Source organism: Xanthomonas massiliensis (genome assembly GCF_900018785.1).
GTDB classification, from domain to species: Bacteria; Pseudomonadota; Gammaproteobacteria; order Xanthomonadales; family Xanthomonadaceae; genus Xanthomonas_B; species Xanthomonas_B massiliensis.
Map to the genome: position 1 here is coordinate 570,115 of NZ_FCOY01000007.1, position 56,140 is coordinate 626,254.

Consider the following 56,140-nt stretch of genomic DNA (forward strand, 5'->3'; position numbering starts at 1 on the left):
CATGGCGACGTGCATCCCAAGTACTACGATGCCGCCAGCGACGACTACCTGCACGTCCCCGGCGCCGGCTACGAGATGGGCGGCGGCTCGCGCCTGGACATCAAGCCCTACATCTCCATGCCGCTGGCCGGCCCGGCCTGGTTCCTGACCCCGAAGCTGGCCTGGCGCTACACCGCCTACCAGCTCGACAAGGACCTGGCCGACACCCTCGGCGGCAACCGCAACCCGACCCGCAGCCTGCCCATTGCCAGCCTGGACGCCGGCCTGTACTTCGACCGCGACGTCACCTGGCGCGGCACCGGCTATCTCAACACCCTCGAGCCGCGCCTGTTCTACCTGTACGCGCCCTACCGCAACCAGGACGACCTGCCGCTGTTCGACACCCGCGCCTTCACCTTCAGCTGGGGCCAGCTGTTCCGCGACAGCCGCTACACCGGTGCCGACCGCCAGAACGACGCCAACCAGGTGACCCTGGCCCTGACCTCGCGCCTGCTGCGCCAGAGCGACGGCCAGGAGAAGCTCTCGGCCAGCATCGGCCAGATCTTCTACCTGAGCGATTCGCAGGTGAACCTGGACCCCAACGACCACAGCAACGACAACGTCATCGGCCAGGGCCGGTCGGCCTGGGTCGCCGATGTCAACTACATGGTCAACGACCGCTGGACCATGGGCGCCAGCTACCAGTGGAACCCGACCTACCGCAATGCCGACCTGGCCAGCTTCCGCACCCGCTACCTGATCGGCGAGGAAGGCATCATCAACCTGGCCTATCGCTACCGGCGCAACGGCTCGGACGGCACCGACCAGCTCAAGCAGGCCGACCTGTCGTTCCTGTACCCGATCAACCCGAGCTGGAGCGTGGTCGGCCGCTACTACTACTCGCTGCTGGACAGCAAGCCGCTGGAGATCATCGGCGGCGTGCAGTGGGACAGCTGCTGCCTGGCCGTGCGCGTGCTCGCCCGCCGCTACGTGCGCAACCGCGAAGGCGAGATGAACAACGCCCTGCAGGTGGAGTTCGTGCTCAAGGGCCTGGGCTCGGCCGGGCAGGACACGGACCGCACCTTGCGCCGTGCTATTCTCGGCTACAACCGGGATGACCTCTATCTGGTCCCGCCGAGCAACACCGCGACCACCCCGGACGACTACGATCCCAATCTGATTCCATGATCAAGATTCCCTCCGCGTTCCTCGCCACGCTGCTGGCGTTCTCCATCGTGGCCGCCGTTCCGGTGCACGCACAGACCACCCAGCCCCTGGACCGCATCGCGGCCGTGGTCAACGAGGACGTGATCCTGCAGAGCGAGCTCGATCGCGCCCTGCAGAACGTCCGCAGCCAGTACGCCGGCCACGAGGACCAGCTGCCGCCCCAGGACGTGCTCGAGCGGCAGGTGCTCGAGCGCCTGGTGCTGGTCAAGCTGCAGGTCGAGCGCGCCGCCGACAGCGGCATCCGCGTCAGCGACGAGGAGCTCAACCGCGCCGTGGCCGCCATCGCTCAGCAGAACAACACCACGGTGGACGGACTGCGCGCCGAACTGGCCAAGCAGGGCATGTCCTACGACGACTTCCGCAGCTCGGTGCGCGACGAGATCACCATCCAGCGCCTGCGCCAGAGCTTCGCCCAGAGCCGCATCAGCGTGAGCGAGGGCGAGGTCGACGCGGCCCTGGCGCAGCAGGCCACCTCCGGCGCCCAGTACCACCTGGCGCACATCCTGGTGGCGCTGCCCGAGGGTGCCACCGCCGACCAGATCGCCACCGGGCAGAAGAAGATCGACGGCATCAAGCAGCTGATCGACAAGGGCGAGATGGACTTCTCCGCCGCGGCGGTGCGCTACTCCGACAGCCCCAACGCGCTGGAAGGCGGCGACCTGGGCTGGCGCAGCCTGGACGAGATCCCCAACGCGTTCGCCCAGCTGATCGGCGGCATGAGCGCCGGGCAGGTGGTCGGCCCGCTGCGCGGCCCCAGCGGCTTCCAGCTGCTCAAGCTGGTGGAAGTGCGCGACGCCAACAGCGGCGGCGCCAAGCAGACCGTCACCGAATACCATGCCCGCCACATCCTGGTGCGCGTCAACGAGCAGCAGGACGAGGCCGCCGCCAAGGCCAAGATCGACACCCTGCGCGCGCGCCTGGTCGGCGGGGCCGACTTCGCCGCCCTCGCCAAGGAGTCCTCCGAGGACGCCAGCAGCCGCGGCCAGGGCGGCGACCTGGGCTGGTTTCCGGTCGATGCCTTCGGCCCGGACTTCGGCCAGCACGTGGCCGCGCTCAAGGACGAGGAGATCTCGCAGCCGTTCCGCAGCGACGCCGGCTGGCACATCGTGCAGCTGGAAGGCACCCGCCAGACCGACGTGACCGACCAGAGCAAGCGTGCCCAGGTGCGCGAGACCATCGGCCGGCGCAAGCTGGAGGAGGAGTACAACCGCTTCCTGCAGGAACTGCGCGGCGATGCCTACGTCAACTTCCGCCAGCCCGGCCAGGATGCCGCCGCGCCGGCGGCAGCGCCGGCGACCACGCCTCCGCCGGGCAAGTGAGCGGTTGGACCCGATGCAGATGAAGAGGGCGGCCCGGCGGGCCGCCCTCTTCGCATCCGGGTGCCGGCCATGAGCATCCCGGCCCGAGACCGGGACCTCCTTGCCGGGGCCCCTGGCCGTGACATCGCAGCATTTCCCGGCCCGGGCAGGACCGGGGCAGCCTGTAGAATGCCGCGATGACTTCCGCTCCCGCCGGCTTCACCGCGCCCGCCAAGAAGGCCCTGGGCCAGCATTTCCTGGCCGATCGCCACTACATCGACCGCATCGTGCAGGCGATCGACCCCAGGCCGGGCGACACCGTGGTGGAAATCGGGCCGGGCCAGGGCGCCATCACCCTGCCGCTGCTGCGCCGCTACCCGCAGCTGACCGTGATCGAGTTCGACCGCGACCTGGTCGGGCCGCTGGCCGCCGCCGCCGCGCCGCTGGGCGAGCTCGACATCGTCCACCGCGACGTGCTGTCGGTGGACTTCACCGCCCTGGCCGCCGGGCGCCGCCTGCGCCTGGCCGGCAACCTGCCCTACAACATCTCCTCGCCGATCCTGTTCCACGCGCTCGACCACGCGGCGGTGATCCAGGACATGGTGTTCATGCTGCAGAAGGAGGTGGTGGACCGCATGGCCGCCGCCCCCGGCAGCAAGGTCTATGGCCGGCTCAGCGTGATGCTGCAGGCCTGGTGCGAGGTCACGCCGCTGTTCGTCGTGCCGCCGGGCGCGTTCCGGCCGCCGCCGAAGGTCGATTCGGCGGTGGTGCGCCTGGTGCCGCGCGTGCCGGCGCAGGTCGGCATCGACGATCCGGCGCGCTTCGCCCGGCTGGTCAAGGCCGCCTTCGGCCAGCGCCGCAAGACCCTGCGCAATGCCCTCAGGGACGTGTGCGACGCCGCCACGATCGAATCGGCGGGCATCCGCCCGGACGCCCGTGCCGAACAGCTGGCGGTGGCCGACTTCATCCGCCTGGCGAACCTGCCGCCGGCTTCCTGACACCCACCCGGCGCGGCATCTGGGCGCAGGCGCGTCCTGGCCCTAAACTGTGTGCATGAACGAGCTGCACGCCCGGACCGCCATGGCCGCCCCCCCTCGCCTGGTCCGGCCCATCCGGGAGGCCCGCCGATGAGCGTGTGGGCCATCGGCGACCTGCAGGGGTGCTACGACGTCACCCAGCGGCTGCTGGAAAAGATCCGCTTCGACCCGGCCGCCGACCGTCTGTGGTTCTGCGGCGACCTGGTCAACCGCGGCGGCCAGTCGCTGGAAACCCTGCGCCTGGTGCACTCGCTGCGCGAGCACTGCGAGGTGGTGCTGGGCAACCACGACCTGTCGCTGCTGGCCGTCGGCGCGCGCAGCGAGGAGGAGCAGCGCAAGGTCAACGCCGACCTGCTGCGCGTGGTCACCGCCCCCGACCGCGACGATCTGCTGGACTGGCTGCGCCTGCGCCCACTGGTGCAGGTGGACCGCGAGCTGGGCTGGATGATGGTGCACGCCGGCCTGGCGCCGAAGTGGACCACGCAGCTGGCCGAGAAGTACGCGCGCGAGGTCGAGCAGGTCCTGCACGGCAACAACTACCGCAAGCTGCTGCGCAACATGTACGGCGACAAGCCGGTCTGGTCGCCGTCGCTGACCGGCCACGACCGCCTGCGCGCGATCATCAACTTCTTCACCCGGATGCGCTACTGCACCCCGCGCGGGCGCATCGGCATGGAGGACAAGGGCACCCCCGGCACCCAGGCGCAGGGCCTGTACCCGTGGTACGAGGTGCCCGGCCGGGTCGAGCGCGACCTCAAGCTGGTGTTCGGGCACTGGTCCGCGCTCGGCCTGACCATCACCCAGGGCGTGCACGGCATCGACACCGGCGCGGTCTGGGGCGGCAAGCTCACCGCGCTGCAACTGGACAGCGAGGACCTGCATGTCGTGCAGGTACCCGGCCTGGACGTGCCGGCACCACCGCCGCAGGCCCGACCGCCGCGCCGGCGCCCGCAACGGCGCAAGCAGGGCGGCAAGCCCGCGGCGGCGACCAGCGGCGACTGAGGCGCCGCCCCAGGCGGCTCAGGCCGGCACGCGCCGGTGCAGCTCGACGAAGGCGAAGGCAAACGGATGGCGGGCATCGGCCGGATGCGCGCTGCGCGACGTCGCCTGCCACTGCCCGGCGGGCAATGGCGGGAAGAACGCGTCCGCGTCGGCCAGGATCGTGTCCACGCAGGTCAGGTGCAGTACCTCCGCCCGCGGCAACAGCAACGCGTAGACCTCGCCGCCGCCGATCACCCACAGCTCTCCGGCCCCGGCCGCGGCGGCCCGGGCGATGGCCGCCTCGGGCGAGGCCAGCGCCTCCATGCCGGCGAACGGCGCGCTGCCGGAACGGCTCAGCACCAGGTTCAGCCGCCCCGGCAGCGCGCGTCCGAGCGATTGCGCGGTCTTGCGCCCCATCAGCACCGGCTTGCCCAGGGTCAGCGCCTTGAAGTGCTTCAGGTCGTCCGGCAGGTGCCAGGGCAGAGCGTTGTCGCGGCCGATGGCGTGGCGGCGGTCCATCGCCGCGATCATCGACAGCCTCATCGCGATGCCCCGGCGTCGGCCCAGGCCGCCAGCAGCGGCGCCACATCCTCGCGCCCGGCCCAGCGATCGGGCAGGTACAGGTGGCGGCCGTCACGCCCGGCCACATAGACGAAACGACCGCGCCACACCCGCACGACGTCGCCGCGCGCCTGCAGGCGCACGCCCTCCTCGTCGCCGGCGCCGAACACCAGCACGCCGTCGCGCAGTTCCAGCACCAGGTCCGGCATCGCCGCCTGGCCGGCCAGCGCGCGCCGCCGCCAGCGCCGGAACTCCACCACGGGCATGCCCGCCAGCACCGCGGCCAGCAGCACCAGCACCGCCACCGGCGCGGCCAGCAGCGGGCGCGCCGCCGGTTGCCACAGCAGGCAGGCGAGCCCGGCCCCGGCCAGCAGCAGCGCCGCCAGCAGCGGCCAGCGCTGGCGGCTGCGGAACGCCAGCCACTGCAGGTAGTGCCCGCGCAGGTAGGCCATGTCGCGCCGCAGGCGCACCGGCCCGGCCGCGGCCGCGCTCACACCGCCACCGGCGCCTTGATCGGCGGATGCGGGTCGTAGCCTTCGATGGCGATGTCGTCGTAGCGGAAGCCGAACACGTCCTTCACCGCCGGATTGAGCCTGAGCCGCGGCAGGGCACGGGGCGTGCGCGCGAGCTGCTCGCGCGCCTGCTCGACGTGGTTGGAATACAGGTGCGCGTCGCCGAGCGTGTGCACGAAATCGCCCACGCCCAGGCCGGTGGCCTGGGCCACCATGTGGGTCAGCAGCGCGTAGCTGGCGATGTTGAACGGCACGCCCAGGAAGATATCGCCGCTGCGCTGGTACAGCTGGCAGCTGAGCTTGCCGTCCACCACGTAGAACTGGAACAGCGCATGGCAGGGCATCAGCGCCATCGCCGGCAGGTCGCCGACGTTCCACGCGCTGACCACCAGCCGGCGCGAGTCGGGATTGCGCCGGATCTCCTCGACCACCCACCTGATCTGGTCGATCTCGCTGCCGTCGGCCGCCTGCCAGCGCCGCCACTGCTTGCCGTACACCGGGCCGAGCTCGCCGTCCGCGTCGGCCCACTCGTCCCAGATGCTGACCTTGTTGTCCTTCAGGTAGGCGATGTTGGTCTCGCCCTTCAGGAACCACAGCAGCTCGTGGATGATCGAGCGCAGGTGCAGCTTCTTGGTGGTGACCAGCGGGAAGCCTGCGTTGAGGTCGAAGCGCATCTGCCAGCCGAACACGCTGCGCGTGCCGGTGCCGGTGCGGTCGGACTTCTCGGTGCCGTGCTCGAGCACGTGCTGGAGCAACTGCAGGTACTGCTTCATGGCCTGGCCTCCGCCGGCGGCGGCACCGGCTGCAGGATGGGGGCGCGGCGCGAGAGCGCCAGCAGCACCAGGCCGAGGACGACCAGCGGCAGGCTCAGCACCTGGCCGCGGGTCAGCCAGCCGAAGGCCACGTAGACGCCGTTGTCGGGCATGCGCACGAACTCGATGCAGAAGCGGAAGATGCCGTACAGCAGCGCGAACAGGCCGGAGACCGCATAGCGCCGGCGCGGCTTCATCGAGAACGTCCACAGCACCGCGAACATCACCACGCCTTCCAGGAAGGCCTCGTAGAGCTGGGAGGGATGGCGCGCGTAGCGATCCAGCAGGCCGGCGGCGTACTGCTGGTGGATCTGCGCGGCCGACAGCAGCTGTTCCATGGCCGGCTGGCCGGCGGGCACGTCCGACAGCGGCGCGCGCGGGAAGATCACGCCCCAGCCGGCTCCGGTGAACTTGCCCCACAACTCGCCGCCGACGAAGTTGCCGACCCGGCCCAGCCCCAGGCCCAGCGGCACCAGCGGGGCGACGAAATCGACCACGTCGAAGAAGTGCTGGCCGTGCCGGCGCGTCCACCACGCCACCGCCACCAGTACGCCGACCAGGCCGCCGTGGAAGCTCATCCCGCCTTCCCAGACCTTGAACAGGACCAGCGGGTTGTGCAGGAAATCGCCCAGCGCATAGAACAGCATGTAGCCGATGCGCCCGCCCAGCACCACGCCGAGCATCGAATAGAACAGCAGGTCGGAGAAGCCGTCCTGGGTCACGCCCGGCAGGCGCCCGGCCCGTACCCGCAGCCGCCCCAGCCACCAGGCGGTGACGAAGGCCAGCAGGTACATCAGGCCGTACCAATGCACCTGGACCGGACCGAGCGAGAAGGCGATGGGATCGATCTGGTGCAGGTAGATCATGGGCGCAGCGGGAACCCGCAGGGGAGAGGCCGCCTATTCTGCCATCCGCGTCCGCGCACCGGCCGAACCGCGTTCAACCGAGCAGTTGCGGCCGGTCCGGCAGGGCGTCGCGCGGATGGCCCTCTTCCGGCGGCGGGAAGTGCTCGGCCAGCAGCGCCGAGACCGCGGCCACGCCGTCCAGCGCGGCCTGCTCGGCCTGCCCCTGGCGCAGCAGCGCCTCCATGTGCCGGCAGATCGCCTGCCAGCGCGCCGCCTCCACCCGCGTTGCGGCGCCGCGGTCGGCCACGATCTCGATGGCGTGGTCGGCCAGCAGCAGGTAGATCAGCACGCCGTTGTTGTGCTCGGTGTCCCAGGTGCCCAGCCGGGCAAAGGCCTGCAGCGCGCGTTCGCGCGGGGTGGTCCGGCGCCACAGCGCCGACGGCGGCAGGTCCTGCTCGATGGCCAGCATCACCTGGCCGCCGTGGGTCCGCTCGCCGGCGGCGATCGCCGCGGCGATGCGGTCCATGGCCGCCGGCGGGAACAGCCTGCGGGCCGAAGGCGAGAACACATGGCGCCACCAGCGCATCACCAGCTCCCCGAGGCGCCGCCGCCTCCGCTGCTGCCACCGCCGCCGGACCAGCCACCACCCCCACCGCAAGCCCCCCCAGCCGCCGCGGTTGACGAAGTTGCCCAGCGAGATGCCGAGCAGGCCGTAGAACAGGCCGAACACGGCGGCGAGCCCGGCCACCGGCAGCAGCGAGGAGAACAGCCAGGCGACGACGCCGGCCGCCCCGCCGGTGAACAGGCTGCGCAGCGGCCGCGGGGCGCGGCCGAAGATGCCGCGCACGACGCTGGCGGCGATGAAGGCGGCGAACAGGGCGAAGATCCAGTCCGGGCTGCGATCGCCCTGGCGGGCCGGGTTGCTGGCGACCGGTGCCGGCAACGCCTCCTCGCCATCGACCAGCTTGACCAGCACCGCGGTGGCGTCGACGACGCCGCCGGCATAGTCGCCCTGGCGGAAGTGCGGGACCAGGTATTCCTGGATCACGCGGTTGGCGATGGCGTCGGGGATCGCCCCCTCCAGCCCGTAGCCGGGCTGGATGCGCACGCGGCGGTCGTCCTTGGCCACCACCAGCAGCACGCCGTCGTCCACGCCCTTGCGCCCCAGCTTCCACTGGTCGTAGACGCGCTGGGTGTACTGCTCGATGGTCTCCGGCTGGGTGCTGGGCACGATCAGCACCTGCAGCTGGCTGCCCTTGCGCTGCTGCAGGTCCTGCGCCTGCTGCACCAGCTGCTGCTTCTGCGCCGCATCGAGGGTGCCGGTGGTGTCCACCACTGGCGAGTCGAGCGCGGGGATCGCCGCCAGCGACTGCGCCAGCGCGGCCAGCGGCAGCACGGCCAGCAGCAGCGCCAGCAGCCCCCACTGGCGCCGACGCGACGCGCGCACGGGACTCATGCCCTCGCCCGGGAGGCCATCGCCACGGGGCTCAGTTCGTCGGTGCCGGCTGCGGCGCCGCCGGCTGCGGGGCCGGGCTGCCGAAATCGACCGTCGGCGCCTGCGAGACCTGGGCCTCGTTGGCGACGCTGAAGTTCGGCTTCTCCTTGGCGCCGGTGACTTTGGCGGTGAGCACCTGCGGGAACTGGCGGATGTAGGTGTTGTAGTCCTGCACCGACTGGATGTAGCGGCCGCGCGCCACGGTGATGCGGTTCTCGGTGCCCTCCAGCTGCGCCTGCAGGTCGCGGAAGGACTGGTCGGCCTTCAGCTGCGGGTAGTTCTCGCTGACCACCAGCAGCCGCTGCAGCGCGCTGCCGAGCTCGCCCTGCGCCTGCTGGAACTGCTGCAGCGAGCCGGCATCCTCGGCGTTGACCTGGATCTGGCCCACGCGCGAGCGCGCCTCGGTGACCTGGGTCAGCACCTGCTGCTCGTGCTGGGCGTAGCCCTTGACCGTGTTGACCAGGTTGGGGATCAGGTCGTAGCGGCGCTGGTACTGGTTGAGGACTTCCGACCAGGCCGCCTTGGTCGCCTCGTCCTTCTGCTGGATGGTGTTGTAGCCGCAGCCGCCCAGCAGCGAGGCGAGCAGGACGAGGATCAGGGAACGCGACAGGCGCATGGCGTGACTCCGCACGTGGATACCGGCGGCAAGCATGCCACGGGGCGGGTCACGTTGGCACTCACGCCACGCGGCGGGGCGTCATTGCTCCGGCCCGGCGATGCCGCGCGCCTCGGCGCGACGGCGCATCAGCAGGTTGAGCACCTCCACCAGCACCGAGAAGCCCATCGCCGTGTAGATGTAGGCCTTGGCGACGTGAATGTCGAAGCCATCCAGCACCAGCACCACGCCGATCAGCAGGATGAAGGCCAGCGCCAGCATCTTCACCGTCGGGTTGTGGTCGATGAATTCGCCCAGCGGGTTGGCGGCCAGCAGCATCACCGCCACCGCCAGCAGGATCGCGGCGACCATCACCGGGATGTGGTCGGCGATGCCGACCGCGGTGATCACCGAGTCCAGCGAGAACACGATGTCCATCACCGCGATCTGCGCGATCACCAGGCCGAACACCGCGGTGGTGCGGCCGGCGCCGGGATCGGCCTCCTCGCCGCCATTGATCAGCTCGCGGATCTCGCTCACGCCCTTCACCAGCAGGAAGCCGCCGCCGACGATCAGCACCAGGTCGCGCACCGAGATGCCCATCGCGCCGATGTGGAACAGGTCGCGCTGCATGTGCGCCAGGTAGGCCAGCGACACCAGCAGCGCGATGCGCGTGCAGCAGGCCACGGCGATGCCCAGGCGCCGCGCCAGCGGCCGGCGCGGCTCGGGCAGCTTGCTCACCGCGATCGAGATGAACACCAGGTTGTCCACGCCCAGCACGATCTCCAGTGCCGACAGGGTGAACAGGGTGATCCAGACTTGGGGATCGGCCAGGAATTCAAGGGACATCGCGGTTGTGGACCTCGCAAAGGGAAAGGGGGGAGCGCACGGTCACAGCCGGGGCGCGACCACGATCAGCCCCCAGCACAGCGCCACGTTGAGCAGCAGCACGAACACCGCGGCCGAGCCCATGTCCTTGGCGCGGCCGGCCAGCTCGTTCCATTCGGCGCCGTAGCGCTCGATCAGTGCCTCGATGGCGGAATTGACCAGTTCCATGGCCAGCACCAGCAGCACCGGGCCGGCCAGCAGCACCTTCTCCACCGGACCGTGCCCCAGCCACAGGCCCAGCGGGACCAGCACCACCGCCAGGCACGCCTCCAGGCGGAAGGAGGATTCGTGCCGCCAGGCCGCGCGCAGGCCCTGCCACGACCAGCGCGTGGCCATCAGCAGGCGTTGCGGGCCGCGCGGGAGATTGCCGATCTTGTCAGCCATGCCGGCCCCCGCAGGCGCAGGCGCCGACCAGACGGCCGGGAGGATTCATCGCGGGGACGAAGGAGGCGTGGAGTGCGCATTTTGCCATATCGGCCCGTTCCACGCCCCGCGCTACCATTTCGGCCCTGCCCAACGCGTATCGCCGCCATGTCCCGGTTCCTGCTGCTGCTCGCCTGCCTGCTCGTGCTGCCCGCCGGCGCCGCCGTGCCGCTACCGGATCCCACCCAGGTCTCCAACGGCGGCTGGGAGGCGGACATGCAGCGCTTCGCCGCGCTCGACGCCGCCACGCCGCCACCGCGGCATGCGCTGCTGTTCGTCGGCAGCTCCTCGATCCGGTTCTGGGACACGCTGGCCACCGACTTCCCGGACTGGCCGGTGATCAACCGCGGCTTCGGCGGCTCGCAGGTACGCGACGCCACCGCATACGCCGGCCGCATCGTGGTGCCCTACCGCCCGCGCGCGATCGTGTTCTACGCCGGCGACAACGACATCGAGGCCGGCCGCAGCCCGGAGCAGGTGCGCGATGACGTGCATGCCTTCGTGGTGCGCGTGCGCCGCGACCTGCCGCGGGTGCCGGTGTTCTACCTGTCGATCAAGCCGAGCCCGTCGCGGCAGGCGCTGTGGCCGCGGATGGCGCAGGCCAACGCGCTGGTGCGCGCCGACCTGGAACGGCTGGACGACGTGCACTACGTGGACGTGGCCACGCCGATGCTCGGTGCCGACGGCCTGCCGCGGCCGGCGCTGTTCCGCGCCGACCGGCTGCACATGCAGCCCGCCGGCTACGCGCTGTGGACCCGGGCCCTGGCGCCGGCGCTGCATGCACGGCTGGACGCGGCCGCCCGCTGACGCGACCGTAACCCCGGCGGTGCTATCCCCGGTGCCGACAGCCACCGAGGAGGACGCCATGACCGCCACGCCGCGCCCGGTACCCGAGGGCTTCCACAGCATCACGCCCTACCTGGTCGTCGACGGCGCCGCCGCCGCGATCGACTTCTACCGCGAGGCCTTCGGCGCCGAGGAGCTGATGCGCCTGCCGATGGGCGAGAAGCTCGGCCATGCCGAGATCCGCATCGGCGACAGCATCGTCATGCTGTCCGACGAATGGCCGGAGATGGAGCTGCTCGCGCCCCCGCACCGCGGCGGCGCCACCTCCAGCTGCGTGCTCTACGTGGCCGACGTCGATGCCGCCTTCGCCCGCGCGCTGCAGGCCGGCGCCCGCGCCGAGCGCGCGGTGGAGACCCAGTTCTGGGGCGATCGCACCGGCACCGTGGTCGATCCGTTCGGCCACCGCTGGTCGCTGGCCACGCACGTGGAGGACGTGCCGGACGACGAGATGCGCCAGCGCATGCAGGCCTGGAGCGCGGCCGCCGAGGTCAGCTGACCCCGGCGCGCCGCGCCCGGCTCACTGCTGGCGCAGCGCCTCGATCGGGTCGAGCTGGCTGGCCTTGCGCGCCGGGTAGTAGCCGAAGAACAGGCCGGTGGCCACCGAGAAGCCGGCCGCCAGCGACACCACCTTCCAGTTCAGCGCCACCGGCAGCGATCCGAACCGGCTGGCCAGCAGCGCGCCGGCCACACCGATGGCGATGCCGATGGCGCCGCCGCCCAGCGAGATCAGCATCGCCTCGGCCAGGAACTGGCGGCGGATGTCGCCCGGGCCGGCGCCCACGGCCATGCGCAGGCCGATCTCGCGGATGCGCTCGGTCACCGACACCAGCATGATGTTCATGATGCCGATGCCGCCGACGATCAGCGAGATCGTCGCCACCGCCCCGAGCAGCCAGGACATCAGCCGCGTGGTCTCGTTGCGGGTGGAGACGATCTGGGCGATGTTGCGCACGCTGAAGTCGTCCTCGGCGCCGGGCTTGATGCGGTGGCGCTGGCGCAGCAGCGATTCCACCTCGCCCTGCACGTAGTCCAGGTCCTTGGCGTCGGCCACGGTCAGGCTGACCTGCATCACCGCCCCCGGCGGCAATCCGGCGATGCCCATCAGGCGCCCGCGCCCGGTCTCCAGCGGCACCAGGACCACGTCGTCCTGGTCCTGGCCGAAGCTGCCCGGCCCCTTGGGCTTGAGCGTGCCGACCACCTCGAACGGCACCCGCCCCAGGCGTACCGTCTGGCCGACGCCGCTGTCGTCGCCGAACAGGGTCTTGCGCACGGTGTCGCCGAGCACGACCTTCTTGGCCGCCGTGCCGTAGTCCTGGGTGTCGAAGCCCTGGCCCTGGTCCAGCGTCCAGCTGTTGATGGCGAAGAAGTCCGGCTGCACGCCCTGCCAGCTGGTGGAGGCGTTGTTCTCGGCATACACGGCCTGCACGCTGCCGCGCAGCAGCCCGGCCACGTACTGCACCTCCGGGATCTGCTCGCGGATCGCCGCCACGTCGCCCTCGCGCAGGGTGAAGAAGCTGGCCGCGCTCTGCCGCGCGCCGCCGCCGCCCGGCCCGCGCCCGGCACCGGGCATGATGTCCAGGCGCTGCGCGCCGAGGCCGGACATCTGCTTGTCGATCTGCGCCTGGGTGCCCTGCCCGACCGAGACCATCACGATCACCGCGGCGATGCCGATGATCACGCCCAGCGAGGTCAGCGCGCTGCGCATCCAGTTGCCGCGCAGCGAGTACAGCGCGGTGCGCAGGATGTCGGCGAAGGTCATGGCGTCGCCTCCTGCAGGTGGAGCCGGCCGTCGTGCATCACGTAGGTGCGGTCGGCATGGGCGGCCACGCCCGGGTCGTGGGTGATCAGCACCACCGTATGGCCGGCATCGCGCAGCCGCTTGAACAGCGCCAGGATCTCCTCGCCGGTGCGGCTGTCGAGCGCGCCGGTGGGCTCGTCGGCGAGCAGGATCGGCGGGTCGTTGATCAGCGCGCGGGCGATGGCCACGCGCTGCTGCTGGCCGCCGGACAGCTCGCTGGGGCGATGGCGGGCGCGCTCGCCCAGGCCGACCGCCTGCAACGCGCGCTGCGCGCGCTCGGCGCGCTCGGCCACCGGCACCCGCGCGTAGGACAGCGGCATGGCCACGTTCTCCAGCGCATCCATCCTCGGCAGCAGGTTGAAACCCTGGAACACGAAGCCGATCTTGTCGCGGCGCAGCGCCGCCAGCTGCTCGGCGTCGAGCGTGGCCACGTCCACGCCGTCGCACAGGTAGATGCCGGCGGTGGGCGTGTCCAGGCAGCCGATCAGGTTCATCAGCGTCGACTTGCCCGAGCCGGACGGGCCCATGATGGCGACGAAGTCGCCGCGGCCGATGTCCAGGTCCACGCCGTCGAGCGCGACCACCTCGGCCTGGCTGCCGGGCGAATACACCTTCTCCAGGCCACGGGTATGGATCACCGCCGCGGCCGCGCGGGCGGCCATGCTCATCGCGCCGCCCGCTCGCCGGTGACCAGCAGGTCGCCGGCCTTCAGGCCGCCGCCGGCGATCTCGGTGCTGCTGCCGTCGCTGGCCCCGACCCGCACCGTCACCGGCCGCGGCTTGCCGCCCACCAGCCGGTACACGGCCACCCGGCGCGCATTGACCAGGGCCGCCAGCGCCGCATCCCAGCGTTGCTGGCGATCGGCGTCGAGGCTGGCGCGGAAGGGCGCGAAGTCCTGCTTGATGCGCTCGGCCATGCGCTGGCGGATCTGCGCCTGCAGGTCGCCGCCGCTCCCACCGGCGCGCGGCGCCGGTCCCATGCCCGGCGGCGGCATGGCCGCACCGGTACCGGCACCGGCCGCGGCGGCCGGGCGCCGCGCCTGCTGGCGTTCGCGCATGGCGGCGAGCGCGGTATCGAAGGCCGCCTGCTGCTCGGCGGACAGGTCCAGCCCGGCCGCGGCCTGGGCCAGGTCGTCGCCGAGGCCGCCACCGCCCTCGCCCTGCGGCGGGCGCGGCGCCGGCGCGGCACCGGCCGGCGCTGCCGCGGTGCTGGCCTCGGCCGGCTTGTAGCGCAGCGCGGCGCTGGCCACCTTGAGCACGTCGCGGCGCTCGCTGACGGCGATCTCGGCATTGACCGTCAGCCCCGGCAGCAGGGTGCCGTCGCTGTTGTCCACGGTGACCACCACCGGGTAGGTCACCACGTTGTTGGTGGTGGTGGCCGACAGCCGCACCTGCTCGACCGTGCCCTGGAAGCGCCGCTCCGGGAACGCGTCGGCGGTGAAGCTCACCGACTGGCCGGCCTTGACCTGGCCGATGTCCGACTCGTCCACCGCCAGCTCGATCTTCATCTTCGACAGGTCTTCGGCGATGGTGAACAGCTCCGGCGACTGCAGGCTGGCGGCCACGGTCTGGCCGGGCTCGATGCTGCGGGTGAGCACCACCCCGTCCACCGGCGCGCGGATCACGGTGCGCTCCAGGTTGATCTCGGTGGCGTGGGTGGAGGCGAGCTGCTGGACGATCTGCGCCTGCGCCGAGTTCACCGCCGCGCGCGCCTGGTCCAGCGCGGCGCGGGCCAGGTCGACGTCGCTGCGCGCGACAAGCTTCTGCTCGCCCAGCTCGGCCTTGCGGGTGTAGTCCAGCTCGGCGTTCTTCAGCGTGGCCTGGGCGTTGGCCAGGGTCGCGCGCGCGGCGGCCACCAGCGCGTCGCCCTGGCGGATCTGCGCCTGGTAGGTGCTCGGGTCGATGCGGGCGATGACCTGGTCCTTCTTCACCGGGTCGTTGTAGTCCACCAGCACGTCGGTCACCTGGCCGGAGATCTGGCTGCCGACGGTGACGGTGGAGATCGCGCTCAGCGTGCCGGTGGCCGAGATCGCCACGCGGATGTCGCCGCGCTCCACCGGTGCGGTGCGCCAGCCATCGGCTGCGGCGCTGCCGCGCTGGTGCCACGCATACCCGCCCGCGGCGGCGACGACGAGCACCGCCAGCACGGCCAGCGCCCAGCGCCAGCGGGAGGAACGGGAAGGAGCACGGACGGGACCACGGGGAGAAGGCTGGGACATGGCGGATCGCGTGGAGGGGATGCCTGCCACCAACGCCCGGGCGCGCCCGGCGTTGACACGAAGCGCCGGAAACCCCGGAGGCGGCCGGCCACCGGATGGCGCCGCGGGCCGCCTCCCGCGCTATTGCGCCGACGCCGTGCCGTCCCGCCGGCTGCCCCGGCCGCCCGGTTGCCCACACCCGGCAGAAACGGCCGAGGCCCCGGGCGTTGCATGCCCGGGGCCTCGGTGCGGCTTCCGCGTTCGACCTCAGCCGGCCGGCTGGGCGATGTCGGCGATGCGGTAGCCGGCGCTCTGCACGGTGTGCAGCAGCGGCCGGTCGAACGGCTTGTCGATGATCTTGCGCAGGTTGTACAGGTGGCTGCGCAGGGTGTCCGAATCGGGCAGGCCGTTGCCCCAGATCTCGCGCTCGATCTCCTGACGGCTGACCACCCGCGGCGATTCGCGCATCAGGATGGTGAGCAGCTTCAGCCCGATCGGCGAGAGCTGCAGCTCGGTGCCGGCGCGGGTGACGCGCATGCTGACCGGGTCGAGCACCAGGTCGGCCACCTTGAGCACCTCGGCCCCGACCTGGCGGCGCTCGCGGCGGATCAGCGCGCGCAGGCGCGCCTCCAGTTCCTGGATGGCGAACGGCTTGGTCAGGTAGTCGTCCGCGCCCTGGCCCAGGCCGGTGAGCTTGTCGTCCAGGGTGTCGCGGGCGGTGAGCATCAGCACCGGCGTGGACTTGCGCGCCTCGTTGCGCAGCCGGCGGCAGACCTCGATGCCGTCCAGGCGCGGCAGCATCAGGTCCAGGATGATCACGTCGTAGCTGTTCTCGGCGGCGAGCCGGTAGCCGTCCAGGCCATCGAGCGCGTAATCCACCTCGAAACCGCGTCCTTCCAGGTATTCGCCGATCAGCTCGGAGATGTTGCGGTTGTCTTCAACGATCAGGACAAGGCCCGACGTTTCCTTCGTCTGACGCATGGGATGCCTCTGTCTTCAGCTTTGTGAAAGATGCCGGGTCCGGCATCTACATGGCGTGAAGACCGGGCGTCACAGCAACGGACGCAGCCGCGGCCAGACGTTGTCCAGCACCCGCGGCTGGCCGGCGGCGGTGGGATGCAGGCCATCGGCCTGCATCAGGCCGGGCTGCAGCGCCACACCCTCCAGCAGGAACGGCACCAGCGCCACCTTCTCGCTGCGCGCCAGGCCGGCATAGACCGCGGCCAGGCGCTGGCGGTAGGCCGGCCCGTAGTTGGGCGGCACGTCGATGCCCAGCAGCAGCACCCGGGCGCCGGCCTGGCGGCTGAGCGCGATCATCCGTTGCAGGTTGGCCCGCAACTGCGCCGGGGCCAGCCCGCGCAGCGCATCGTTGCCGCCCAGCTCGATCACCACCACCGCGGGACGGTGCCTTGCCAGCAGTCCCGGCAGCCGGGTCAGCGCGCCGGCCGAGGTCTCGCCGCTGATGCTGGCGTTGACTACCGTCGGCGGCGACTTCATCTCCTTCTTCAGGCGCAGGTCGAGCAGGTTGACCCAGCCGCTGGCAACGGGGATGTTGTGGGCGGCACTGAGACTGTCGCCGACCACCAGGATCGGCCCGTTGCGACCGCCCGGCGCGGCCATGGCCAGCGGCGCCAGGCAGGCCAGCAGCACCAGCAGCGCCACGCGCCAGATTCCCGTTCCCTGCATGCGGAGGCTCCCCATCGATACCGTGGATACGACATCCTTCCCCGCCGCCGCGGTGGCCGTCGCCGCCGAAGGCGTCGGCAAGTCGGTCAGCGGCCCGGAAGGCACGCTGCACATTCTTCAGGACGTGCACTTGACCGTCGGTGAAGGCGACAGCGTGGCCATCGTCGGCGCCTCCGGCTCGGGCAAGACCACCCTGCTCGGCCTGCTCGCCGGGCTGGACCTGCCCAGTACCGGGCGCGTGGTGCTGGCCGGCACCGACCTGAACACCATCGACGAGGAAGCGCGTGCGGCCCTGCGCGCGCGCCTGGTCGGCTTCGTGTTCCAGGGCTTCCACCTGCTGCCGGCGCTGACCGCCGAGGAGAACGTGGCACTGCCGCTGGAGCTGGCCGGGCGCGAGGATCCGGCACGGGTGCGCGAAGTGCTCGACGCGGTCGGGCTCGGCAATCGCGCCCGCCACTACCCGCGCACGCTTTCCGGCGGCGAGCAGCAGCGCGTGGCCATCGCCCGCGCCTTCGTCGCGCGCCCGCGCATCCTGTTCGCCGACGAGCCCACCGGCGCGCTCGACCAGACCACCGGCGACCAGGTCAGCGACCTGCTGTTCGCGCTCAACGCGCAGGCCGGCACCACCCTGGTACTGGTCACCCACGACATGCGCCTGGCGCGCCGTTGCCGCCACGTCTACCGCATCGACCACGGCCACCTGCAGGCGCACGCGATGGACGGGACGGCATGAACGTGCTGCGCCTGGCCGCGCGTTCGCTGCGGCGCGAGTTCGGTGCCGGCGACCTGCTGACCGTGTTCGCCGCGCTGGTGCTGGGCGTGGCGGTGATGACCGCGGTGGGCACGCTGGTAGGCCGGGTCTCGCTGGCCCTGCGCAGCAGCACCGCCGAGGTCATGGGCGGCGACCTCGGCCTGGCCGGGCGCACCGATATCCCCGGGTCCTTCGCCGCCGAGGCGCACCGGCGCGGGCTGCGCAGCCTGCGCATGGTCAGCTTCCCCAGCGTACTGTTCCACGGCGAGGCCAGCCAGATGGCCACGGTCAAGGCGGTCGGCGAGGGCTATCCGCTGCGCGGCCAGCTGCTGGTCGCCGGCGGCGCCACCGCCGCGGCGCACGCGGCGGGCACGCCGCCGCCGGGCCAGGCCTGGGTCGATCCGCGCCTGCTCGACGGACTCGGCCTGAAGGTCGGCGACGAGATGGATTTCGGCGCCGGCACGCTGAAGGTGGCCGGCCTGATCCGCAGCGAGCCGGACGCGGCCGACGGCTTCCTGCAGCTGTCCCCGCCGGTGATCGTCAACCGCGCCGACGTGGACGCGCAGGGCCTGCTCGGCCCCGGCAGCCGCGCTGCCTACCGGCTGATGTTCGCCGGCGATCCGGCCGCCGTGGCCGCCATGCGCGAATGGCTGGCACCGCGCAGCCGCGGCTTCCGCCCGGTGGGCCTGGACAACGGCCAGCGCGGCCTGCAGAGCACCTTCGACCGCGCCGGCCGCTTCCTGTCGCTGTCGGCGCTGCTGGCGGTGCTGCTGGCCGGCGTGGCCACCGCCCTGGCCGCCAACCGTTTCGCGCTGCGCCGGATCGACGCGGTGGCCGTGCTGCGCTGCCTGGGCGCACGCCAGCGCGACATCCTGGCGATGCTGGCGCTGGAACTGGTGCTGCTGGCGATCCCGGCCTGCGCGCTCGGCGTGGCGCTGGGCATGGCCGCGCAGGAAGGCCTGGTGGCGGTGCTGGGTTCGCTGGTGCCCGGCCAGCTGCCGTTGCCGCAGGCCGCCCCGGCGCTGGCCGGGGCCGGCATCGGCCTGGTGCTGCTGCTCGGCTTCGCCCTGCCGCCGCTGCTGCGCCTGCGCGGGGTGCCGCCGATGCGCGTGCTCAACCGCAGCTATGCCCGCATGCCGCCGGTGTCGATGCTGGCCTACCTGGCCGCGCTTGCGGCCACCCTGGCCCTGGCGATCCAGGCCGCCGGCGACGTGCTGCTGGCGTTGTGGGTGCTGGGCGGGCTGGCGGTGCTGGCGGCGCTGGCCGGCGGCGTCGGGGCGCTGCTGCTGGCGCTGGTGCGCGGCGTGCAGCACCGCCTGCGCGGCCCGTGGAAGCTGGGCCTGGCCGCGCTCGGCCGGCGCCGCGCGCTGAGCGTGGTGCAACTGGTCGGGCTGGCGCTGTCGCTGTGCGCGCTGCTGTTGCTGGCGGTGGTCGGCCCGGGCCTGCTCGGCCAGTGGCGGGCGCGCCTGCCGGCCGACACGCCCAATTACTTCCTGCTCAACATCCAGCCCGACCAGACCGATGCGGTGGTGGCCGCGCTGCACGGGCTGGGGGTGGCCGACGCGGACGTGGAGCCGTTCGGCACCGGCCGCCTGCTGGCCATCAACGGCCAGCCGCCACGCCGTACGGACGGCGGCGGCGATGGCGAGGAGGACGACGCCGACCGCCCGGTCAACTTCTCCTGGCGCCACACCTTCCCCGCGGCCAACACGCTGGTCGCCGGGCGCTTCTGGGAGGCCGCCAGCCACGCGCCGGAAGCCTCGGTCGAGCAGGGCTGGGCCGAGCGCTACGGGGTGGGGCTGGGCGATCGCATCCGCCTGTCGCTGGGCGACGAACAGCGCGAGTTCACCGTGACCTCGCTGCGCAAGGCCGAGTGGGATTCGTTCCGGGTCAACTTCTTCGTGCTGCTCAATGCCGGCGCGGTGGGCGATGCGCCCTACAACCTGATCTCCAGCTTCCACCTGCCGCCGGCACGCGTCTCCGGCCTGGCCGCGACCCTGCGCCAGTTCCCCAACGTCTCGCTGCTGGATATCGACGCGATCCTGCAGCGCGTGCGCGAAGTGGTGGACCGGGTCGGCCAGGCGATCGGCGCGGTCATGACCTTCAGCCTGCTCGCCGGTGCGCTGGTCCTGCTGGCGGCATTGCAGGCCACCGCCGGCGAGCGCCGCTACGACACCGCGGTGCTGCGCACCCTGGGCGCGCGCAGCGGCCAGTTGCGCGCGGCGGTGCTGGTGGAGTTCGGCATGCTCGGCGGGCTGGCCGCGCTGCTGGCCGTCGCCGCCGCCGCCGGCATCGGCGCGCTGGTCTCGCGCCGGGCCTTCGACCTGGCCGCCGCCCCGCCCTGGCCCGGCCTGCTGGCCGGCGCCGCGGTCGGCATCGCGCTGAGCATGCTGGCCGGCTGGTGGGGGACGCGGCGCATCCTCCGGGTACCGCCGGCGGTGGCATTGCGCGAGGAATGAGCCCGGCGCGAGGCCGTCGCCGGGACGGCGGCCTCGCCCGTGCCGCGCCTGGCGGCGGATCCGGCGAGCGCGCGCACGCCCGGCGCGGCCCCGTTCCCCGGCGCGTCGCGTCGCGCCATACTTTCCCCCGCGCGTCGCATCGCGCCATCCTTTCCCGCCTTCAACGATTCCCCGCCGGGACCGCCATGCCTGCCCTGCCCTTCACCGCGTATCTCTATCCGGTGCTGCTGCTGATCGCCAGCAACGTGTTCATGACCTTCGCCTGGTACGGGCACCTGAAGTACCGCAGTGCGCCACTGGTGGCGGTGATCCTGGCCAGCTGGGGCATTGCCTTCTTCGAGTACTGCCTGCAGGTGCCGGGCAACCGGATGGGCAGCGCAGTCTATTCGGCGCCGCAGCTCAAGGGCATCCAGGAGGTGATCACGCTGCTGGTGTTCGCCGGGTTCTCGGCGCTGTACCTGGGCCAGCCGCTGAAGTGGAACCACTGGGCGGCGTTCGCGCTGATCCTGGTCGCGGCGCTGCTGATGTTCAAGGAATAGCCATCGCCGCGGCGGGGACCGGCAAGGGCGGCGTCCTTGCGGATGCCGCCCTGCCGGATTCGCCCTCGCGCCGCCGGGACAGTCCGGCTGGCGGCGTGCGCATACCCGCGCGTTACGTGGTATCCGTGCCGGCGGCGATCAGGGCGCGGCCGGCGCCGGCTCCACCCACTGCGCGAACAGCGCGTCGATCTGGGCATCGTCGACCGGCTTGCCGGCCTGGACGTCCTCGGCCTGGGTGAACAGCGGCATGATCAGCGCCATGCCGTCGATCTTGGTCTTCAGGTGCACGCCCGGCGGCGTGTCCAGGTAGGCGGCCCAGCGCTGGCGTACCCGCGCCCAGTAGCCCGAGGTCGCCTTCCAGTAGGCATAGGCCGGCGCGAAATCGACTTCCCTGGTGCGCACGTAGTCGTTGAAGCCGAACTCGCGGGCGATGCTTTCCTGGCTGCCGTCGGGCTTGCGCAGCACCTTGGTGTTGAACTGCTCGTGGGTCCATCCGCCGGGCGTCAGGGTGTGGCGGTTGACCACCGCCAGCGCGTTGTAGTCGCTGCGCCGGGTGTACTCGCGGCGCGGCAGCGGACGCCAGCTCAGGTCGCTGGTCCAGGTCGGATGGCCGTCGCTGTAGTCCCAGCGGCCGGTGCCGCAGTAGCGCGGCGCATCGCTGACCTCGAACACGCACTGGGTCCAGGCGCCGTGCGTCTGCGCAGCGGGGATCTCGCGCACGCGCCAGGTCTGGCCGGCGGTGTACTCGAAGCGGCGCGGGGCCTCGTAGGTCCAGTCCTGGCGCCAGTGCTTGGTCACGTAGCCGCTCTTGGGATCGACCAGCAGGTGCTGCAGGACGATCTTGGTGGGCGTGTCCTCGACCACCACCACCGTCTCGCTGCCGGCGCTGTGCTCGGCGGGCGCGCGCTCGTAGCCGGGCTTGAGCAGCACGGTCTCGTCGAAGGTGAAGTCGACGTCGTACTCGCCCTGCATGGAGAGGATGGTCTGGCGGTCGCGTGCCGGGTCGGCCGGCTGTGCCAGGGCGGTGCCGGCCAGCAGCAGCAACGTGCCGGCCATGAGGGCTGCCGTGAATCTCGGGGTCGCTTTCATGGGATCAGGGGATCTTCAGTTGGGAAATCCGGCATCCGGGGCTGGCCACGGGCACCTGGCATCGTGCAACGCCTGCGCAGGCGGCATCGCCCGCAGCGCGGACAAGGCGCGCCTGCGGTCGACACCGGCACGTGCACAAGGCCCGTACCGCCCGGCATTCCGGACCAGAACAGGACCCCCGGCACGGACGCGGCCGCGAGGTGCCGCGGGCCGGAGCCGAGGGGGAGAGAGACATGCGAAGGCCGGCCGCGCCGGATGGCACGGCCGGCCTGGCCGGTTACTTGGTCAGGATCAGCTTGTCGTTGCTGGTGTGGCGCAGGCGATAGACCTTGTCGCCATGGCGGATCAGCACCTCGCGGCCGCCCTTGAGCAGGGCCGCGCTGTCGATCATGTCGGCGGCCGGCACGGCCTGAGGGGCCGGGCGGTTGCGCAGGGTCAGGACTTCGGGGCGGAACGGTACGGTCTGGGCGGACATCGCGGGGTCTCCAAGGCGGCGCTTCGAAATGAGATGATAATGATTCTCACAAGCATTGCAACCCGCCTGCACCCGCCATCCGGGCATGCGCTCATGCCCCGCCCCGGATGCCCCATCCCACCGCTGTCAGGCCACCGCCTGCTCCACCTGGCGCCAGCCGCCTTCGTCGATGCGCCCGAGCACGTCCAGCGCCGCCAGGTTCTCGCGCAGCTGCTCCACATGGCTGGCCCCGAGGATCACGCTGGTCACCCGCGGATTGCGCAGGCACCAGGCGATGGCCAGCACTGCCGGCCGCTCTCCCAGCGCCCCGGCCACGGCGACGAAACGCCGCGCGCGCTCCAGGCGCCGTGCCTGCGGCGAGCCCAGCACTTCCTCGCGCAGCCAGTCCAGCCCGGGCAGGGCCAGGCGCGAGCCCGGTTGCACGCCGTCGTCGTACTTGCCGGTCAGCAGCCCGGACGCCAGCGGCGACCAGGTGGTCAGGCCCAGGCCGGGTTCGTCGTACAGCGGTGCGTACTCGCGCTCGACCCGTTCGCGGTGCAGCAGGTTGTACTGCGGCTGCTCCACCACCGGCCCGTACAGGCCGTGGGTCCGGGCGAAATCGGCCGCCTCGACGATGCGCTCGGCCGGCCACTCGGAGGTGCCCCAGTACAGCACCTTGCCCTGGCGTATCAGCGTGTCCATGGCCTGCACGGTCTCGGCCACCGGCACGTCCGGATCGGGGCGGTGGCAGTAGTACAGGTCCAGGTAGTCCACCCGCAGCCGCCGCAGGGCCGCGTGGCAGGCATCGAACACATGCTTGCGCGAGAGCCCGCACTGGGTCGGCCGCGGCGACTCGGCCGCGCCGAAGTAGACCTTGCTGGACACGCAGAAACCGTCGCGCGGCAGGCGCAGGTCGGCGATGACATCGCCCATCACCTGCTCGGCGCGCCCGTGCGCATAGACCTCGGCGTTGTCGAAGAAGGTGACGCCGTGGTCCCAGGCGGTGGCGACGAGGTTGCGTGCCTGGTCGCGGTCGATCTGCTCGCCGAAGGTGACCCAGGCGCCGAAGGACAGGCGCGAGATCGGCAACCCGGTCGCGCCGAGGCGACGGTAGGTCATGTCCATGGGGAAGGCTCCTGCGGGCTCGGTACGATGCGGCATTCTAGGACGCGCCCGCGCCCGGGCCCTGCACACGGCCACGGGCAAGTCGCCCGTGGACGGGGACCCTCCCCTTCCCTGGCCGTCGGCGAGCGGCATCGGAAGGCAGGCCCATCGCCGGTTGGCGACCGGCCACGCGCACCTGCGATGTCCTCGGGGAGGGTGCTTCCCCCACCCTAGCCATCCATGTCCGGGAAGACTCCATTTCCATTCGGCCAACTGCACCGCAAGGCAGGTCCTTCGCCAGCCGCCGTCCCGCGCGGATATCCGGCCGCGCTCCCCAGGGAAACGATATCTGGCTGCCCCCTTGGGGAAACGGTGTCTTTCGCCTGGGCCCTCCCTTCCCGGGGAGAGCCCTCCGTTTCCATGGAGCACGTTCTTCCCGTTCGGCGCACCCACTTCCCCTTGGTCCGCACACCGACCGGACGGCGGCAGACCACGACGCTCGCACGCCCCCGGCGACCTCCATCACCGCCGCACGACGGACCTGGAACGCGCCGAAGCGCGCCGGCAAGGCACCTGTGCCCGACGCACCTGGACATCGCCACCCCGGACATGCGTCTCTCCCGCCTCCCGGCACGTGCGCCTCTCCCGCCTCCCGTCACGGCGCACCGGCCGTCCTGCCCGGCGGGGGACGCCGGCGCACGCCCTCGCGGTGCCGTTTCAGCGACTCAGGCGCCCCCGCGCAGCGCCGCCCGCGCATCCCCGGTCCGGCCGTCACGCGCGGGCGCCGTGGCCTTGCCCGGGGCACCGTCGCGGCGCCGCCGATGGCGATTGTTGCCCGGTGGTCCCGCCTGCTCTAGGCTTCCCTGTCTTTTGTCTTTTCGCCTGCGGGGAAAACCGATGGTCGAGGGTGTGTGGAGGGTCGGCTTCGGCCTGTTCGGCCTCGCGGTGCTGCTGGGCATCACCTGGCTGTTTTCCAACAACAAGCGCGCGGTGGACTGGCGGCTGGTCGGCACCGGCGTGAGCCTGCAGATCGCCTTCGCCGCCTTCGTGCTGCTGGTGCCGGGCGGGCGCGAGATCTTCGACTGGCTCAGCCAGGGCTTCGTGAAGATCCTCTCGTTCGTGGCCGAAGGCTCGAACTTCATCTTCGGCAGCCTGATGGACGTGCCCAAGAACGGCTACATCTTCGCCTTCCAGGTGCTGCCGACCATCATCTTCTTCTCGGCGCTGATGGGCGTGCTCTACCACCTGGGCGTGATGCAGGCGATCGTGCGGCTGATGGCCTGGGCGATCACCAAGGTGATGCGCGTGTCCGGCGCGGAGACCACCAGCGTGTGTGCCAGCGTGTTCATCGGCCAGACCGAGGCGCCGCTGACCGTGCGCCCCTACATCGCCAAGATGACCCAGTCCGAGCTGCTGACGATGATGATCGGCGGCATGGCCCACATCGCCGGCGGCGTGCTCGCCGCCTACGTGGGCATGCTCGGCGGCAACGACCCGGTGCAGCAGGTCTTCTATGCCAAGCACCTGCTGGCCGCCTCGGTGATGGCCGCGCCGGCCACCCTGGTCATCGCCAAGATCCTGGTGCCGGAGACCGGCGAGCCGCTGACCCGCGGCACGGTCAAGATGGACGTGGAGAAGACCACCAGCAACGTGATCGACGCCGCGGCCGGCGGCGCCGGCGACGGCCTGCGCCTGGCGCTGAACATCGGCGCGATGCTGCTGGCCTTCATCGCCCTGATCGCGCTGGTCAACTGGCCGCTGACCTGGCTGGGCGACGTCACCGGCCTGGCCCAGGCCATCGGCAAACCGACCAACCTGTCCACCATCCTCGGCTACCTGCTCTCGCCGGTGGCCTGGATCATCGGCACGCCCTGGGCCGACGCCACCACGGTCGGCTCGCTGATCGGGCAGAAGGTGGTCATCAACGAATTCGTCGCCTACACCGAGCTTTCGCAGATCGTGAACGGCCAGGTGCCGGGCATGGCGCTGAGCAAGGACGGCGCGCTGATCGCGACCTATGCCCTGTGCGGCTTCGCCAACTTCAGCTCGATCGCCATCCAGATCGGCGGCATCGGCGGGCTGGCGCCCGAGCGCCGCCACGACCTGGCCCGGTTCGGCCTGCGCGCCGTGCTGGGCGGCTCGATCGCCACCTTCATGACCGCCACCATCGCCGGCGTGCTGACCCACTTCGGCGGCTGATTCCGCAAGAGAAGCAATACCGATGAATTCCGTGACCGTAGTCGGTTCGTTCAACGTCGACCATGTCTGGCGCTGCGAAGCCCTGCCCGCTCCCGGCGCCACCGTGTCCGGCGCCTACTCCACCGGCCCGGGCGGCAAGGGCTTCAACCAGGCCGTCGCCGCTGCGCGCGCCGGCGCCGCCACCCGCCTGGTGTGCGCGCTCGGTGCCGACGCCGGCGGCGCCCTGGCGCGCGAGCTGGCCCAGGCCGACGGCATCGAACTGCTCGCCGCCGACAGCACCGAGCCCACCGGCACCGCCGGCATCTACGTGGAAGGACGCGGGCGCAACACCATCGTGGTCGGCCCGGGCGCCAACGCGACGCTGGACACGGCCTTCGTCGATACCCACCGCAGCGCCCTGGCCCGCGCCTCGGTCGTCCTGGTCCAGCTCGAATCGCCGCTGGAGACGATCGTCCACGCGCTGCAGATCGCGCGCGAGGCCGGCGTGACCACGGTGCTCAACCCGGCGCCGGCCAACGCGCCCTCGAGCATGGCCCTGCGCGGGCTCGCCGACATCCTCACCCCCAACGAGACCGAGTTCTCCGCGCTGCTGCTGCGCTACGTCGGCGAGCGCCTGCCGGCCGAGGACGTGGCCTCGCTCGACGGCGCGCGCCTGCATGCGCTGTGCCGGCAACTGCTGCCCGAGGGCACCGTCGTGGTCACCCTGGGCGCGGTCGGCGCGTTCGTGTCCCATCCCGACACCGGCCTGCGCGGCGATGCCACGCCCTATTACCGCGTCGCCGCCGACGTGGCCCAGGCGATCGACACCACCGGTGCGGGCGATGCCTTCAACGGCGCGCTGGCCGCATCGCTGGCGCGCGCGCCCGATGCGCCGTTCCAGTCCCACGTGCGCTTCGCCAACCGCTACGCCGCCCGCTCCACCGAGCGCGCCGGCGCGGCCGCGTCGATGCCGCGCAAGGAAGAACTCGAGCCGCTGCCACCGGCCTGAATCACCGGCCGGTGGTCGCGCCGGCCGGCCAGGGAAGCCAGCAGGCCCGGCCATGCGGATGACCACGGCGTTCGTCCGGGCAAGAGGGATCGGACCTGGGCAGCGTCGGCCGCCAGGACCCAAGATGTGCTGGCACCGTTTGCGCCATGGCGACGCCGTGATCCAGTAGGTCACCGAGCCCACCCGCGCGCGCCGGCATATTGCCGACGCATCCCGGCATGGCCCGCCTGGCATGTGCAAGACGGCCGACGAAGGAACGCATTGCACCAGGCGCCCCATCCTGGGCGCATCGCCACCGTGACCGGGGCGGACCGGGGCCGGAACGGCCGCCGCAGGCCCTGCCTGTAGAATGGCGCCATGCGCATCGGCCCCTACCTGATCGAACCGGCGGTGGTCCTGGCCCCGATGGCCGGGGTCACCGACAAGCCGTTCCGCCAGCTGTGCAAGCGGCTCGGCGCGGGGCTGGCCGTGTCGGAAATGACGATCAGCGACCGGCGCTTCTGGGATACGCCCAAGTCGCGCACGCGCATGGACCATGACGGCGAGCCGGCACCGGTCAGCGTCCAGATCGCCGGCACCGAGCCGGGCCAGCTGGCAGAGGCCGCACGCCACAACGTGGCCAACGGCGCCCAGATCATCGACATCAACATGGGCTGCCCGGCCAAGAAGGTATGCAACGCCTGGGCCGGTTCGGCGCTGATGCGCGACGAGGCGCTGGTGGGACGCATCCTGGACGCGGTGGTCGGCGCGGTGGACGTGCCGGTGACGCTGAAGATCCGCACCGGCTGGGACTGCGACCACCGCAACGCCCCGGCCATCGCGCGCATCGCCGAGTCCGCGGGCATCGCCGCGCTGGCCGTGCACGGGCGCACTCGCGACCAGCACTACACCGGCATCGCCGAGTACGACACCATCGCCGCGATCAAGGCGGCGCTGTCGATCCCGGTGATCGCCAACGGCGACATCGACAGCCCGCGCAAGGCCGCCGCGGTGTTGCGCCATACCGGCTGCGATGCGGTCATGGTCGGCCGCGCCGCGCAGGGCAACCCGTGGATCTTCGGCCAGATCGCGCAATTCCTCGCCGACGGCCGCGAACTGCCGCCGCCGACGCTGGCGCAGGTGCGCGACGTGCTGCTCGACCATCTGCGGGCGCTGCATGCGTTCTACGGCGAACCGCAGGGCGTGCGCATCGCCCGCAAGCACCTGGGCTGGTACGCCAAGGACCATCCGCAAGGCGCCAGCTTCCGCGCGGCGGTCAACCGGGCGCAGACGCCGGAGGTGCAGCTGGCGATCACCCGCGACTACTTCGACGCGCTGATCGCCGGCGTCGCTCCCGCCCTGCCGGCCGCCGCCTGACCCGACGGCGCACGGCCGCGCGGCGCGGCGCCCGGGAACGGAAACGGAAAACGGCCGGGCATCGAGCCCGGCCGTTCGTGTCTGGCCGTGATGCCGGCGGCGTCCGGCTCAGATCGACAGGTCGACCGAGATCGCGCAGTGGTCCGACAGGTGCTCGGGCGCGTGCGTCTGCTCGTAGGTGTATTCCTCGAAGGAGCCGTCGCGGTAGGTCTTGGCCGCCGCCGGGCTGAGCACGATGTGGTCGATGTAAGAATCGAAGGTCGAGCAGGCAGGCCGGCGCGCGCCGGGCAGGTCCTTGAGCATCACGCCGGCCTTGGTGCTGTGCCGGATCTCCCACCACAGCTTGTCGTTGGGCTTGCCCAGGCGACGGTTCCAGTCGCCGAGGATCACGTAGGGCACGGACGGATCGGCCTCGCGCGCGGCGATCCACTGCTGCAGCACGTCGGCCTGGTTGAACACGGTGCTGCAGGTCGGCGTCGGATCGTTGCTGTCGAAGCAACCGCTCTTGAGGTGGACCCCCAGCAGGCGCAGCGGCTGGCCGTCGCGGGCATGCACGGTGATGTCCACGCCCCAGCGCAGGTTGGCATCGCCCAGCGCCAGCGCGGACAAATCCGGATTGCGCTGCACTTGCAACCCCTTGCGCACGGCAAAGCCCACGCCCTGGTTGCGGATGTGCAGACCCGGCTCGCCACGGCATTCACCGCTGCGCCCACTGGCTGGACGGGTGGAAAAATAGATGTCGTACTTTTCCGGAGTGAACACGCGCGCGGCGGCCGCGGCCGATTCCACTTCCTCGATGGCGAACACGTCGGCGTTCACCTGGGACACGTAGTCGCGCATCTTCGCGTAGTCGGCCTCGATGCGCGGGCGGCAGCCCACGCCGTCGAACTCGGCCAGGTGCTCCATGTTCCAGGTGGCCACGCGCAGGGTGGCGGCCGAACCCACTGCAGTGGGCGGCGCGGGCGTGCGGGTGGGCGGGCTGGCGCACGAGGCCAGCAGCAAGGCGAGCAGGGCGACGCCGGGCAGCAGGCGGCGGACGGGGAACAAGGGCTTCATCGGAACTCCGTTCGGGGCCATGGCCCCAGTTTCGACATTTCAGAAAAGGAAGGGCCGGAGTATGCCTCCGGCCCGTCTTGGATGATGCCACGCCGGGGTGCACGGGCCCCCCGGTGCGGGCGTCAGAACGAACCGCCGAAGGTCACCGCGATCGTACGCGGCGCCAGCACGCCGTAGTACGGGGTGCCGTAGTACCAGTCGGAAGCGCCGCTGACCCCCTCGGCAACCGCCTCGGCCTTGCCCTGCTGGGTCACCCACTGCGTCGTGGTGGCATAGGTATAGGCCTTGCGGTCGAGCAGGTTGAAGATGTTCAACTTCAGCTCGGGCTTCTTGATGAAACCGATGTCGGGCAGGTTCACGCCGCCGTTGAAGCTCACCTGCGTGTAGCCGCCGACCTTCTCGGTGTTCATGTAGTCGCCGTAGCGCTCGCCCGAGTAGCGCGCCTTCAGCGACGCCCAGAACTCGCCGTTGCTCCAGCTGATGCGCGCGCTGGCGATGTTCTTGGGCGTGTTGACCAGCTGCTTGCCGTACAACGGATAGGCACCGTCGTCGCCGGTGTCGATCAGGCCCTTGGTGCGCACCTCGGCCTCGGTGTAGGTGTAGGACAGGTAGCCCTTCCAGTGCTGGCTGAAGGCCACGCTGCCTTCCCAGTTGACGCCGCGCATGCGCACCTTGGGGATCCAGACATAGGTATCGAGGCCGGTGTCCTGGTCATACCCGTACATCTGCTTGTTCTTGTAGTCGCTCTGGTAGACCAGCGCCGCCATGCCGTAGCGATCGCCGTAGTAGCGCCAGCCCAGATCGTGGGTGAGCGCCTCCTCGGGCTTGCTGTCGGAAACGCCCGCAGCCTGATTGAAGACGATGGCATTGGTCTTCGGAATGCGGAAGGTCTTGGCGACCCCGTAGAAGAACTGGTTCTGGTCGTCCAGCTGGTACTTCACGCCCAGCGCCGGGCTCAGCTTGCTGTAGCTCTGGTCGAAGAACGTGGCCAGCTCCTGCTTGGAAGTGGCGCCGGCATCCGCGCCCGGATACTCGTAGCTGTGGCCCTCGCGGGTGGCGTGGATCCACGATGCACCGAGATTGACCGTCAGCTTGTCCGTCGGGGTCCAGTAGTCCTGGATGAAGTACTTCTGCACCGTGGTCTTGGCGTAGGTGCGGTACGACTGCATCGCCTTGCCGTCGGCGTAGGTGACGGCGCAGCTGTCGGTATCGGCCCAGACATCGCACGGATCGCCGGTCTCCTGGTTGACCTTGCTCAGGTCCGCCCAGTTCTGCTGCTGCGAGCGTTCCAGCCACACCCCGTAGGACAGGGTGTGGTCCAGGCCGATGTTCTGGATGAACTTGGCGACCACGCCCGGCCGCACCGAGCGGTTGTGCGAGAACAGGTAGGTCATGTAGTAGTTGCTGTAGTTGTACGTGCTCCTGCTGACGGTGGGCAGGGCGCCGTCGTCGTTCAAGTCGGTCCACGCATAGCCGTAGCGGTCGGCCTGGGCCGCCTTGTCCGCGGCGCTGTAGTAGCCCTCGCGGATGCCATAGCCGTAGCCGGAACCGCCGTTGCCGTAGTAGTAGTACGGCACCACCGACAGGCGCAGGTTGTCGGTGAAGGTGAACTCGCCATCGGCGCTGACCATGATGTTCTTGTACGGGTTGCGGGCCAGCTTGGAATAGTAGGTGCCGGCGCTGTAGCTGGTGCTGCCGTAGCCGGTGTAGCTGGTCGGCCAGGCGCCGTAGGAATTGTCCGGCGAGGTCTGGTCGTAATCGTAGTCGGACTGGATCTGGGCCTTGGTGGCGTTGCGGTAGCGCGCGTTCTGCTGGCGGCTGTACTGGAACGAGAAGCTGATCGAATTCTCGTCGTTGATCTGCCACAGCGACTTGCCGTCGATCTTGGTGACGTCCAGCTTGCCGTCGCCCTTCCACTTGTCCTTGCTGTTGGTGGAATAGGAGATCCAGGAGCGTATCGGGCCGGTGTCGCCGGTGTTCACGCGCACGAAGCTGCGCTGGTAGTCGTAGCTGCCGAAGGACTGCCTGAAGTCCACCCCGAAATCGTGGGTCGGGTCGATGGTCGACCAGGCGATGTGGCCGCCGGAGGCCCCCATGTCGGGCATGTCGACGTTGGGCGTGCCCTGCATCACGGTGATGTCGTTGTAGTTCTCGGCATCGCCGTACTGGGTGCCGTAGACCGAATAGCTGCCGGTATCGGTGATCGGCGCGCCGTTGACGGTGATGCCGATGGACGAGGCATCGAAGCCGCGCAGGCTGTAGTTGCCGTTGGACAGGCCCGACGGATCGTCGGTGGAGGCGTCCACGCCCGGGATCGAATCGATCAGCTGGGTGAAGTTGCTGCCGCCGGCCTCTTCCTGGATCGCCTCGCGAGTCACCGTGGAGATCGCCTTCGGCGCGGTCTGGACCATCATGCTGCCGCCGCCGAGCACCGGGCTCTTGGCGGTCACGTCGATCTTGTCCAGTTCCTGGACGCGCTTGGTGTCGTAGGCGGAGGTGGTGTTGGACGTGCTCGACTCGGTGGCCCGGCTCTGGGCCTGGCCGGTGGCTTCCTGGGCCTGGGCGGCGGCAATGGCACCGAACAGGGCGGCGCTCAGCAGCGAGATCCTGGCGATGGGCTGAGATGTCATGAATGATCCTTGCAGGACGATGTGGGGAATAAAAGGAAGGCCACCGCTACCGGCACGGCGCCGGTCACGGATTGGGAAGAAGCGGGAACGTCTGGGTAGCCCACACGGGGCGTAATGAGAAGTTAAAGAATCGTCATGACGGCATTATTGCGGATTTCATTTATCCTTAACAAAATTCGACATTTACTGACACAAACCGCCACGAAGATGGCCTGTTCGGCATTCCGCCCGGCCTTCCCCGGGCTGAACGACGGCCGGCGCGGTGCCGATGCAGGTACGCGGGCGCGCGTGTATCATGCGCACCCATCTTTTTATCCGAATCAAGGGATATAGCCCGATGTCCAGTTACCTGTTCACTTCCGAATCGGTCTCCGAAGGCCATCCGGACAAGATCGCCGACCAGATCTCCGACGCGGTGCTGGACTCGATCATCGCCAAGGACGCGCGCGCGCGCGTGGCCTGCGAGACGATGGTCAAGACCGGCGTGGCGATCGTCGCCGGCGAGATCACCACCAGCGCCTGGGTCGACCTGGAAGCGCTGACCCGCAAGGTGATCCTGGACATCGGCTACGACAGCTCCGACGTCGGCTTCGACGGAGCCACCTGCGGCGTGCTCAACCTGATCGGCAAGCAGTCCCCGCACATCGCCCAGGGCGTGGACCGCAAGAAGCCCGAGGAAATGGGCGCCGGCGACCAGGGCCTGATGTTCGGCTACGCCACCAACGAGACCGACAGCTACATGCCGGCGGCGATCCACCTGGCCCACCGCCTGGTCGAGCAGCAGGCCAAGATCCGCAAGAAGAAGAACTCGCCGCTGCCGTGGCTGCGCCCGGATGCCAAGAGCCAGGTGACCCTGCGCTACGAGAACGACGCGGTCACCGCGATCGACGCGGTGGTGCTGTCCACCCAGCACGCGCCGGGGATCAAGCAGAAGGACCTGATCGAGGCGGTGCGCGAGGAGATCATCAAGCCGGTGCTGCCGGCCAAGTGGCTGCACAAGGGCACCAAGTTCCACATCAACCCGACCGGCAAGTTCGAGATCGGCGGGCCGGTGGGCGATTGCGGCCTGACCGGGCGCAAGATCATCGTCGATACCTACGGCGGCTGGGCCCGCCACGGCGGCGGCGCGTTCTCCGGCAAGGACCCGTCCAAGGTCGACCGCTCGGCCGCCTACGCGGCGCGCTACGTCGCCAAGAACGTGGTCGCCGCCGGCCTGGCCGACCGCTGCGAGGTGCAGGTGTCCTACGCCATCGGCGTGGCCGAGCCGACCTCGATCTCGGTGACCACCTTCGGCACCGGCAAGATCAGCGACGAGAAGATCGAGAAGCTGATCCGCAAGCACTTCGACCTGCGCCCGTACGGCATCATCAAGATGCTCGACCTGGTGCACCCGATCTACCAGCAGACCGCCGCCTACGGCCACTTCGGCCGCAAGCCCAAGCCGGTCACCTACGTGGACGGCAGCGGCACCGAAGTGACCGCCACCTCGTTCTCCTGGGAAAAGACCGACCGTGCCGAGGCGCTGCGCGCCGACGCCAAGCTGAAGTAAACCGACCGGCGTTCGCGCCGGCCGCGACGATCAAGGCCCGCCTCGTCCGAGGCGGGCCTTTTTCTTGGGCGTGTCCCCGGGCGTGCCGCGACGTGGCGGTTCCGCCATCGATGCGCATCCGGTGGCGGCGGCCAGGCCGGCTCCAGGATTTCGGGACCTCAGGACGCCATGCCCTGCGGCGCGCGGTGGCGGTTGCGCCCGAGATAGCGCTCGCGCTTCTTCGGCCGCAGCCGCTGCAGGTCGAGTTCGATCAGGCCGTCCACCGAGTCGGAGAAGGCCGGGTCCACGCCGAAGGCCAGGAAGCGCACCCCGCCGGGTTCGCACAGCTCGGTGTACTGCCTGTAGAGCATCGGCAGCTGTGCGCCGAGGGCGTCCAGGTTGCCCTTGAGCACGCCGAACGCGGTCCCGGCGTCGCAGCCGGCGAACTGCGGCGGCGCGGCGCGGTAGGCGAACGGGCGCCGCGACTCGACCTCGCCGGCATGGCCGTAGAAACTGGAGTAGTAGGCCACGATCTGCTCGCGCGCCTCCACCGGCAATGCCGCGCTCATCGACACCGCGCCGAACAGGTAGCGCACGTTGGGATGGTGCTGCAGCCAGGCGCCGATGCCCTGCCACAGGTAGTCGATGCTGCGGCTGCCCCAGTAGTCGGGCACCACGAAGCTGCGCCCCAGTTCCATGCCCTCGGCGATGCGCGGGATGGAGGCGTCCGAATAGCGGAACAGCTCGGCGGTATACAGCCCGGCCAGGCCGCGTTCGGCCAGCGCGCGCACACCCTCGGCGATGCGGTAGGCGCCGGCGATGCGTGCGGCCGCCTCGTCCCACAGCACGATGTGCTCGTACCAGGTGTCGTAGCGGTCCAGGTCGGTGCGCCGCCCGGTGCCCTCGCCGACGGCGCGGAAGGTCAGCTCGCGCAGGCGCCCGATCTCGCGCAGCAACGGCGCGTCGGGCCGCAGCCGGCCGACGCGGATCTGCTTGCCGTCGCCGGTATGGCCCAGCAGGGTCATCGCCGCGACGCCGGCGCGCACCTGCGCCGGGTCGATGGCCGCGACCAGCGGCGCGTCCTCCTCGGGCGCGGCCACCGGCGCATGCACGTCGCCGCGGGCCAGGGCGTACACCTCGCGGCGCAACTGCCGCAGCAGCGCCGCATCGTCGAGCGCGGCGGGCAGCGGCTGTGCCTGGCCGACGTGCAGCACCACGCGCCGTTCGCGCCGCTTCAGCGTCTCGCGCGCCAGCAAGGCCGTGCCTGCCGGCCGGAACAGGGCCGAGGCGCCGTAGAACAGCGCCGAGTTGCGGGCCCGGATGCAGACCGGCAACACCGGTGCCGCGCTGCGCCGGGCGAAGCGCAGGCAGCCGCGCTTCCAGTCGGCATCGCGCACCCCGGTCAGGCCCAGCCGCGACACTTCGCCCGCCGGGAACACGATCACGCACTGTTCCTGTTCCAGCGCCTGCTCGATGGCGCGCAACGCGCCGGCACCGGCCGCGTGCGGCCCCAGCACCGGCAGCGGCAGCAGCAGCTCGCGCAGGCCGTCCAGCGCCATCAGCCAGTCGTTGGCGACGATGCGCACGTCCCGGCGCACCTGGCCGATCGCATCGAGCAGGGCCAGCGCATCCAGCGCGCCGGACGGATGGTTGGCCACCACCAGCAGGCGGCCGCTGGCCGGCACCCGGCCGAGGGCCGCCGGATCGACCCGGTAGCGCACGCGCAGGTGGTCCAGCGCCGCGCGCACGAAGCCGAACCCGTGCAGGTGCCGGCTGTCGGCGAGGAAGGCCTCGGCCTCGTCCAGCCCGGACCACTTGCCGACCACGCGCAGCAGCGGTGCCGCCAGCAGCCGGCGCGGGCCGCGGAACCAGTGCGGATAGCTCTGCCTGATGCGATGTTCCAGCCGCGTCATCGCCAAGATCCCATGTCGTTGCCCGGGATCAGGCTGGCGGCGGCACAGGTCAGTGCCGTGACAACGGTGCGTCAGTGCGGTGACCGCGCCTGCCCGCCCTCCACAAACGAGGAAGGCCGCCCGGGGGCGGCCTTCCAGCATCGTGCAGCGCGCGCGGGATCAGCCGCGCTTGAGGCGCTCGGCGATGGCCGCGCCCAGGTCGCCCGGGGTGCGCACCGTGGTCACGCCGGCCGCTTCCAGCGCGGCGAACTTGCCCTCGGCCGTGCCGGTGCCGCCGGAGGCGATCGCACCGGCGTGGCCCATGCGCTTGCCCTTCGGCGCGGAGGCGCCGGCGATGAAGCCGACCACCGGCTTCTTGACGTGGGCCTTGATGTACTCGGCCGCGGTCTCCTCGGCGTCGCCGCCGATCTCGCCGACCATGATGATGCCCTCGGTCTGCGGGTCCTCGTTGAACAGCTTGATGCAGTCCACGAAGTTCAGGCCGTTGATCGGGTCGCCGCCGATGCCGATCACGGTGGACTGGCCCAGGCCGGCGGCGGTGGTCTGCTTGACCGCCTCGTAGGTCAGCGTGCCCGAGCGCGAGACGATGCCGATCTTGCCCGGCATGTGGATGTGGCCCGGCATGATGCCGATCTTGCACTCGCCGGGGGTGATGATGCCCGGGCAGTTCGGCCCGATCAGCACCACGTCCGGATGCTCCTTGAGCACGTTCTTCACGCGCAGCATGTCCAGCACCGGGATGCCCTCGGTGATGGCCACCACGATCTTGATGCCCGCGGCGATCGCCTCGAGGATCGCGTCGGCCGCGAACGGCGGCGGCACGTAGATGACCGAGGCGTCGGCGCCGGTGGCCTTGACGGCCTCGTCGACGGTGTCGAACACCGGCAGCTCGATGTGGGTGGTGCCGCCCTTGCCGGGGGTGACACCGCCGACGACCTGGGTGCCGTATTCGACCATCTGGGTGGCGTGGAAGGTGCCCTGCTGGCCGGTGAAGCCCTGCACGATCACCTTGGTGTTCTTGTGTACGAGAACGGACATTCGTTGAGTCCTCTAATGCTGAAAGTGGATCGGCTCCGGGACATCCCGCGTTCCGCCATGCGTCACGCGGGCCGGGCCGGCCTGCGCGTCCCCCGCGCCTTCCCGGATCGGGGCGGCGGCGGGCGCACGGGCGGGCGCGGTGCCCGGGGCCATGCGCGTCAGGCGGCCTTGGCGGCGGCGGCGACGGACTTCTTGGCGCCGTCGTCGATGTCGTCGGCCGGGATGATGGCCAGGCCCGAATCGGCCAGCAGCTTCTTGCCGGCGTCGACGTTGGTGCCTTCCAGGCGCACGATCACCGGCACCTTGACGCCTACTTCCTTGACCGCGGCGATGATGCCCTCGGCGATCATGTCGCAGCGCACGATGCCGCCGAAGATGTTGACGAAGATCGCCTTGACCTTGTCCGAGGACAGGATCAGCTTGAACGCGGTGGTCACGCGGTCCTTGGTGGCGCCGCCGCCGACGTCGAGGAAGTTCGCCGGCTCGCCGCCGTTGAGCTTGATCACGTCCATGGTCGCCATCGCCAGGCCGGCGCCGTTGACCATGCAGCCGATGTTGCCGTCCATGGTCACGTAGTTCAGGTCGTGCTCGGAAGCGGCGACCTCGGCCGGGTCTTCCTGGGTGGTGTCGCGCATGGCCACCAGGTCCTTGTGGCGGAAGCCGGCGTTGTCGTCGGAGTTGATCTTGCCGTCCAGCGCGTACAGGTCGCCGGTCTCCAGGATCGCCAGCGGGTTGAGCTCGACCAGCGACAGGTCCTTGTCGTTGAACAGCTTGTACAGGCCGCCGGTGATCTTGGCCATCTGGTTGGCCTGCTTGGCGTTCAGGCCCATCTTGAAGGCCAGCTCGCGGCCCTGGTAGGGCTGCAGGCCCTCGACGAAGTCCACGTGCAGGGTCTGGATCTTGTCCGGCGCCTCGCGCGCGACCTGCTCGATGTCCATGCCGCCTTCGGAGGAGGCGATGTAGGTGATGGTCTTGGTGCCGCGATCGACCAGCACCGACAGGTACAGCTCCTTGGCGATGTCGCCGGCCTCGGTCACCAGCACCAGGTTGATCGGCAGTTCCACGCCGGCGGTCTGGTAGGTGGCCATCTTCTTGCCGATCATGCCGGCCGCAGCGGCCTTCACGTCGTCGAGCGTCTTGCAGAACTTGACGCCGCCGGCCTTGCCGCGGCCGCCCGCATGGATCTGGGCCTTGACCATCCACGGGCCTTCGCCCAGGGCCTGGGCCGCCTTCACGGCTTCGTCGGGGGTGGAAGCCACCTGGCCGGCCGGAACCGGGATGCCGTATTGGGCAAAAAGCTGTTTCGCCTGGTATTCGTGGAAATTCATGCGTCACCGTGGAAGATGGGAACGAACGCACCGTCTCACGCGGCCGGGGCGGCAAGCCACGGCCCGGGATGCACGGGCGGCCCGCCATTGTCGCCGACCGCGCGCCGGCGCGCAAAAAACCGTGCCCTGCGCGGGCCGGCGGCGCGCATTCCGGACCGGCTGCCGCGTCCTTCGGCCCGGCCACTGCGCACGTCCATCCGGCGCCCGCCCCCTTTTGTGCCCGGCACCGCGACCGCGTCCGCGGACCGCGTCGGTGCACGCCGGGCGTGCCCACGCTCGGCCTCAGCGCCTTCCTCCGGCTCGCCGCCCTCCTCCAGCAAGCCCGGACAGGCGCGGCGCGGTGTCGGCGGCAACCGTGCCACCGTACACGCCGGCCCGGAGCCGGGGGCCGGTCTCCGTATACTGGTGCCACGCCATCGTCCGGGGGAGCGGATGTCACCGGCCAACCTGTCCCTGATCGGGCACATCCGTTCGGTGCCCCGTCGCGAGCTGTACTTCTTCGGCCTGTACCGGGTGCTGACCGCCGGCCTGGTGGCCGCACTGGTGTTCAGCCCGCTGGCCGCCACCCTGGCCGAGCCGCGCTTCCCGCGGCTGGCCGCCGGCGTGGCCGTGGCCTACCTGGTGATGGCCGCGGTGGTGCTGGCCTGGGGCCGCAACGAGCGCTGGCTGCGCCCGATCGTGGCCGGCAGCGTGCTGGTGGATATCGTCGTGGCGGTGCTGGCCATCCACGCCATCCCCGGCGCCGGCGCCGGCATCGCCATGATGCTGCTGTTCAACGTGGCCTCGGCGGCGATCCTGCTGCCGCTGGCCGACGGCCTGGCCATCGCCCTGGCCGCCAGCGCCGGCATCGTCGCCGAATACGTGTGGAGCGTGCTGGACGGCGGGCCGATCGAGCGCTCGCCGGCCGAACTGGCCATGTTCGCGGCCAGCTACCTGGCCCTGGCCTGGATCTGCTTCCAGATCGGCCGGCGCGCGCGCAGCAACCAGGTGCTGGCCGAGCAGCGCGGCCAGGAAGTGGCCAGCCTGGCCGAGATCAACGAGCTGATCATCCGCCGCATGCGCACTGGGGTGCTGGTGGTCGATGCCGACAACCGCATCACCCTGGCCAACGAGGCCGCCGCCGCCCTGCTCGGCGACGGCGAGGGCACCCTGGAAGGCGGCCACGTGCTGCTGCCGCGCGTGGCCCCGCAGCTGGCCGCGCGCCTGGTGCGCTGGCGCGCCAGCGGCGAATCGGGCGAGGCACCGCTGCAGCTTTCGCCGGATCTGCCCGAGGTGCAGCCGCGCTTCGCCCGGCTGCTGGGCGGCACGCCGCTGACCCTGGTGTTCCTGGACGACGCCACCGTGGTCTCGCGCCGCGCCGAATCGCTGACCCTGTCCACCCTGGGCCGCTTCTCGGCCAGCCTCGCCCACGAGATCCGCAACCCGCTGGCGGCGATCACCTACGCGGCGCAGCTGCTGGCCGAATCGCGCCACCTCGACGATGCCGACCGGCGCCTGCTGCAAATCATCGACCAGCAGTGCCAGCGCACCAACGGCATCGTCGAGAGCGTGCTGGGCATCGCCCGGCGCGACCGCGCCAACCCGGAGAACGTGGACGTGGGCGAGTTCGTGCGCCGCTTCGTCGAGGACTACCGGCTGACCCTGGGGATGGAGACCGACACCCTGGAAGCCCCCGCCCCCGGTACCGCCGTGCAGGCCCAGGCCGACCCGCGCCACCTGCACCAGATCCTCACCGCGCTGGTGCACAACGGCTTCAAGTACGGGCGCAAGCTCGACCAGCCGGCGGTCGTGCGCGTGCGCGCCGCACTGCTGGACGGCCATCCGGTGGTGGACGTGGTGGACCGCGGCCCGGGCATCCCCCCGGCCGTGGCCGAACAGCTGTTCCGGCCGTTCTTCACCACCTCCGAGCACGGCACCGGCCTGGGCCTGTACATCGCCCGCGAGCTGTGCCGGGCCAACCAGGCCCGCCTGGAATACGTGGCCATGCCCGGTGGCGGCGCCTGCTTCCGCATCCACCTGCCCGCGCCGCACGCGCTCGCCCCATGACGCCGTCCCGGCCCGGCTTGCGTATGCTGTGCCCGGGGAATCCAGCCAACACCACCGCATTGCCTTCATGACCGACCACCGCAACGTCCTGCTCGTCGACGACGAACGCGACATCCGCGAGCTGCTGGTGCTCACGCTCGGCCGCATGGGCGTGAACACGGCCACGGCCGCCAACCTGGCCGAGGCCCGCGCGCAGCTCGACCAGGGCCGCTTCGACCTGTGCATCACCGACATGCGCCTGCCCGACGGCAACGGCATCGAGCTGGTACGCGAGATCGGCCGCCACCACCCCGATACCCCGGTGGCGATGATCACCGCCTTCGGCAGCATGGAACTGGCGGTGGAGGCACTGAAGGCCGGTGCCTTCGACTTCGTCAGCAAGCCGGTGGACATCGCCGTGCTGCGGCGGCTGGTCAGCCATGCGCTGGAACTGAACAACCAGGCGCGGCCACGCCCGGCCACCCCGCCCGAACACGCCATCCGCCTGATCGGCGACTCGGCGCCCATGGCCGAGCTGCGCGCGCTGATCGCCAAGGTGGCGCGCAGCCAGGCGCCGGTGTACATCCTCGGCGAGTCCGGCACCGGCAAGGAGCTGGTGGCGCGCACCATCCACGCCCAGGGCGCGCGCGCGGCCGGCCCGTTCGTGCCGGTCAACTGCGGCGCCATCCCGGCCGAGCTGATGGAGAGCGAGTTCTTCGGCCACAAGAAGGGCAGCTTCACCGGCGCCACCGCCGACAAGCCCGGCCTGTTCCAGGCGGCCAACGGCGGCACCCTGTTCCTGGACGAGGTCGCCGAGCTGCCGCTGCCGATGCAGGTCAAGCTACTGCGCGCGATCCAGGAGAAATCCGTGCGCCCGGTCGGCGCGGCCACCGAGGAAGCGGTGGACGTGCGCATCCTGTCGGCCTCGCACAAGGACCTGGCCGAGCTGGTGGAGCACAACCATTTCCGCCACGACCTGTACTACCGCATCAACGTGATCGAGCTGCGCGTGCCGCCGCTGCGCCAGCGCCACCAGGACCTGCCGCAACTGGCCGCCTCCATCCTGGCGCGCCTGGCGCAGAGCCAGGGCCGCAACCTGCCGCTGCTCACGCCGTCGGCGCTGGAAGCGCTGGACCACTACGACTTCCCCGGCAACGTGCGCGAGCTGGAGAACGTGCTCGAGCGCGCCCTGGCGCTGGCCGAGGGCGACGAGATCCGCGCCGGCGACCTGCACCTGCCGCAGGCCGCGCAGCGCCTGCCCGGGGTGCGCTCGGCCGCGGCGGCTCCCGCCACCGCCGAAGCGGCGCCGGACCCCGCCGACGCCGAACCGGAAACCGCCCTGCCGTCGTACATCGAGCAGATGGAGCGCAGCGTGATCCAGAAGGCGCTGGAGGAGAACCGCTGGAACCGCACCCGGACCGCGGCGCAACTGGGCATCACCTTCCGCGCGCTGCGCTACAAGCTCAAGAAGCTGGGCATCGAGTAGGCGCCCTGCCAAACCGGTGCCTGAACCGAGCGGCGGCGGCCGGTGCAGATCTGCGCATGCATCGCGCAGCTGCAGGGCCAGCTCCCCCGGCGCGCTGCCAGCATCCGGGTTCGGCCACCCACCGGAGCCGCGTCGTCCACGCGGCGAGGCGCCGGCCGCCGGTCGCGACCCAGGGCCATGCCCAGGGTTCCTGGTCGCGGATCAGCCGCCCCCGGATACCAGGCGGCCCGATCCGTGCGCTTGTCGCCAGGCCGTGGTTCGCACGGGAGTCCGTTCGCTGTCCGCTGTCCGCGGGACGCACATGCCCGGTGCGAGAGTGACAGATCCAAGCAAGCGCATGGCAACCCCGCGGCCCGGCGGCAAGCGCCGGACGTGCCCCGAGCACTTGCGATAGGCGCTGTTCGCGTTCGGTAGGGATGCGATGCCAAGCCGTTGTTTTTTTGTGCTCGCTTCCTACACAACGTATTGAAAAAGCAAGCCATCCCTACCGAACGCGAACAGCGCCTTGCGATATCTGCCCATATCCAGGCGCCCCAGCTGCAGACCCGCCACCGGTCTGCCCGCGCCTGTCACGCGGTCGCGCCGTCTCCGGATCCCATTTCCGCCCTCCCGGATCGTCTTCCTACCCCGGCGGTTCGACATCGGCCCCCTGCATGCGAAAAAGGCCGCGGATCGCTCCACGGCCTTCCCATGCGTCCTGCGCTGTCGCAGGCCGCGCCACTTCGCGCAGTGGCTACTTCGCGTACTGGAACGCTGGCAGCGCCTTGATCGCTGCCTGGGTCGCGCCCGGCAGCACGAACTTGCCGCCCTGGAAGCGGAAATTCCGTACCGGGATGGCGACGTTGTGGCGATCCAGCCCGACGAACCCGCCGGCCCCGACGATGGCGTAGGACACCGCGCTGTCCGGGGCGACGATGATGTCGTCGATGGTGCCGACCTTCTGGTTGGACTCGTTGAAGACGGCCTTGCCCAGGATGTCCTTCTTGGCGCTCCAGCCCACCGCCACCGTGCGCAGTTCCTCCACCGACACGCCGACCTCGCTGGAGCCGGCCACCTGCGCCGAGGCGACACCGCTGGCACCCGCGGCCACCAGCGCCGCCACCGCCAACGGCGCCATCTTCCTGATCATCACGTTCATGTGTTTCTCCCTAGTCTGGATGTTCCGCGGCGCCGGCATCCACGCCGGCGACCGCGCATCCGCACGCTAGGCATGCACGCGTGAGCGCAGGGTGAGGCGGCGGCCTGCGCCGCCCCGGTCAGTCCTTGGTGACGCGATCGATCTCGGCCAGGCTGGTCACGCCCTCGGCCACCTTCATCAGCGCCGACTGGCGCAGGTCGCGCACGCCTTCCTGCTGCGCCACCTCGGCGATCTGCATGGCGTTGCCGCCCTCCAGCACGATCGCGGCGATCTCGTCGGTCATCGGCATCACCTGGTAGATGCCCACGCGGCCCTTGTAGCCGGCGGTGCATTCGTCGCAGCCCACCGCCTCGTAGATCGTCAGGCCCGCCGCGATCTGCTCGTGGGTGAAGCCCTCGGCCAGCAGCGCGTGCTCGGGCAGGTGCTGCTCGCGCTTGCAGCGCGGGCACAGGCGCCGCGCCAGGCGCTGGGCGATCACCAGGGTCACCGAGCTGGTGATGTTGTACGGGGCGATGCCCATGTTCATCAGGCGCGCGATGGTCTGCGGCGCATCGTTGGTGTGCAGCGTGGACAGCACCATGTGGCCGGTCTGCGCCGCCTTGATCGCGATCTCGGCCGTCTCCAGGTCGCGGATCTCGCCGACCATGATGATGTCCGGGTCCTGGCGCAGGAACGAACGCAGCGCCGCGGCGAAGGTCATGCCGCGCCGGGCGTTCTGCTGCACCTGGTTGACCCCGGGCAGGCGGATTTCCACCGGGTCCTCGGCGGTGGAGATGTTGCGCGTCTCGTCGTTGAGGATGCCCAGCGCGGTGTACAGCGACACCGTCTTGCCCGAGCCGGTCGGGCCGGTCACCAGCACCATGCCGTAGGGCTTGTGGATGGCCTCCAGGAACAGCATCTGCTGCTCGGGCTCGTAGCCGAGCTTGTCGATGCCGAGCTTGGCCGCGCTGCCGTCGAGGATACGCAGCACGATCTTCTCGCCGAACAGCGTGGGCAGCGTGCTCACGCGGAAGTCGATCTGCTTGGTCTTGGACAGGTTGAGCTTGATGCGCCCGTCCTGCGGCACGCGCTTCTCGGCGATGTCCAGCTGCGCCATCACCTTCAGGCGCGCGGCGATGCGCTCGCGCAGCTTCACCGGCGCCTTGGCCACCTGCTTGAGGATGCCGTCGATGCGCAGGCGTACCCGGTAGTCGTCCTCGTAGGGCTCGAAGTGGATGTCCGAGGCGCCCTTGCGGATCGCATCCACCAGCACCTTGTTGACGAACTTGACCACCGGCGTGTCGTCGCCCCCGGCGTCCACGCCGGTGTCGCTGCTCGCACCCTCCTCGTCGCCGCCGCTGGACTCCAGGTTCTCCAGGCCTTCGTCGTCGCCGCCGAAGCTGTCGCCGAGCGCGTTGCTGTTGGCCAGCCATGCGTCCAGGGTGCGGCGGATCTGGTCCTCGTCGACCAGGATCGGTTCCACCGCCAGGTTGGTCTGGAACTTGATCTCGTCCAGCGGCCTGGTCGGATCGCTGGTGCCCACGAACAGGCGCCCGCCGCGCCTGAACAGCGGCAGCACGTTGTGCTTGCGCAGCAGCTCCTCGCTGACCAGCGCCACCGCCGACTGGCCGGCATCCAGCACGGACGCATCCAGCAGCGGGATGCCGAACTCCAGCGCGTTGGCCGCGGCCAGCTGCGCGGACGAAACCAGCTTCTTGCCGGTCAGCCACTGCGACAGCGGTACCCGCGCCTCGGCGGCCTCGCGCATGGCGCCGCGGGCGGCGGCCTCGTCCAGGGCACCGTCCTGCACCAGGCGCCGGGCAATGCCGGTGATGCCGACCAGGTTGGCGGAAACTGCGACGTTCATCTATGCGACTTCCCCGGGATCCATCGTGGTGGCACCCGCGACCTGCGCGCCCTGTGCCGGCAACCTCTCCCCAATGGCGCCATCATAGCGTCCGCTGCCCTCCGGTGGCGGCCATGCCATCGGCCGGACGGCCGCCTTCGCTCATCCTGCAGCGCAGCACGTCCTCAGAGAAGTCCTACCCCACGTCCGGATTGTCCTGCTGGGCACGTGTTCCCGGGTGCGGCACCCTGCCGCGGTCGGGACTCCCCTCCCGACATTCCCCAAGAGGTGGCACCACCGCCGGCCGCGGATCTCCCCGATCCCGCGCGTGACGCCCCGCATGGGCTCGTCGTGATCCGGCTCATCCTGACGAATGAGGCCGCAGCCGCAGATTGGCTTGACAACTGGACCGGCGATAGTTGGCCGGATCGTCGGTAACGGCGGCCCGTACCGGGTTGGACTCGATGTGGCGACAGCACCGAAGCAGATGATCGTCGCTATGGACCAGGCATGCCTTGTAGCGGCCCTCCCACAAGGTTCCAGTACGCCCATGACGACCGTTGAACAGGCCCACGCAACTGCGGTCCAGGCACTGCACCAGCCGCGCAATGGAATCGGCCGCGGCCGGAGTCAGGAGTAGATGAACAGGATTGTCCATCAGCACATGGGCATGGCGCCGGCAATCGTCATGATTCGCGGCGCCGCGCAGCGGCTGCAGGTAGCGGAGCCGGTCGCCATCATCGAGAAAACATGGCAACCGGTTATTGCCTCGCTGCATGACGTGCTGAATACCAGGGAGCGAGATGCGCGGTAGTCGGGCCATGCGCTACATGCTGGCCGATGCGAACGATCCCATCCCTCCGACATCCCCAGTAACCGCGAGTAAGGCGAAGGCCCCGCGTGCTGTAGGCAAGACCCCGTTATTCCCTTTGCTGCTCTGCTGTTCAGACCAGGACGATGTTCTTGTCGTAGCGGGCGACAGCGGCGTCGTGCGTCAACAGACGCAGAGGCTCGGACAAGGCCTGGGCAACGAGCATCCGATCAAACGGATCACCATGAAGCGGAGGCAACTGTTCGACCGCTGAAGCGTGATTCGCGCGCACTGGCAACAGATCGTAGCCGGCGTCTTCGAAATAACCAAGCGCGCGAGCAGCGGAAACAGGCATGCCGCCACGCCCCAGGGAATGCTTGATCGCAATCTCCCAAACGCTGGCCACGCTTACCCATATGTCGTTGTCCGGCGCGCAGATCAGCTGCCGGGCTTCGGCCGACAACCTGGCATCATCGGCAATGGCCCACAACGCGATATGGGTATCCAGCAGCAGCCTCACTCCTGGATGCCCGTGAACAACGAGGCGATCTGCGGGTTGTCGGCGTCGATATCGGCCGGGACGACGAAGGCGCCGCGCGCCACGCCGATACGGTGGGCGACGCCCTGTGCATCGCGCCGGATCGGCACCATGCGTACGGCCGGCTTGCCACTCCTGGCGATGATCACTTCGTCGATCACGCCATCCTCGATCTGGGCGACCAGCTTGGACAGATTGCTCTTGGCCTCGAACATGTTGACGGTGGTACTCATGGCGCCGCCTCGGATGGATTGAACTAAGTCTAGCTAACAAGTGTCATTGGTGCAACGTGTCCCAATGAGGGAGTAACGGGGTCCGGAGTAACGGGGTCAGGTTCACTTACTGAGGCTCGCCTGTCGAGCTCGCAGCAACTTTGCGAGGCCGATGTGCTGGCCTGGTAGCGACAAAGCGCTGAACCTTGGCTTGGACCATGGCCTGGAAGGGGGTCTTACCCAGTGCGCGCTGTTGTTGCAGGTACAGCCGGATGACCTTGAGGTCTTCCGGGGTCAAAGTTTCGTGCAGGAGCACCCGATAGGCTGCTGCGCGTTCGGCATCCGTGCGTCCCAGTGCCAGGAAGGTGGCGTGTGGGCTCAGGCCGGAATGCGGCCGCAAGCCCAGATTGGCCTGGCAGCTGGACCATCGATAGCTGGCCGGATCATCGGTGATGGCGGCCCGCACCGGGTTGAGCTCGATGTAGCGATAGCACCGCAGCAGATAATCATCGCTATCGACCAGGCAGGCCTTGTAGCGGCCTTCCCACAAGGTTCCAGTGCGTCCGTGCCGGCCATTGAACAAGGCCACGTAATTGCGGCCCAGCCGTTGCATCAGCCGCGCAATGGAATCGGCCGTGGCTGGAGTCGTAAGCTTCCCCGATCCGCAGACACCCCATAAGTAGAACTTTCTGGCATGTTTCCCCAGCCAGGAGGTTCCATGAAGAAGTCCCGTTTCACCGAGACCCAGATCGTCTCGATCCTCAAGCAGGCCGACGCCGGCGTGCCGGTCAAGGACATCTGCCGGCAGGCCGGCATCAGCGTGCCGACCTACTACAAATGGAAATCGAAGTACGGGGGCCTGGAGGCCTCGGAGCTGCGGCGGGTCAAGGACCTGGAAGCCGAGAACGCCAGGCTCAAGCGGATGTACGCCGAGCTGGCGCTCGACAACGCGGCGATGAAGGACCTGATCGCAAAAAAACTGTAGGGCCGGAGCAGAAGCGCGAGGCCGTGCGGTACCTGGTCGAGGTGCACGCGCGGCCCCTGAGCCGGTCCTGTGATTGCGTCGGGTTGTCGCGTGCGGCCTGGTATCAACCGCCGCTGCATTGGACCGTGCGCGACGCCGAGATCATCGCGGCACTGGCCGGGCAAGTCGAGAGTCGTCCGACGCGCGGCTTCTGGAAGTGCTGCAAGGTCCTGCGCCGTGCTCGGCCGGACTGGAACCACAAGCGAATCTACCGGGTGTACAAGGCCATGGAACTCAACCTCCGTCGCAAGGCCAAGCAGCGGCTGCCCAAGCGCGAACGCGTGCCGCTGTACGTCCCGCGCCTGCCAGACACCGTCTGGTCGGCCGACTTCATGGCCGATGCGCTGGCCTGTGGCCGTCGCTTCCGGACCTTCAACGTAGTCGACGACTTCAACCGCGAGGCGCTGCACATCGAGGTCGACACCTCGATCTCGTCCACGCGTCTGATCCGCATTTTTGAGCAGCTCAAGCGTGACCACGGCTTGCCGCAGGTCCTGCGCACCGACAACGGCCCGGAGTTCCTGGGCGAGACCTTCGTGCAGTGGGCCAAGCTCAACGGCATGGCCATCCGGTACATCCAGCCCGGCAAGCCCAACCAGAACGCCTACATCGAACGCTTCAACCGGACCTTCCGCGAGGAGGTCCTGGACCAGCACCTGTTCACCCGCCTCGACGACGTACGCGAGGCGGCGTACTGGTGGATGCTCGAGTACAACGAGGAGCGTCCCCATGACTCGCTCGGCGACATGACGCCGGTCGAGTACCGTCAAGCCGCCGAAGGTTCTACTTTTGAAATGTCTGCTTGACGGGGAAGCTTACGGAGTGAGCAATAGATGGACATGATTGTCCATCAGTACATACGCATGAAGCCGACAATCGCAATGATGCAGGGCATCGCGCAGCAGGTGCAGGTAGCGGAGCCGGTCGCCATCGTCGAGAAAGCACGGCAGCCGGTTGTTGCCTCGCTACACGACGTGCTGAGGAATGCCGGGAAGCGAGATGCGCGGTAGTCGGGCCATGCGCTACACCCTGACCGATACGATCGTTTTCATCCCTCCGGCATGCCAGTCGCCGCAAGTAAGGCAAAAGCCCTGTTCACCATAGGCAAACTGAACCTGACCCCGTTATTGCACTACCCCACGTCCGGATTGTCCTGCTGGGCACGTATTCCCGGGTGCGGCACCCTGCCGCCGTCGGGACTCCCCTCCCGGCGTTCCCCAAGAGGTTGCACTACCGCCGGCCGCGGATCTCCCCAATCCCGCGCGTGACGCCCCGCATGGGCTCGTCGTGATCCGGCTCACTTCTCCAGAATCCTGCCAGCTAAAAGACGCCCGGGAAGCAAGATGATGCCAAGTACGTGCTAGGCATGCGAACTCATACCGAAATTATTATTAAATTATAAAATAATTATTTGCACCCCTTAACTTCATATAGTGAGAAGTTATCCGCAGAAGCCGACGGAAGCCTTGCAATATTATTCAATTCAAGGGGCAGGCCAGCACTCGAAACATAACCCAAGTATCTAACATTAAAATCCCAGTCATAAAAATAATCGATTCCTTTGCTACAAATATAATAATTCATCATTCGATCACGAGCAGCAGCATATGCGGCACCATCAACAACTCCATCAAGATTAAAAACTTCAATCTTGCCCTGCCCGAAATATGATAACGCCCCACTTTGAAACGAACCAACTTGCGCGTTACGTGGGAGTTTATCGACTACCCATATCGCAGGCGCCCTATATCCTCGCGCATTCATTCCCCGAGCGTACAAAACATGAACTGGCGTCCACTTCCCCAATATGCTACCGGCACACACTATAAATGCGAGAAAGGCCCATATGCCTGCAGCTCTTCGCGACGTCAGAAAGCCACGACTAAAGATAATTTCATTGGCGGAAATCATTCCACACAATATCAGTAAAACATATGCCGTCAGCAAATATCTATCAAAGAACCAAAACGCCGGCAAGTATAATAAATAAAATATAATATATAACCAAGAAGCGCAAAGCATAACCACAACAGTAAAGTCACGCTTTAATACAATATACCTCATGGCAAGGAGCGTAGAAAATCCAACAATAAGTGCACCCACCAATGAAGAACGGAACGGGAAAATAAACGCCGAAACATCCTCCAAAATAAAAAAAAGAGCTCTTCCAGATGTCAAATAACCCGACTGATGGAACTGCGTTATCAATTTTACAGCAGCCCCACTCTCAGGAATTATAGATCCAAATTTTCTTGCGCAGAACAACCACCACGGCGCCACTACTAATAATGCGGAAACCGCCGAATAAAATAGACCCCTATAAAGGCGAAGCGCCAGACAAGCAATTGCGATGGCAACGCACACAAATACACCATCAATCCGCGACAACAATAATCCACCCAAAGCGAATCCAAGAACAAAAAAACCTCTCAATTTCGCTTTGCTGACAGCCCCATCAAATAATAATATAGAAATTAATGCCATGAATGTAGATAACGTACTCTCCATCCCATTCAAAGCAACTCGCAATACTCCGTAACCGCCGACAAAAATTATACCAGTTAAAGTTCCAACAGCTATATTCCCGCCCCCCTTGCGAGTCAGCAACAAGGCGAAAATTATAACAACGGCGGGAATGAAGGCAAGAGACAAGACGGAAAGGGCATAAAAAGCAGCGGGACCCTGAAACAACAAAAAAATCGGCGTCGCCAAAAATACGAATAAAGGCTGAAACCCGCTCGTCTGAGTCATGCCATCCGCGGAAAATCCCAGTCCCGAGCCAATATTACGCGCTATAGAAGCAATATAGTACGTATCGTCCGGGTAATATCTCCCATCAATTTCATTAATATTATCGCAGAGCATAAAAACGCCAAGCAATAACGGCAGCATCGGAATGAGAGTCACCGTCAACAAGCGCCAGTTTAAAATATTTCCATTCATTTTAGATTCCAGCGAAGACGGAGATGGAGCTCGGGATCAACTGTGATAGCGACCGATGCCTATTAAGATCGATGTAGCAACAGCGCTCGTTAGAAATCATTGTCGCCATCAACCACACCTTATAGCGGCCTTAGCATGCATAATAGAGCCATTCAATTTCTGCGCAGGCGATGCATCAACCACGCAACGGAATTAGCACGGACAAGAAACAAGATGAAGCACAACTGTTGGAACCTGAAATCGCCGACGCTAGGCGCCATACAGCAGGTGCAAGCAGTGAAGCTGGTAGCCAGCGTCGGGGAAACACGGTAGCCAGTGTCTCTCTGCACCACACGCTAAGGAATACCACGAAACGAGTGCGCTACAGTCAATTCATGCGTCGCAGCCACTCACCAAATTTGCATAGCCATCATGCTTACTTCAATGGACGACCGTGGCCGACTTTTCCGGATTAAGATCAATCAGATCAATTCCGGCACTCGGACGGAAGATATTTATTATCTCCAGAAATTCTGACACACATCCAAGAAATCGATCCGCCGCCGTAGTTAGGAATCAGCTCCAATATCATCGACCCAGCAACTGTAGTAGTCGCCAACCTCAAATGGCCGTCACCAGTACACGATATGGATTCAATATTCTTGCTTGGCAGCCCCGCCACCATTATATTTTGGCATGCAGCCGAATCTAGAGTGCCGCTGTTAACAGCGTTCTCGACTACAAAAGATTTATATGTGCCCCCCACGATCAACGCCTCGGCAACCCGACTGCGGACCGCATAATCCTGATACGCAGGTAGCGCCATAGATGCCAATATCGCGATTATTGTCACCACCACCATCAACTCGACCAACGAAAATCCCCGTTCTTGGTTCACCTCTGCAGCGCCCCATAAAATATAACTAATCAGAATATAGATCCGCCCTAAATCCCAATAGACTTACAACGCATACCGCCCCGTGCCAAATCACTTTTATGGCATGCATTAACCAATGCTTCCTGTTTCCACACCAATACTTTGGGCACCACATTTGGAGGATAAACTTTCGAAGCCTCTTGAAATGACCTATCTCCTTGTTCAAAACGACCCAAGGCATAGTAGGCGCGACCATAAGCAATCCAAGTCGGCCCATATCCAGCACCATTATAGAACCGCATCGTCTTTGCGGCCTCTAGCGCAGCCTCATAATTTCCAGTCTCGTAGTAATTTATTGAATACAAGCCAAAAACATACCTCAACGTACCTACATTATAAAACCCCTTATCGACCTGTGCCTGCTCAAGGGAAATCCCCCTCGCTAAAACATCCCTATGGGGCGCCCAGGTATGTTGCAGGTACCCAAACAATTCAGCGGAAGACTCAGCATAACGCCCCTGCCCCTGAAGATAATCCGCATAAACTACAGGCTCCTCTCCGTACAGCTTTCTTCGACTCTGTATAGAGGCGAACGCCTTTGTGAGGCCATCATCATCCCCATACTGCTTCAGCGCAGAAAGATAGTTATAGCCTACTAATCTATCATCCGGATACTGTCGATACATCCAGCTCCACAGAGTCAAGTTATTCTTCCATAATGGCAACGTGATATTTATGTTCAACGCACCAAAAGCAATAAACCCGCCCAATATTCCTGATGCCACAATAGGCCAGGCACGCTTCATATTTTCTGAAACTGACCATTCGCGCGGATTAAGCAATGCGATAGCCATACATAAAAATGCCAATGGGAGTGTAATAAACCTCGCGTGACCGAGGTTGCCCGCAATCGACAGCGGTAGGATATTGAGAACCGGGAGCAACGCAAATAGAAATGCCACGAGCATCAGACCAGATCTTGTCGTCCGAAAGAATAATATCCAGACAATAACCACCAAGTAGGCCACTAATATCGCAACACCCGACGCCATATCCATGAAAGAAAGATGAGAGGGATCAAAAGGATGCATAACGCTCATCATGGAGAATGGCCATAATGCTTCCTTGAGATAAAATGCAACTGTATGACCTACGGTTGCCAACAATGTAATCGGTGGATAACTGTTAACGCCAATCCCCCCAACCGGCAGGAATTGAGCGCGTATCAGAAGATAAATAAATCCCGAACCGAGTAATGCAACTAAAAGTGAATAGTTCCGCTTCAGAAATTCCGGGAAATAGGAAAAGAAGGGCTGTCGCTCACCTTCTTTCGCCCATATTACAATAAACGCCAACGCCGGAAACACTAAGGCCATTTCCTTGGAGAGTGCGGCCGCTAAAAATGCGAAAGAAGCAACCATGTAACGGAGCCAGCGCGGCCACTCCATCAAGAGCGCAAGCAACCCGATCAACGAAAAAAATGTCACCAGTAGATCAAAACGACCCGCAGCCCAAGCTATCGGCTCCACCAAGATTGGATGCAGCCCGTATAACGCCATTGCGACAGTTGCACGAAATACGATTCGCTTTCCGTTTCTCCAAATCATCGCGGAGACAAGCAATCCTACAAGGGACGTGTTAAGTATATGAATCAACAGGTTGACCAGATGTGACACGCCCGAGTCCAACCCAAATAACTTGAATTCAAGAGCAAAACTTGCCAACACCAAGGGGCGAAAATAAGCTACTCCGGGCAGAATTCGCTGCGTCAGCGCGGCGATAGTCACATTCTGACGCAAGCTCGGGTCGTCGACAAATAGCACCATGTCATCCCACACATAACTAAATGTGTGAACACGCCAATAAAGTGCGGCAATGCATATCAGCGTTACCACAGGCATCCATTTGATCAACTTCTGCATTTGTGCGCCCCAATACAAAAAAAGCCCCTCACTCGTGAAGGGCTTCAATAGCGGGCAAGATTTTTCAATCTCACCCGCCTTCTTATCAAGCTAGACTCTTAGCCGCGGCATTCCGCCGGGACATACTTCTTGTCGGAGGCGGTGGTGCACTTCCAGGTAATCGGCGCATCAGGCACGGTACCGGCGGCCAAATTGCTACCGCCCGACTGCGGAGTAAGCGTCAGACCCACGCCCTTCGCCTTATCAGTCATCGTGACGGTGATTTCACCGCCTGTACCAACCGAGATAGAGCTGACGTTAGTGGTCGCGCCGCTGAAGCTATAACCCACACTCAAAGGACTAGTGCCGTTGCTGGCATTTTCAGCAACCACAGTCTTGGCAGCCGAGGCCAGTACGAGACCCTCGGAAACACGAGCACGGACCGTGTAATCCTGATAGGCCGGCAGTGCAATAGCGGCCAGGATGGCGATGATCGCGACCACGATCATCAGTTCGATCAGCGTAAAACCCTGCTGGGTCTTCTTCATAGGTACATCCCCTAGAGGTTGGATTGAGCGTCATGGGCACCGGTCGTCCGGCGACCCCGTAAAGGAGGAAGCACGGAACGTGCCAACCTCCCGGCGCTTCCCGGGCGCCGGCGGGCATCATCCCTGGCCTACCGCGCAAAAGGAAGCCCTCGAGGCAAGAGAGCGCCAGGGCGCGCGCAGATGGACGTTCTGCGTCACTTTTTGACGCACCATTGGGTGCAGGGACAGAGGCTTTCGTCGGGGGCAGGTCCCCGACCTGCGTGTGACGTGCTTCACCCATCGCGGCCGGCGGATGCCGGCGGCACGCGAACCCGCTACCATGCGGGACTTGCCGGCCCGGGGAAGGCCGAATCGGGGAGCCCACATGTCCGTCGCACGCAGCGCCATCAAGAAAGAGCCCGTGGACCGCGCCACCAGCCAGATGCAGATGTTCGTCTGGCAGGGCACGGACAGGCGCGGCACCACGATGAAGGGCGAGCAACTGGCGCGCAACGCCAACTTCCTGCGTGCGGAACTGCGCAAGCAGGGGATCACCCCCGGCACGGTCAAGCCCAAACCCAAGCCGCTGTTCGGCGCCGCCGGCTCCGCGATCAAGCCCAAGGACATCGCCTTCTTCAGCCGGCAGATGGCCACGATGATGAAGTCCGGCGTGCCCATTGTCAGTTCGCTGGAGATCATCAGCGGGGGCGCCAAGAACCCGCGCTTCAAGAAGATGATCGACACGATCCGGGCTGACATTGAGGGGGGATCGTCGTTGTACGAGGCGATCAGCAAGCATCCCGTGCAGTTCGACGAGCTGTATCGCAACCTGGTGCGTGCCGGCGAAGGCGCCGGCGTGCTGGAGACGGTGCTGGATACCATCGCCAATTACCAGGAAAACATCGAAACCCTGAAGGGCAAAATCAAGAAGGCATTGTTCTATCCAGCCATGGTCATGGCTGTAGCCCTGATCGTCAGTTCCATCCTGCTGATTTGGGTGGTGCCGCAATTTGAAGAGGTCTTCAACGGCTTTGGTGCAGAACTGCCCGCCTTCACCCAGCTAATCGTCAATGCCTCTCGCTTCATGGTGTCGTGGTGGTGGCTGATGCTGCTGGTCGTCGTTGGGGCAGTAGTTGGCTTCATCTTCGCCTACAAGCGCTCTCCGGCCATGCAGCACGGCATGGACCGGCTGATCCTGAAGGTGCCGGTGATCGGCAAGATCATGAACGAGAGCGCCATCGCCCGCTTCGCCCGCACCACCGCGGTAACGTTCAAGGCCGGCGTGCCGCTGGTGGAGGCGCTGGGCATCGTCGCTGGCGCCACCGGCAACTCGGTATACGAGCAGGCGGTGCTGCGCATGCGCGACGACGTGTCGGTGGGTTACCCGATGAACCTGGCGATGAAGCAGACCAACCTGCTCCCGCACATGGTGATCCAGATGACCTCCATCGGCGAGGAGGCCGGCGCCCTGGACGAGATGCTGTTCAAGGTGGCCGAGTACTACGAGCAGGAGGTCAACAACGCGGTGGACGCGTTGAGCAGCCTGATGGAGCCGATGATCATGGTGTTCATCGGCACGATCGTCGGTGGCATGGTCATCGGCATGTACCTGCCCATCTTCAAGCTGGGCGCCGTCGTCGGATAATCCCTGAATGGCTTTTCTCGACCAGCATCCCGGCCTGGGCTACCCCGCCGCCGCCGGGCTCGGGCTGCTGCTGGGCAGCTTCCTCAACGTGGTGATCCTGCGCCTGCCGCGGCGCATGGAGTGGCAGTGGAAGCGCGACGCGCGCGAGATCCTGGAAGAGCCGGACCTGTACGAGCCGGCGCCGCCGGGCATCGTGGTGGAGCCCTCGCACTGCCCGCACTGCAAGCACAAGCTGGCCTGGTACGAGAACATCCCGCTGCTCAGCTGGATCATCCAGGGCGGAAAGTGCCGCCACTGCGGCGCGCCGATCTCGATCCAGTATCCGCTGGTGGAGGCGCTGACCTCGCTGCTGGTGCTGGCCTGCGTGTGGCGCTTCGGCTTCGGCTGGCAGGGCTTCGGCGCGATCGTGTTCACCTGCTTCCTGGTGGCGCTGTCGGGCATCGACCTGCGCACGCGCCTGCTGCCCGATGCGCTCACCCTGCCGCTGATGTGGCTGGGGCTGGTCGCCTCGATGGACGGGCTGTACCTGCCGGCCAAGCAGGCGCTGATCGGCGCGGCGGCCGGCTACGCGATCCTGTGGTCGGTGTGGTGGCTGTTCAAGCAGCTCACCGGCAAGGAGGGCATGGGTCACGGCGACTTCAAGCTGCTGGCCGCGCTGGGCGCCTGGTGCGGCTGGCACGGGGTATTGCCTATCGTGCTGCTGTCCTCGCTGGTGGGCGCTGTGATCGGCTCGGTGTGGCTGGCCGCCAAGGGCCGCGACCGCGCCACCCCGATCCCATTCGGCCCGTACCTGGCCATCGCCGGCTGGATCGTGTTCTTCTGGGGCGAGCAGATGATTGGCGCCTACCTGCGCTTTGCCGGATTGCGATAGCCCGGGACTACGCCCCGACGCCTTGCGTTTCGATATCCCGCAGCCGGTTGCATGGGACCGGCCTGCGCCAGCGATCGTGCCCCTTCGGGTTCAATCACCGCCCTCAAGCACTGCGGCTCGCTGCGCATGACGCGCACGAGGAGGAGCAGGTTGCCGTCGCGGCGATGAGAGACGCGGCGTGGCGGTTCGACGATCTGGCGGCAGGCGGTATCCGGGAGTTCTTGCATCTGCCCCTGCCGGGATGATCCGCCAGTTGGCCGATATGGGCGAATACGCTTCGCACCCGGGCACCGGCCGCTGACGGGCCGTGCGACGTCCAATCGGCAGTGGAGTCCGGATCGGCCAGCGCCGGCCCGGACCCGGCTATTCCAGCCACCGGGCCAGGCGTTCCTTCGCCTGGTCGTGCGTCACGGTGCGTCCCTGCGCCATCGCCGACTTCCCCGGGGGGCGATGCCTTCCAGAACGGCAAGGCGGGCCTGCATGGGTACATGGCTCTCGACATCGACGCGTCAGGTGCCGGGCAGCCCATGCCGGGGTGATGAGGATGGGTTCCCGGTCGCGCCGATGCCGGCGAGCAGATCGGTGGCCTGGCGCTCGAGGGGGTGACCCATTCGGTGCGCACGAAGTGATACTTCAGGGCTCCCTTGTGCGCGTGCAACGGCCAGCGTGCGGCCGCCTCCCGCCGGATCGCTGCATACTTTCGCGATGAGCGACTTCATCATTGGC

At 67.9% G+C, this 56,140-nt stretch carries 51 protein-coding genes and 2 pseudogenes (2 of these 53 running past the window's edge); 19 read left to right on the forward strand and 34 right to left on the reverse strand.

From position 1 onward, the window contains the following. The 4 genes from lptD to BN3794_RS12690 form a co-directional block, all read left to right on the forward strand. A protein-coding gene (lptD, locus tag BN3794_RS12675) for an LPS-assembly protein LptD (RefSeq protein ID WP_147675767.1) crosses the window boundary here: on the forward strand, positions 1–1,167 show its 3' end. Its footprint begins 1,227 nt before the window's first position; 1,167 of the gene's 2,394 nt are visible here — the last part of the coding sequence; the start codon falls outside the window, past its left edge; its stop codon occupies positions 1,165–1,167. Then, on the forward strand, positions 1,164–2,525 hold the full coding sequence (locus tag BN3794_RS12680) for a peptidylprolyl isomerase (protein WP_066097776.1): 1,362 nt from the start codon (positions 1,164–1,166) through the stop codon (positions 2,523–2,525). Before lptD ends, BN3794_RS12680 begins: the two co-directional genes overlap by 4 nt. A gap of 176 nt (positions 2,526–2,701) precedes the next feature. Continuing rightward, entirely contained in the window at positions 2,702–3,502 is an 801-nt protein-coding gene (gene rsmA, locus BN3794_RS12685; RefSeq protein ID WP_066097778.1) for a 16S rRNA (adenine(1518)-N(6)/adenine(1519)-N(6))-dimethyltransferase RsmA, read from the forward strand. A 129-nt stretch (positions 3,503–3,631) separates the two neighbouring features. Then, positions 3,632–4,543, forward strand: a complete 912-nt coding sequence (locus BN3794_RS12690) for a symmetrical bis(5'-nucleosyl)-tetraphosphatase (RefSeq protein ID WP_066097780.1) — start codon at positions 3,632–3,634, stop codon at positions 4,541–4,543. 18 nt (positions 4,544–4,561) lie between these two features. On the opposite strand, the gene BN3794_RS12695 is transcribed toward BN3794_RS12690, so the two are convergent. From BN3794_RS12695 to BN3794_RS12735, 9 genes and pseudogenes are all read right to left on the reverse strand, one after another. Continuing rightward, complete coding sequence (locus BN3794_RS12695; protein ID WP_066097781.1) at positions 4,562–5,065, reverse strand: dihydrofolate reductase; 504 nt, start codon at positions 5,063–5,065, stop codon at positions 4,562–4,564. Further along, positions 5,062–5,577, reverse strand: coding sequence for a hypothetical protein (locus tag BN3794_RS12700; RefSeq protein WP_066097783.1), 516 nt, complete (start codon positions 5,575–5,577; stop codon positions 5,062–5,064). The genes BN3794_RS12695 and BN3794_RS12700 overlap by 4 nt, the downstream gene beginning before the upstream one ends. Next, positions 5,574–6,368, reverse strand: coding sequence for a thymidylate synthase (locus tag BN3794_RS12705; RefSeq protein ID WP_066097785.1), 795 nt, complete (start codon positions 6,366–6,368; stop codon positions 5,574–5,576). The genes BN3794_RS12700 and BN3794_RS12705 overlap by 4 nt, the downstream gene beginning before the upstream one ends. Beyond that, positions 6,365–7,273, reverse strand: coding sequence for a prolipoprotein diacylglyceryl transferase (lgt, locus tag BN3794_RS12710; protein ID WP_066097787.1), 909 nt, complete (start codon positions 7,271–7,273; stop codon positions 6,365–6,367). The genes BN3794_RS12705 and lgt overlap by 4 nt, the downstream gene beginning before the upstream one ends. 73 nt (positions 7,274–7,346) lie before the next feature. Then, on the reverse strand, positions 7,347–7,838 hold the full coding sequence (locus tag BN3794_RS12715; RefSeq protein ID WP_078059748.1) for a TPM domain-containing protein: 492 nt from the start codon (positions 7,836–7,838) through the stop codon (positions 7,347–7,349). Then, positions 7,838–8,708 (reverse strand): annotated as a pseudogene (locus BN3794_RS12720) (TPM domain-containing protein). Before BN3794_RS12720 ends, BN3794_RS12715 begins: the two are co-directional and overlap by 1 nt. 31 nt (positions 8,709–8,739) lie before the next feature. After that, positions 8,740–9,363, reverse strand: a complete 624-nt coding sequence (locus tag BN3794_RS12725) for a LemA family protein (RefSeq protein WP_066097791.1) — start codon at positions 9,361–9,363, stop codon at positions 8,740–8,742. 81 nt (positions 9,364–9,444) lie between these two features. Continuing rightward, the gene (locus tag BN3794_RS12730) at positions 9,445–10,191 is read right to left on the reverse strand and encodes a TerC family protein (protein ID WP_066097793.1); all 747 of its coding nucleotides are present in this window, start codon (positions 10,189–10,191) and stop codon (positions 9,445–9,447) included. Between the two features lie 42 nt (positions 10,192–10,233). After that, on the reverse strand, positions 10,234–10,614 hold the full coding sequence (locus BN3794_RS12735) for a diacylglycerol kinase (protein WP_066097795.1): 381 nt from the start codon (positions 10,612–10,614) through the stop codon (positions 10,234–10,236). Positions 10,615–10,761: 147 nt separating this feature from the next. On the opposite strand from BN3794_RS12735, the gene BN3794_RS12740 reads away from it, so the two are divergent. Continuing rightward, positions 10,762–11,460, forward strand: coding sequence for an SGNH/GDSL hydrolase family protein (locus tag BN3794_RS12740; protein ID WP_066097797.1), 699 nt, complete (start codon positions 10,762–10,764; stop codon positions 11,458–11,460). Between the two features lie 58 nt (positions 11,461–11,518). Then, on the forward strand, positions 11,519–11,995 hold the full coding sequence (locus tag BN3794_RS12745) for a VOC family protein (protein ID WP_066097799.1): 477 nt from the start codon (positions 11,519–11,521) through the stop codon (positions 11,993–11,995). A gap of 21 nt (positions 11,996–12,016) precedes the next feature. On the opposite strand, the gene BN3794_RS12750 is transcribed toward BN3794_RS12745, so the two are convergent. The 5 genes from BN3794_RS12750 to BN3794_RS12770 form a co-directional block, all read right to left on the reverse strand. After that, the gene (locus BN3794_RS12750) at positions 12,017–13,258 is read right to left on the reverse strand and encodes an ABC transporter permease (protein ID WP_066097801.1); all 1,242 of its coding nucleotides are present in this window, start codon (positions 13,256–13,258) and stop codon (positions 12,017–12,019) included. Then, positions 13,255–13,965: an ABC transporter ATP-binding protein gene (locus tag BN3794_RS12755; protein ID WP_201455275.1), complete on the reverse strand. Its 711-nt coding sequence runs from the start codon at positions 13,963–13,965 to the stop codon at positions 13,255–13,257. Before BN3794_RS12755 ends, BN3794_RS12750 begins: the two co-directional genes overlap by 4 nt. Further along, the gene (locus tag BN3794_RS12760; protein ID WP_078059749.1) at positions 13,962–15,515 is read right to left on the reverse strand and encodes an efflux RND transporter periplasmic adaptor subunit; all 1,554 of its coding nucleotides are present in this window, start codon (positions 15,513–15,515) and stop codon (positions 13,962–13,964) included. Before BN3794_RS12760 ends, BN3794_RS12755 begins: the two co-directional genes overlap by 4 nt. A 246-nt stretch (positions 15,516–15,761) precedes the next feature. Continuing rightward, a complete protein-coding gene (locus BN3794_RS12765; protein WP_066097805.1) occupies positions 15,762–16,475 on the reverse strand; it encodes a response regulator transcription factor in 714 nt (237 codons plus the stop codon). A 69-nt stretch (positions 16,476–16,544) separates the two neighbouring features. After that, positions 16,545–17,114, reverse strand: a complete 570-nt coding sequence (locus BN3794_RS12770) for an arylesterase (RefSeq protein ID WP_236493285.1) — start codon at positions 17,112–17,114, stop codon at positions 16,545–16,547. A gap of 190 nt (positions 17,115–17,304) precedes the next feature. Between BN3794_RS12770 and BN3794_RS12775 the strand changes: the two genes are divergently transcribed. From BN3794_RS12775 to BN3794_RS12785, 3 genes are all read left to right on the forward strand, one after another. Continuing rightward, positions 17,305–17,913, forward strand: a complete 609-nt coding sequence (locus tag BN3794_RS12775; RefSeq protein WP_078059819.1) for an ABC transporter ATP-binding protein — start codon at positions 17,305–17,307, stop codon at positions 17,911–17,913. Beyond that, positions 17,910–20,390, forward strand: coding sequence for an ABC transporter permease (locus BN3794_RS12780; protein WP_066097808.1), 2,481 nt, complete (start codon positions 17,910–17,912; stop codon positions 20,388–20,390). Before BN3794_RS12775 ends, BN3794_RS12780 begins: the two co-directional genes overlap by 4 nt. Before the next feature lie 185 nt (positions 20,391–20,575). Then, complete coding sequence (locus tag BN3794_RS12785; RefSeq protein WP_066097810.1) at positions 20,576–20,929, forward strand: DMT family protein; 354 nt, start codon at positions 20,576–20,578, stop codon at positions 20,927–20,929. Between the two features lie 138 nt (positions 20,930–21,067). Here the strand turns inward: BN3794_RS12785 and BN3794_RS12790 are convergent, their stop codons facing one another. The 3 genes from BN3794_RS12790 to BN3794_RS12800 form a co-directional block, all read right to left on the reverse strand. After that, complete coding sequence (locus tag BN3794_RS12790) at positions 21,068–21,985, reverse strand: DUF6607 family protein (RefSeq protein ID WP_147675768.1); 918 nt, start codon at positions 21,983–21,985, stop codon at positions 21,068–21,070. A 310-nt stretch (positions 21,986–22,295) separates the two neighbouring features. After that, positions 22,296–22,493, reverse strand: coding sequence for a hemin uptake protein HemP (gene hemP, locus BN3794_RS12795; RefSeq protein ID WP_066097814.1), 198 nt, complete (start codon positions 22,491–22,493; stop codon positions 22,296–22,298). Between the two features lie 126 nt (positions 22,494–22,619). Further along, on the reverse strand, positions 22,620–23,591 hold the full coding sequence (locus BN3794_RS12800) for an aldo/keto reductase (protein ID WP_066098879.1): 972 nt from the start codon (positions 23,589–23,591) through the stop codon (positions 22,620–22,622). Positions 23,592–24,473: 882 nt separating this feature from the next. Here BN3794_RS12800 and BN3794_RS12805 point away from each other — a divergent pair. The 3 genes from BN3794_RS12805 to dusB all read left to right on the forward strand — a co-directional run bounded on the left by BN3794_RS12805 (position 24,474) and on the right by dusB (position 28,119). Continuing rightward, positions 24,474–25,775 (forward strand): NupC/NupG family nucleoside CNT transporter, encoded by a 1,302-nt coding sequence (locus BN3794_RS12805; protein ID WP_066097816.1) that lies wholly within the window; start codon positions 24,474–24,476, stop codon positions 25,773–25,775. Between the two features lie 22 nt (positions 25,776–25,797). Continuing rightward, on the forward strand, positions 25,798–26,763 hold the full coding sequence (locus BN3794_RS12810; protein WP_066097818.1) for a ribokinase: 966 nt from the start codon (positions 25,798–25,800) through the stop codon (positions 26,761–26,763). Between the two features lie 357 nt (positions 26,764–27,120). Continuing rightward, complete coding sequence (dusB, locus tag BN3794_RS12815) at positions 27,121–28,119, forward strand: tRNA dihydrouridine synthase DusB (protein ID WP_066097819.1); 999 nt, start codon at positions 27,121–27,123, stop codon at positions 28,117–28,119. A 108-nt stretch (positions 28,120–28,227) separates the two neighbouring features. On the opposite strand, the gene BN3794_RS12820 is transcribed toward dusB, so the two are convergent. Together BN3794_RS12820 and BN3794_RS12825 are read right to left on the reverse strand one after the other, a co-directional pair. Then, positions 28,228–29,175 (reverse strand): endonuclease/exonuclease/phosphatase family protein, encoded by a 948-nt coding sequence (locus BN3794_RS12820; RefSeq protein ID WP_066097820.1) that lies wholly within the window; start codon positions 29,173–29,175, stop codon positions 28,228–28,230. A gap of 122 nt (positions 29,176–29,297) precedes the next feature. After that, on the reverse strand, positions 29,298–31,805 hold the full coding sequence (locus tag BN3794_RS12825) for a TonB-dependent receptor (protein WP_066097822.1): 2,508 nt from the start codon (positions 31,803–31,805) through the stop codon (positions 29,298–29,300). Between the two features lie 337 nt (positions 31,806–32,142). Between BN3794_RS12825 and metK the strand changes: the two genes are divergently transcribed. After that, positions 32,143–33,354 carry a methionine adenosyltransferase gene (metK, locus tag BN3794_RS12830; protein ID WP_066097824.1) on the forward strand — a complete coding sequence of 404 codons (1,212 nt, stop codon included), beginning with the start codon at positions 32,143–32,145 and terminating at the stop codon, positions 33,352–33,354. Between the two features lie 158 nt (positions 33,355–33,512). Here metK and olsF read toward each other — a convergent pair whose 3' ends face one another. From olsF to sucC, 3 genes are all read right to left on the reverse strand, one after another. Further along, complete coding sequence (gene olsF / locus BN3794_RS12835) at positions 33,513–35,246, reverse strand: bifunctional ornithine lipid synthase OlsF (RefSeq protein ID WP_187128064.1); 1,734 nt, start codon at positions 35,244–35,246, stop codon at positions 33,513–33,515. A gap of 159 nt (positions 35,247–35,405) precedes the next feature. Further along, complete coding sequence (sucD, locus tag BN3794_RS12840; RefSeq protein ID WP_066097826.1) at positions 35,406–36,284, reverse strand: succinate--CoA ligase subunit alpha; 879 nt, start codon at positions 36,282–36,284, stop codon at positions 35,406–35,408. Between the two features lie 158 nt (positions 36,285–36,442). Then, positions 36,443–37,612, reverse strand: coding sequence for an ADP-forming succinate--CoA ligase subunit beta (gene sucC, locus BN3794_RS12845; protein WP_066097828.1), 1,170 nt, complete (start codon positions 37,610–37,612; stop codon positions 36,443–36,445). Positions 37,613–38,044: 432 nt separating this feature from the next. Here sucC and BN3794_RS12850 point away from each other — a divergent pair, with 432 nt between their 5' ends. Both BN3794_RS12850 and BN3794_RS12855 read left to right on the forward strand, forming a co-directional pair. After that, entirely contained in the window at positions 38,045–39,658 is a 1,614-nt protein-coding gene (locus BN3794_RS12850; RefSeq protein WP_066097830.1) for a sensor histidine kinase, read from the forward strand. A gap of 67 nt (positions 39,659–39,725) precedes the next feature. Further along, positions 39,726–41,123, forward strand: coding sequence for a sigma-54-dependent transcriptional regulator (locus BN3794_RS12855; RefSeq protein ID WP_066097832.1), 1,398 nt, complete (start codon positions 39,726–39,728; stop codon positions 41,121–41,123). A 733-nt stretch (positions 41,124–41,856) separates the two neighbouring features. Here the strand turns inward: BN3794_RS12855 and BN3794_RS12860 are convergent. The 6 genes from BN3794_RS12860 to BN3794_RS16030 form a co-directional block, all read right to left on the reverse strand. After that, on the reverse strand, positions 41,857–42,261 hold the full coding sequence (locus tag BN3794_RS12860; protein WP_201455276.1) for a PRC-barrel domain-containing protein: 405 nt from the start codon (positions 42,259–42,261) through the stop codon (positions 41,857–41,859). 118 nt (positions 42,262–42,379) lie between these two features. Beyond that, positions 42,380–44,107: a type IV-A pilus assembly ATPase PilB gene (gene pilB, locus BN3794_RS12865; RefSeq protein ID WP_066097833.1), complete on the reverse strand. Its 1,728-nt coding sequence runs from the start codon at positions 44,105–44,107 to the stop codon at positions 42,380–42,382. A gap of 340 nt (positions 44,108–44,447) precedes the next feature. Continuing rightward, on the reverse strand, positions 44,448–44,909 hold the full coding sequence (locus BN3794_RS16025; protein WP_078059751.1) for a transposase: 462 nt from the start codon (positions 44,907–44,909) through the stop codon (positions 44,448–44,450). A 121-nt stretch (positions 44,910–45,030) separates the two neighbouring features. Continuing rightward, positions 45,031–45,417, reverse strand: coding sequence for a type II toxin-antitoxin system VapC family toxin (locus tag BN3794_RS12870; protein ID WP_066097835.1), 387 nt, complete (start codon positions 45,415–45,417; stop codon positions 45,031–45,033). After that, positions 45,414–45,668 carry a type II toxin-antitoxin system Phd/YefM family antitoxin gene (locus tag BN3794_RS12875; protein ID WP_066097837.1) on the reverse strand — a complete coding sequence of 85 codons (255 nt, stop codon included), beginning with the start codon at positions 45,666–45,668 and terminating at the stop codon, positions 45,414–45,416. Before BN3794_RS12875 ends, BN3794_RS12870 begins: the two co-directional genes overlap by 4 nt. A gap of 106 nt (positions 45,669–45,774) precedes the next feature. Beyond that, on the reverse strand, positions 45,775–46,260 hold the full coding sequence (locus tag BN3794_RS16030; RefSeq protein ID WP_236493258.1) for a transposase: 486 nt from the start codon (positions 46,258–46,260) through the stop codon (positions 45,775–45,777). A 105-nt stretch (positions 46,261–46,365) separates the two neighbouring features. Here BN3794_RS16030 and BN3794_RS16035 point away from each other — a divergent pair. After that, a protein-coding gene (locus tag BN3794_RS16035) for an IS3 family transposase (RefSeq protein ID WP_187128042.1) occupies positions 46,366–47,477 on the forward strand; the annotation gives its coding sequence in 2 pieces (ribosomal slippage) (positions 46,366–46,618 and positions 46,618–47,477; 1,113 coding nt in all). A gap of 9 nt (positions 47,478–47,486) precedes the next feature. Here the strand turns inward: BN3794_RS16035 and BN3794_RS16995 are convergent. The 5 genes from BN3794_RS16995 to BN3794_RS12895 all read right to left on the reverse strand — a co-directional run bounded on the left by BN3794_RS16995 (position 47,487) and on the right by BN3794_RS12895 (position 52,919). Next, the gene (locus BN3794_RS16995; protein ID WP_328585357.1) at positions 47,487–47,621 is read right to left on the reverse strand and encodes a transposase; all 135 of its coding nucleotides are present in this window, start codon (positions 47,619–47,621) and stop codon (positions 47,487–47,489) included. A 457-nt stretch (positions 47,622–48,078) separates the two neighbouring features. Continuing rightward, positions 48,079–49,614, reverse strand: coding sequence for a hypothetical protein (locus tag BN3794_RS16425; protein ID WP_147675771.1), 1,536 nt, complete (start codon positions 49,612–49,614; stop codon positions 48,079–48,081). Between the two features lie 466 nt (positions 49,615–50,080). Then, positions 50,081–50,455: a pilin gene (locus tag BN3794_RS16945; RefSeq protein WP_078059821.1), complete on the reverse strand. Its 375-nt coding sequence runs from the start codon at positions 50,453–50,455 to the stop codon at positions 50,081–50,083. A gap of 83 nt (positions 50,456–50,538) precedes the next feature. Beyond that, positions 50,539–52,392, reverse strand: coding sequence for a hypothetical protein (locus BN3794_RS16430; RefSeq protein WP_147675772.1), 1,854 nt, complete (start codon positions 52,390–52,392; stop codon positions 50,539–50,541). Between the two features lie 98 nt (positions 52,393–52,490). Continuing rightward, positions 52,491–52,919, reverse strand: coding sequence for a pilin (locus tag BN3794_RS12895; protein WP_066097840.1), 429 nt, complete (start codon positions 52,917–52,919; stop codon positions 52,491–52,493). 364 nt (positions 52,920–53,283) lie between these two features. Between BN3794_RS12895 and BN3794_RS12900 the strand changes: the two genes are divergently transcribed. Next, on the forward strand, positions 53,284–54,543 hold the full coding sequence (locus tag BN3794_RS12900) for a type II secretion system F family protein (protein WP_066097842.1): 1,260 nt from the start codon (positions 53,284–53,286) through the stop codon (positions 54,541–54,543). A 7-nt stretch (positions 54,544–54,550) separates the two neighbouring features. Beyond that, positions 54,551–55,414 (forward strand): prepilin peptidase, encoded by an 864-nt coding sequence (locus BN3794_RS12905; RefSeq protein ID WP_066097844.1) that lies wholly within the window; start codon positions 54,551–54,553, stop codon positions 55,412–55,414. A gap of 363 nt (positions 55,415–55,777) precedes the next feature. On the opposite strand, the pseudogene BN3794_RS17080 reads toward BN3794_RS12905, so the two are convergent. Continuing rightward, a pseudogene (locus BN3794_RS17080) lies at positions 55,778–56,025 on the reverse strand (type II toxin-antitoxin system prevent-host-death family antitoxin). Between the two features lie 94 nt (positions 56,026–56,119). Between BN3794_RS17080 and coaE the strand changes: the two are divergent. Next, on the forward strand, positions 56,120–56,140 hold the 5' portion of the coding sequence (coaE, locus tag BN3794_RS12910; RefSeq protein WP_066097846.1) for a dephospho-CoA kinase. 597 nt of this gene lie beyond the right edge of the window; the window shows 21 of its 618 coding nt (coding positions 1–21); it begins with the start codon at positions 56,120–56,122; the stop codon falls past the right edge of the window.

What these genes read in the sequence shown, in the direction of transcription:
- BN3794_RS12760 (WP_078059749.1), bottom strand. Translation starts at nt 15,515, where the DNA reads ATGTCCCAGCCTTCTCCCCGTGGTCCCGTCCGTGCTCCTTCCCGTTCC.
- BN3794_RS12765 (WP_066097805.1), bottom strand. Translation starts at nt 16,475, where the DNA reads ATGCGTCAGACGAAGGAAACGTCGGGCCTTGTCCTGATCGTTGAAGAC.
- BN3794_RS12895 (WP_066097840.1), bottom strand. Translation starts at nt 52,919, where the DNA reads ATGAAGAAGACCCAGCAGGGTTTTACGCTGATCGAACTGATGATCGTG.
- BN3794_RS12875 (WP_066097837.1), bottom strand. Translation starts at nt 45,668, where the DNA reads ATGAGTACCACCGTCAACATGTTCGAGGCCAAGAGCAATCTGTCCAAG.
- BN3794_RS12850 (WP_066097830.1), top strand. Translation starts at nt 38,045, where the DNA reads ATGTCACCGGCCAACCTGTCCCTGATCGGGCACATCCGTTCGGTGCCC.
- BN3794_RS16945 (WP_078059821.1), bottom strand. Translation starts at nt 50,455, where the DNA reads ATGGTGGTGGTGACAATAATCGCGATATTGGCATCTATGGCGCTACCT.
- BN3794_RS12785 (WP_066097810.1), top strand. Translation starts at nt 20,576, where the DNA reads ATGCCTGCCCTGCCCTTCACCGCGTATCTCTATCCGGTGCTGCTGCTG.
- BN3794_RS12730 (WP_066097793.1), bottom strand. Translation starts at nt 10,191, where the DNA reads ATGTCCCTTGAATTCCTGGCCGATCCCCAAGTCTGGATCACCCTGTTC.
- BN3794_RS12715 (WP_078059748.1), bottom strand. Translation starts at nt 7,838, where the DNA reads ATGCGCTGGTGGCGCCATGTGTTCTCGCCTTCGGCCCGCAGGCTGTTC.
- hemP (WP_066097814.1), bottom strand. Translation starts at nt 22,493, where the DNA reads ATGTCCGCCCAGACCGTACCGTTCCGCCCCGAAGTCCTGACCCTGCGC.
- BN3794_RS12750 (WP_066097801.1), bottom strand. Translation starts at nt 13,258, where the DNA reads ATGACCTTCGCCGACATCCTGCGCACCGCGCTGTACTCGCTGCGCGGC.
- BN3794_RS16025 (WP_078059751.1), bottom strand. Translation starts at nt 44,909, where the DNA reads ATGGCCCGACTACCGCGCATCTCGCTCCCTGGTATTCAGCACGTCATG.
- BN3794_RS12790 (WP_147675768.1), bottom strand. Translation starts at nt 21,985, where the DNA reads ATGGCCGGCACGTTGCTGCTGCTGGCCGGCACCGCCCTGGCACAGCCG.
- BN3794_RS12900 (WP_066097842.1), top strand. Translation starts at nt 53,284, where the DNA reads ATGTCCGTCGCACGCAGCGCCATCAAGAAAGAGCCCGTGGACCGCGCC.
- BN3794_RS12800 (WP_066098879.1), bottom strand. Translation starts at nt 23,591, where the DNA reads ATGACCTACCGTCGCCTCGGCGCGACCGGGTTGCCGATCTCGCGCCTG.
- BN3794_RS16030 (WP_236493258.1), bottom strand. Translation starts at nt 46,260, where the DNA reads ATGCAACGGCTGGGCCGCAATTACGTGGCCTTGTTCAATGGCCGGCAC.
- BN3794_RS12695 (WP_066097781.1), bottom strand. Translation starts at nt 5,065, where the DNA reads ATGAGGCTGTCGATGATCGCGGCGATGGACCGCCGCCACGCCATCGGC.
- BN3794_RS12705 (WP_066097785.1), bottom strand. Translation starts at nt 6,368, where the DNA reads ATGAAGCAGTACCTGCAGTTGCTCCAGCACGTGCTCGAGCACGGCACC.
- BN3794_RS16430 (WP_147675772.1), bottom strand. Translation starts at nt 52,392, where the DNA reads ATGCAGAAGTTGATCAAATGGATGCCTGTGGTAACGCTGATATGCATT.
- olsF (WP_187128064.1), bottom strand. Translation starts at nt 35,246, where the DNA reads ATGACGCGGCTGGAACATCGCATCAGGCAGAGCTATCCGCACTGGTTC.
- BN3794_RS12805 (WP_066097816.1), top strand. Translation starts at nt 24,474, where the DNA reads ATGGTCGAGGGTGTGTGGAGGGTCGGCTTCGGCCTGTTCGGCCTCGCG.
- rsmA (WP_066097778.1), top strand. Translation starts at nt 2,702, where the DNA reads ATGACTTCCGCTCCCGCCGGCTTCACCGCGCCCGCCAAGAAGGCCCTG.
- BN3794_RS12745 (WP_066097799.1), top strand. Translation starts at nt 11,519, where the DNA reads ATGACCGCCACGCCGCGCCCGGTACCCGAGGGCTTCCACAGCATCACG.
- sucD (WP_066097826.1), bottom strand. Translation starts at nt 36,284, where the DNA reads ATGTCCGTTCTCGTACACAAGAACACCAAGGTGATCGTGCAGGGCTTC.
- BN3794_RS16425 (WP_147675771.1), bottom strand. Translation starts at nt 49,614, where the DNA reads ATGAATGGAAATATTTTAAACTGGCGCTTGTTGACGGTGACTCTCATT.
- metK (WP_066097824.1), top strand. Translation starts at nt 32,143, where the DNA reads ATGTCCAGTTACCTGTTCACTTCCGAATCGGTCTCCGAAGGCCATCCG.
- BN3794_RS12825 (WP_066097822.1), bottom strand. Translation starts at nt 31,805, where the DNA reads ATGACATCTCAGCCCATCGCCAGGATCTCGCTGCTGAGCGCCGCCCTG.
- lgt (WP_066097787.1), bottom strand. Translation starts at nt 7,273, where the DNA reads ATGATCTACCTGCACCAGATCGATCCCATCGCCTTCTCGCTCGGTCCG.
- BN3794_RS12755 (WP_201455275.1), bottom strand. Translation starts at nt 13,965, where the DNA reads ATGAGCATGGCCGCCCGCGCGGCCGCGGCGGTGATCCATACCCGTGGC.
- BN3794_RS12680 (WP_066097776.1), top strand. Translation starts at nt 1,164, where the DNA reads ATGATCAAGATTCCCTCCGCGTTCCTCGCCACGCTGCTGGCGTTCTCC.
- BN3794_RS12860 (WP_201455276.1), bottom strand. Translation starts at nt 42,261, where the DNA reads ATGAACGTGATGATCAGGAAGATGGCGCCGTTGGCGGTGGCGGCGCTG.
- BN3794_RS12690 (WP_066097780.1), top strand. Translation starts at nt 3,632, where the DNA reads ATGAGCGTGTGGGCCATCGGCGACCTGCAGGGGTGCTACGACGTCACC.
- BN3794_RS12735 (WP_066097795.1), bottom strand. Translation starts at nt 10,614, where the DNA reads ATGGCTGACAAGATCGGCAATCTCCCGCGCGGCCCGCAACGCCTGCTG.
- BN3794_RS12855 (WP_066097832.1), top strand. Translation starts at nt 39,726, where the DNA reads ATGACCGACCACCGCAACGTCCTGCTCGTCGACGACGAACGCGACATC.
- BN3794_RS12740 (WP_066097797.1), top strand. Translation starts at nt 10,762, where the DNA reads ATGTCCCGGTTCCTGCTGCTGCTCGCCTGCCTGCTCGTGCTGCCCGCC.
- BN3794_RS12810 (WP_066097818.1), top strand. Translation starts at nt 25,798, where the DNA reads ATGAATTCCGTGACCGTAGTCGGTTCGTTCAACGTCGACCATGTCTGG.
- pilB (WP_066097833.1), bottom strand. Translation starts at nt 44,107, where the DNA reads ATGAACGTCGCAGTTTCCGCCAACCTGGTCGGCATCACCGGCATTGCC.
- BN3794_RS12725 (WP_066097791.1), bottom strand. Translation starts at nt 9,363, where the DNA reads ATGCGCCTGTCGCGTTCCCTGATCCTCGTCCTGCTCGCCTCGCTGCTG.
- sucC (WP_066097828.1), bottom strand. Translation starts at nt 37,612, where the DNA reads ATGAATTTCCACGAATACCAGGCGAAACAGCTTTTTGCCCAATACGGC.
- dusB (WP_066097819.1), top strand. Translation starts at nt 27,121, where the DNA reads ATGCGCATCGGCCCCTACCTGATCGAACCGGCGGTGGTCCTGGCCCCG.
- BN3794_RS12820 (WP_066097820.1), bottom strand. Translation starts at nt 29,175, where the DNA reads ATGAAGCCCTTGTTCCCCGTCCGCCGCCTGCTGCCCGGCGTCGCCCTG.
- BN3794_RS12770 (WP_236493285.1), bottom strand. Translation starts at nt 17,114, where the DNA reads ATGGCCGCGCCGGGCGGTCGCAACGGGCCGATCCTGGTGGTCGGCGAC.
- BN3794_RS12905 (WP_066097844.1), top strand. Translation starts at nt 54,551, where the DNA reads ATGGCTTTTCTCGACCAGCATCCCGGCCTGGGCTACCCCGCCGCCGCC.
- BN3794_RS12780 (WP_066097808.1), top strand. Translation starts at nt 17,910, where the DNA reads ATGAACGTGCTGCGCCTGGCCGCGCGTTCGCTGCGGCGCGAGTTCGGT.